A 56,336-nucleotide genomic window follows, 5' to 3' on the forward strand; every position below is an offset into this window, starting at 1 on the left:
CGATCCCGCCTAGCTCCACCAAATTAAAAGAACCGCCTATCGGCGGTTTTTTTATGCCTGCAATTCCGTCAGCGCCTGAGCACGACTCTGCTAGAATGCTTGATATTCCCGATGCGACTTACTGGAGACTGACCGTGTCGAAAATTTCTCTTAGCCAACGCCACTCGAAAAGCGACGCAGATGTTCGGGAGATGCTCGATGCTTTAGCAGTGAAACTGGGTGACCGTTTTGAGATGAAGGCCCACTGGCGCAGCGACCGAGAACTGGAGCTGAAACGCTCCGGTATTCAGGGGGTGCTGCAATTGTTGGAGGGGGAGGTCAAGGTCGACATCCAGCTGGGAATGATGATGAAGCCGTTCAAGTCGCGAATCCGCGATGAGCTTTCCAAGGCGATGGCAGAAAAACTGGCCTGAGCAGGCAATGATTTGCTGATCTTGCAGAATCTATTTATTTAGGGAAATAATTTTGGATTCTGCACTCTAACCTTGTTATCAACGTTATGAGGAGATCGGCATAGTCATGACCCGGATTTTGCAAACTACCATTTCCCGCTCATATTTAACGGTTTTTGCAGCGCTGCTGTTAGCGGTAAGCACACACAGTTTTGCTCTACTACCGAAGTCGGTGGCCGATGGGGAGCCATTGCCCAGCTTGGCACCGATGTTGAAATCGGTGAATCCGGCGGTAGTGAATATCTCAACCTACACCACGCAACGGGTCCAGCAGAACCCACTGTTAAACGACCCCTTCTTTCGCCGTTTCTTCAATATGCCTCAGCAGCAATTGCAGCCGCGTCAGCGCCGCACGCAGAGTGCTGGGTCAGGCGTGATTATCGATGCGGGTGAGGGAACTGTGCTCACCAACCACCATGTAATTGACGGCGCGGATGAAATCACGGTGTCTCTGGAGGACGGGCGCAGTTTTACAGCAGAGCTGGTCGGCTCTGATCCAGACGTTGACATCGCAGTGCTGAAAATTCCCAGCGAGAAGCTCACCGCGGTGCGCCTTGCTGATTCCGATAAACTGCGTGTGGGCGATTTTGTTGTGGCGATTGGTAACCCCTTTGGCCTGGGACAAACGGTGACTACCGGGATTGTTAGTGCCTTAGGCCGCACCGGACTGGGTATTGAGGGCTATGAGAATTTCATCCAAACCGACGCCTCTATCAATCCCGGTAATTCGGGTGGTGCGCTGGTAAATTTACGCGGAGAGTTAGTTGGTGTGAATACCGCGATTCTGGCGCCCTCCGGTGGCAACGTAGGCATCGGCTTCGCCATTCCGGCAAATATGGCGATGGCGAGCATTGAGCAGATTCTTCAACACGGTGAGGTACGCCGGGGGCAGCTGGGCGTTATTATCCAGGACCTGACGCCCGAGTTGGCGGAAGCCTTCGATATTGAAGCAGGTCAGCGCGGCGCGGTAGTGGCAGAGGTTCAAGAAGGATCGGCCGCTGACAAGGCTGGCATAGAGGCGGGTGATGTCGTGATCGCTGTGGATGGCAAGGCCGTACTGAGTTCTGCGCAACTGCGAAACGCCATCGGCTTGCGCCGGGTCGGCGACAAAGTGACGATCACGCTGTTAAGAGAAGGGCGCGAGAAACGCTATAAGGTTGTTTTGGGCTCGGCTGAGAAGCAGGTCGATGCCGATGCGCGGTCGGTACATCCTCTGCTTGACGGCGTTAGCCTGAAAAACGCCGACGATGGCAAAGGCGTGGTGGTTACCGAGGTTAAACAAGATGCCCTGGCGGCCTCTAAGCTGCGCCCCGGTGACTTGTTGGTGTCAGTGAATCAGCGGCGCGTACGCAGTATTAATGAGCTGCAGGCGGCGGCATCACGCAGCGATGATGGTATGCTGCTGCGCGTTATTCGCGGCCGCTTTGCAAACTGGGTAGTACTTAAGCGAAATTGAAGCCACTAGGCGACTTGGAGGGCGTAATGCACGATTTACCAGCAGTCATTAAGCGATGTGGTATTGCCGTTATCGCGGCAGTAGTAGCGGCGTGCACAGCAGTGCCAGTGAGTCAGGATTATGCCCTCGATTACGATTTCGCTAACGTAGCGAGTTACGCCTGGCTGACGCCTGACAACGAGCAACGGGAACCCGCCTACGACGCCCTGATGCATGAGCGCTATCGCGATGCTATCGAGGCGCAGATGGCGCTGCGCGGCGTGAAGAAAGTTGCCGTCGACAGTGCGTCAGTACTGGTGAGCTACCATGTCGGCACTGTCGAAAAAACACGCGTGGAAAGTGTGGGCAACTGGTATAGCCATTTTGGTTACTACCCTTGCTATCACTGCTACCACCGCCCGGGATTTGGCTACGCGCATTTCTATGATGACGATATTTGGGTGCGCGAATATACTCAGGACAATGTTGTTATCGATATTATCGAGCCTGAAAATCGCCGTTTGGTATGGCGAGGCAGCGCAAGTCGTGTCAAACCCACACTAAAAGATCCCGTGGAGCGGCGCGCGTATATCGATGAAACTGTGGCGACGATTCTCGCGCAATTTCCGCCAGTCAGCGCGCAATAATCCGATTATCCCCCTTGCATGTGGAGGGGGTTTCGAACACAATAGCGCCCCGCAATTGGCCGAGGCCGAAAGCGCGTTATGGTGGTCCTTCCGGTCCCCTCGCAACGATAGGTAGCAAACCCCGCCAGGCCCGGAAGGGAGCAACGGTAGTTATCGACTCGTGTGCCGGGGTGTGGCTGGTCGGGCCGCCACCCATTTATTCCTATCCCCGTGATTCCTCTCGTTTTTTCTAATTCCGACATTATTTATGTCAGCGCAGCGCTAGTGTATCCTTGACGATCGATTTCGAGAGATTTTGTGATGACATATCAGGTTCTGGCGAGAAAGTGGCGACCCAAAAGCTTCCGGGAAATGGCCGGCCAGAGCCACGTGCTCAAAGCCTTGATCAATGCGCTTGATCACGATCGGCTTCACCACGCTTATTTGTTCACCGGGACTCGTGGCGTGGGTAAAACCACCATCGCGCGTATTCTGGCGCGTTGTCTGAATTGCGAGCAGGGCGTCAGCTCAGAGCCCTGCGGCCAATGCCAGTCGTGTGTCGCCATCAACGAGGGGCGTTTCGTTGACCTGATCGAGGTTGACGCGGCGTCGCGCACCAAGGTTGAGGACACCCGCGAGCTTCTCGACAATGTGCAATACACCCCGACACAGGGGCGCTACAAGGTGTACCTCATCGATGAGGTGCACATGCTCAGTGCCAGCAGTTTTAATGCGCTGCTAAAAACGCTGGAAGAGCCGCCGCCTCACGTTAAGTTTTTGCTGGCGACGACGGACCCACAAAAAATTCCCGCGACCATTTTGTCGCGCTGCCTTCAGTTCAGCCTGAAAAACTTAAGTCCTGAACGCGTAGTAGAGTATTTGAAGCAGATACTCGAAAAAGAGCTGATCAGCTTTGACGAGGCAGCGCTGTGGCTGCTGGGGCGCGCCGCCGACGGCAGTATGCGCGACGCCTTGAGTTTAACCGATCAGGCAATCGCTTTCGGCTCGGGTAAACTCGGCGAGCACGATGTTCGGCAGATGCTGGGCACCATCGATCACGGCGCCGTTTACCGATTAATTTCGGCGCTGTCTAAACGCGACGGGGCCGAATTGTTAGCGATCGTGGCGGAGCTGGCCGAGCTGGGTGTGGATTTTGCCGGCGTTGCCAATGAACTGCTGGTGGTGCTCCACCGCATCGCTATTGCGCAAACCGTTCCCGATGGGCTGGACAATAGCCTGGGCGATAAACAGAACGTGACGGCACTGGCGGGCGAACTCAGTGCCGAGGAAGTCCAGTTCTATTACCAGATGGCGCTTCAAGGGCGACGCGATTTGAATTTGGCCCCCGAGCTTCGCGGCGGCCTGGAAATGTTGTTGCTGCGTATGGTGGCCTTCAAACCCGAAGGTGTCATGGCGCCGCCAAGCCAGCCGCTTACTGCCAGCGCCTCGCCCGAGGGGGAGGCTGCCCCCGTAAAAAAGCCGCCGACGCCGTCTGACGCCGGGGGCGAGCCGGAGGCAGAGCCGAACACTGCCGTTACGGCGGCAGAGCCCGCACCTATTGCCAATGAGGCTCCTGAACAACATAGCCGCGAGGACGAGGCGTCGTCAGTCGCCGCTGAGCCGAGCAAACCAGAGCAAGCCTCAGCGCCAATACCGCCACAAGAGGCTGCACAAAACAGTGCGCCACCGACCGAGCAAATTGCTGACGCCGTTGAGCATGAGCAAGCAGAAGTTCAGCGGCCGCGTTCAGACGAACCACCGGTGGCAACAGTGTTGGCACCGGAAGAGGCTGCAGCCGCGGCGCCGAGTGTTGAGCTCGCTGATCTCGATGCCAGGCTCTGGCGCGAGCAGTTCGACGCTTTCGCCTTGCCTGGAATGTTGGGGAGTATTGCCTCGCATTGTCAGCTAGCCGCCAAAGAGGGTAGCCGCCTGCAGTTTGTAATTAGCCAGGGCAACGCGACACTGCTGAATGACCGTCATATCGAGCGTCTGCAAGAGGCCTTGGCTGATTACTTTGGTCAGGCACTTAAGGTGGCAATCGATATCGGTGAGCCCGCAGAGGAGACACCGGCGGAGTACCGCGCCCGACGTCTACAAGAGAGGCTTGTTGTCGCTCGCCAAGCGATCGAAAGCGACCCCCTCGTGCAGGAAATTATCGCCGAGTTTTCGGCCGAACTAGACCTTGAATCAATCAGCTTGCCGGAAAAACGTCGTCAAGATTAGGAGACCAGAGTGAAAGCAGACCTTAATGAATTGATGAAAAAAGCTGCCGAAATGCAGGAGAAAATGCAACAAGCGCAGCAAGAGCTGGCAAATAAAGAAGTGCGTGGCGAAGCCGGCGCGGGCTTGGTGAGCGTGGTAATGACCGGGCGCCACGATGTGCGGCGTGTGCAAATAGACGACAGCTTGCTCAGCGAAGACAAAGAAGTGCTGGAAGACCTGTTGGCCGCGGCGGTGAATGACGCTGTGCGCAAGGTTGAGGAAAACAACAAGGGACAAATGGGCGATATGCTTTCAGGGATGGGAATGCCCGGTAACTTCAAGATGCCTTTTTAATGTCGAACTACAGCCCCCTTATCGATGAGCTGATTGACGCGTTGCGCTGCCTGCCTGGGGTTGGTCCCAAGTCGGCGCAGCGCATCAGCTTTCAATTGCTGGAGCGAAACCGTGGCGGTGCTCAGCGCCTTTCAGAAGCGCTGCACAATGCCGTTGAAAAAGTAGGGCATTGCCGCAGCTGTCGCACGCTCACCGAAGACCCTGAATGTCGATTGTGTCGTGACCCGCGGCGCGACCAACACACTATCTGCGTCGTGGAATCACCCGCCGACGTGCTCGCCTTCGAACAGGGCGGGGACTATCGCGGCCTGTATTTTGTGTTGATGGGCCGACTGTCGCCCATCGACGGCATCGGCCCGGAGGACATTGGCATTGACCGCCTGGTCGAGCGGGTTCAGGCCTTGAACGTCTCCGAATTGATACTGGCGACTAATCCCACCGTAGAGGGGGAGGCAACCGCCTTCTATATTGCTGAAGAGATGCGGCGCTTGGGGGTGGCGGTGAGCCGTATCGCCCATGGTGTGCCCTTGGGTGGCGAACTTGAATATGTCGACAGCGGTACCTTGTCGCATGCGCTAAAAGGACGCCAGCGCTTTGAATGATGCATACCATTATCTGGATTCCAACGAGCAGCTAGCGCAAGCTTGTAAGCGTTGGCAGTCGGCTGAATTTGTCGCCCTGGACACCGAGTTTATCCGCCGAGATACCTTTTATCCTATTGCAGGTTTAATACAGGTAGGCGCGCTTGGCGAGTGTTGGCTGATCGACCCCATTGTCATTACCGATTGGGACGATTTTAGGGGGCTTCTCAACAACGCCGGTATTCCTAAAGTCCTGCACTCGTGTAGTGAAGATCTCGAAGTGTTTCAGCGTCTGTGTGGCGCGCTGCCAGCGCCGTTGTTAGATAGCCAAATTGGCGCTGGCCTGGCGGGCTGGGGAGAGGGCCTGAGCTACCAAAAGCTGGTCGCTCACAGCTTGAATCAGCACGTAGAGAAAGGCGAAACACGCTCCAATTGGTTGCAGCGACCACTTACCGCGAGCCAATGCCACTACGCGGCGCTCGATGTGGCGTATTTGCAGGATATTTACCCCTTGCTGCGTCAGCGACTCGAGGAGTTGGGTCGGCTGCCGTGGTGGCAAGAAGATTGTCGGCAACTTATCGAGCAGGCCGATCAGGGCACCCCATCGGATCAGTTTTACCTGCGCAATAAATCGCTTTGGAAGCTCAACGGCTGCCAGCGTTTGGTACTGCAGCGCGTATGTGCCTGGCGGGAAGAGCAGGCGCGGGAGAGAGATGTGCCACGCGGGCGCATTTTTAAGGATCCAGTGTGCTTCGAAATTGCTCGCCGCCAGCCCTCCAGTAGCGGTGAGTTGGCAAGAATTAAAGACCTGCCCGGTGCATCGCTGCGGCGCTTTGGCGACGACGTGCTTACTATTGTGCGAGAGGCACGCGAGGAAGATAGCGCTGCACATCCACCGCCGGGCGAACGGCCGTTGTCAGCAGAGCAGACGCAATATTTGGCCGCGATGCGTCGCGGGGTAGAGCGTTGTGCTGATTCGCTGGGTATCCCCGCGGGTTTGTTGTGCCGCAAACGTGATATGGAAGAGGTGATCAGGCTTCGTCGCCTGCCCGATTCGATGACAGCGTGGCGCAAGCAGGTGGTAGGTGAGGTGTTATTGCAAAGTTTGGAGGGGGCGTGATGCGGCGGATTTGCACCATTTATCGCAGTGCTAAGCATGAGGGGATGTACCTTTATGTCGACAAGGCGGAAGACACAGAGCGTGTTCCAGAGGCGCTGTTGAAGCGTTTTGGTCAGCCGGAGCGTGCGATGACACTGCTGCTCGAAGAGGGTAAAAAGCTAGCTAGAGCGGATGTTAAGGATGTGTTGCAAGCTATTGATGAAAATGGATTTTATCTTCAGCTTCCACCGCAGCCAGAGGCGCCTCTCTCACCGCGTGAAGATCGGTGATAGCATCTCGTCATCGCCCATTTTGGGAGGCAAAGTCGCTCGCAGAGATGAGCGACCAGGAGTGGGAAGCCCTGTGCGACGGTTGTGGCCGCTGCTGCTTGCACAAGCTTGAAGACGAAGATAGCGGTGAGGTGTATTACACCGACGTGTCGTGTCGACTGCTTGATGTTGAGCACATACGTTGCCGGGATTACCCGCAGCGCCTGACGCGGGTGCCGGGCTGCCTCGATCTGCGTGAATCACTGCCGGCGTTTGCGTACAGCCTGCCCAGTAGCTGCGCCTATCGACAGCTTCATGAGGGGCGGCCGCTCGAGCCTTGGCACCCCCTTATTGCCGGTGATCAGCGGCTGATGGAAACATTGGGTGTGTCGGTAAAGGGACGCTGCGTGAGTGAAGTGACCGTGGCCGACGACGAGCTTGAGGACCATATCATCCGCTGGATTGATTAGGGATTAGTATGATTGATAACAATGATTACACACTCGCCTGGCAGGCCTATTTGGCCTTTGGCGTGGTCGCGACTCTGCTTTGGGGCTTGCTGATTCGCGTTTATCGCCTGTCTGCAGTCAAGTTGTGGGCGTTTCTCGCAGTGGCCCTTTTACTGTTGCTGCCGTGTCGGCACCCCGAGGCGGTGGAACTGTGGATGCCGGCAACCATCGGCGCGGCGCTAAGTGTGATGACCAGCGGAATTGAATCGGCGATGGCGGCGGTGATTATTGTTGGCGCTGGCCAACTCTTCGCCATTGTTGCGGCAATAGTATGGGCACTGGTCGCGCCGCGCTCTGCAAGTTCTGCTCCCGCAGCCGAGAAAGCCGGGGAGCGTGTCGAGCCGAAAGTGTCGGCGTAGATCGGGTGCTGCCGTTTGCGATGCCCTGCAGGGTGATGTCAGCTCTCAATTTCGCTAAAGGCGCCGTCAAATAGTGGGCTGCTGAGGTAGCGCTCCGCCGAGTCGGGCAGGATCACAACAATGGTTTTGCCGGCATTGTCTGGTTCATTGGCTACGCGCTCTGCAACGGCCATCGCGGCGCCGCTGGAAATACCGGCCAGAATGCCTTCCTCCTTCATCAGCCGATGCGCCCAGCGCATGGCGTCTTCATCGCTTATCGCTTCAACACGGTCTACCACGCTTAGGTCTAGCGTATCTGGCAGAAAGCCTGCACCGATGCCCTGAACTTTATGCGGGGCGTGCCTGAGTTCTTCGCCGTTGAGTGCATGGCGAATCACCGTCGAGCTCTCCGGCTCCACGGCCACTGAGCAGATGGCTTTGTTGCAGTGGTTTTTAATATAGCGAGACACGCCGCTGATTGTGCCGCCGGTGCCGACGCCGCTCACTAAAATATCGATATCGCCGTTGGTGTCCCGCCAAATTTCCGGGCCGGTGGTCTGTTCGTGAATCGCTGGGTTCGCGGGATTCTTAAACTGCTGCGGCATAAAATAACGCTCAGGGTCCTGGGCGCAAATGTCTTCAGCGGCACTGATGGCTCCCTTCATCCCCTTGGCGCCATCGCTTAAATGGAGTTTGGCGCCCAGTGCAATGAGTACTTTGCGGCGCTCCAGGCTCATTGTGTTGGGCATGGTCAATGTGATGGGGTAGCCCCTAGCCGCGGCGACGAAGGCCAGTGCGATGCCGGTATTACCACTGGTTGGCTCAACAATTTCCATGCCGGGTTTCAGCGTGCCGCTCTGTTCAGCTTGCCAGATCATATTGGCGCCAATTCGGCATTTCACACTATTGGCAGGATTGCGCGATTCCTGTTTTACAAGAATCCGGTGTTGGCTGATTCTGCGTATCTGCACGAGCGGCGTTTCGCCGATGCTGCGGCTGATGTCGTCGAAAATTGCGGTCATTTTGGGTTTCCTTGATCCTGGCAGTGTAATGTCACGGCAAATTGTCCTGACTCGATACTATAGCTGGCCGCTGCGACGCTTGCCGTAAGTCGAGCAGCCAAGTAGGCTTCGCGTTGACTATTAGATAGTGTGGCGCCAGCGCCGCCCAGTGTAATGATCGTCCGGCAATAATAAAACCGGGCGCCCGAGTAGGACGAGTTGATGAAATTTACTGGTACTGATTCTTACGTATCCACCGAAGAGCTGAGCATGGCGGTAAACGCCGCCGTCACCCTGCAACGCCCGCTGCTGATCAAAGGCGAGCCCGGAACGGGTAAAACCCTGCTTGCCGAGCAAGTAGCGGCGGCAATGGGTAAAAAGTTGATCCAGTGGCATATCAAATCCACCACAAAGGCTCAGCAGGGCTTGTATGAGTACGATGCGGTGTCGCGTTTGCGTGACTCGCAACTGGGCGATGACAAAGTGCACGACATTGCCAACTACATTAAGCGCGGCAAACTCTGGGAAGCGTTTGCCGCCGATGAGCAGGTGGTGCTGCTGATCGATGAAATCGACAAGGCAGACATCGAGTTCCCGAATGACCTGCTGGTCGAACTGGACCGCATGGAGTTCTTTGTATACGAAACGGGTGAAACCGTTCGCGCCAAGCACCGTCCCATTATCATTATCACCAGCAACAACGAGAAAGAGCTGCCAGATGCCTTCCTGCGCCGTTGTTTCTTCCATTTTATTAATTTTCCCGATCGCGAAACGATGGAGAAAATCGTGGAGGTTCATTATCCCGATATCTCCAAAACCCTCGTTCAGGAAGCACTAGAAGTCTTCTTCGATGTTCGCAAGATTCCGGGTCTGAAGAAAAAGCCCTCAACGTCAGAATTGATTGACTGGTTGAAGCTGCTGATGGCCGATGACATCCCCGAAGAAATTCTTAAAAATCGCGATGCGAGCAAGGCTATCCCGCCGCTCTACGGCGCATTGCTGAAGAACGAGCAAGACGTTCACCTGCTTGAACGGCTGGCCTTTATGCATCGTCGCGAGAGCCGCTAGTCTATGTTGGTTCAGTTTTTCTTTGGCCTGCGAAATGCTGGTGTTCCGGCGAGTATTCGTGAACTACTCGACTTGATGGCCGGCCTTGAGGCGCGGCTCGCCTTCATGGACGTCGACGAGTTCTATCAGCTCGCTCGCGTCTGTATGGTGAAGGATGAGAAGTATTACGATCGCTTTGATAAGGCGTTTGCGCGTTACTTCAATGACCTATCGAGCCTTGACGACGTGATTGAGGCGCTGATTCCCGATGACTGGTTGCGTACAGAGTTTTTGAAGCAGCTCAGCGAGGAAGAAAAGGCAAAAATCGAGTCTCTGGGTGGCCTCGATAAGCTCATTGAGGAATTTAAAAAGCGGCTAGAAGAGCAGAAAGAACGCCACGAGGGTGGTAACAAGTGGATCGGCACCGGCGGTACCTCACCGTTTGGCCACAGTGGTTATCACCCCGAGGGCATACGAATCGGTGGTGAAAGCAAAAACAAGAAAGCCGTAAAGGTCTGGGAGCGCCGCGACTTTCGCGACCTGGATGACTCCGTTGAGCTTGGTACGCGTAATATCAAGATCGCGCTACGCCGCTTGCGCAAGTTTGCCCGCAGCGGTGCGGCCGACGAGCTGGATATCGACGACACGATATCGTCGACGGCCCGCAATGCCGGTCTGCTGGACCTGAAGATGGTGCCGGAGCGCCATAACGCTGTTAAAGTGCTGTTGTTCTTTGATGTGGGCGGCTCTATGGACCCGCATATTCGCGTTTGCGAGGAGCTGTTTTCCGCCGCGCGCAGCGAGTTTAAGCACATGGAGTATTTCTACTTCCATAACTTTCTGTATGAGTCGGTGTGGGACAGCAATGTGCGTCGTCACAGTGAGCGAATACAGCTGCTCGACGTGATGCACAAATACAGCGCGGACTACAAAATTATCTTTGTCGGCGACGCGTCAATGTCGCCCTACGAGATCGTGCAGCCAGGCGGCAGTGTCGAGCACTGGAACGACGAGGCCGGGGAGCTGTGGATGCGGCGCCTGCGCGAGACCTTTGACAAAGTGGTATGGCTAAACCCCGTGCCGCCCGAAGATTGGAGTTGGACACAGTCCATTGGCATGGTTGAGCAGATTATGGAAGGGCAGATGTACCCCATGACTCTGGGCGGCCTCGAAGAGGCGATGGCCTACCTGGCCAAGTAGCGCCGCGCTATGCGCCCGCCCTGTTATGGCTAAAGGCCAACAGGGCGGCGGTTACCGCGACATTGAGTGACTCCACACCATTGGCCATCGGTATTTGCAGTGCGCAGTCGCTCAGTGCCTGTGTGGCCGACGACACCCCCTCAGTTTCATTCCCCAATACATAGACTCGGCTAGTGTCAGACTGGCTTTCGAAGAGCGATTGCTCGGCGTGGGAAGAGAGGCAGGCGATCTCCACCCCGGCTTTTTGGAGGCGCTGCAGTGCGGGCTGAAGTGTGTCGCAGTGAAAAATAGGGCAGTTGAACAGGGCTCCGGCGCTGGCTTTGATCACCAGCGGTGACAGCGCGGCGCAGCCCTTTTTGGGCAGTATTAAGCCATCGATACCACTTGCCGCCACCGAACGAATAATCATGCCCAGGTTTTGAGGGTTGTTAACGCCATCGAGCGCGATATAGATACGCCGAGTAGTGGTGTCGCGACTTGCCGGTATGTCGCTACAGGGCCGATACGCCTTCAGCTGCAGGTCCGCAGCAACCCCCTGGTCTTGTTTGCCATTTTTCGATATCCGCGATAGGGCACGGCGCTCGTGCCAGGCGACCTCAATCCCTTCGCGCTCCGCCGCGTCTACGATTTCTTTGACGATGCCGTCGCGTCGATTGCTGTCCGCCAAGTGCAGTTTATAAATGCGAACTTGTGGGTTTTGTAGCGCCTCGAGCACCGGCTTACGGCCGTAAATAGTGAGCAGCTGTTGGAAAAATTGCTTTTTCTTGAGGTATTGCTGGCGATCTTCGGTCATGCGGTCGGCGGATCCTGGTCAGGCTGGGGGTAGCTCAAGGTTGCGGTGGCGGCTTCGCTGATTTCTTTAGCCGCGAGTTTTAGGCGGTCGGCGATGGCAAGGATATCCTGCGCTGACACGGGGCGGCGAATACTGCCCGCTGAAATCACCAGTTCCGGCTCTTCACCACTGGCGAAGATAGGCACAGCAATATTGGCGACCTGGTACTGGCGGCCCTCTTCAATACGGTCAAGGTGGTAGTGGCTGCGGCACAGCGACTCCCGGTAGTGCTGCACGTGCTCAGCGACTTCCTCAAGGCTCCAGTTTTCTTTCGGTTTGGCTAATTCCCGCTCCAGCGCGGCCTCTGCCTCGCTAATCAAGGTCACCTCAAAACCGCGAGCACGTATGCCAATAACGGAAATTCGCAGTCGTTTATCTAGGTTTTCATCCCACTCGGGCAAATGTGCCTGAGCGCTATCTAACCATTGTTGCAGCTTGTTCGGTGACGACCAGGCGATAAAAGCGGCCCCTAATGGCGCGGCATTGGGCAGACGCAGGCCTTGGTGGAAAGGGAATTCCAGGCGCTCTGGGATGCCGTAATTAGTGAGCAGCACGAGCTGGTCGCCGCTTCGTCCCATCAGGCCGCAGCCCAGCTGCAGCTCTTTACTGAGCGCCTCCAGTCGCGGGCGAGCCACTTCAAGCACGGGAAACTGGGCAAAGGCTGACATGCCGGCGGCGGCGATGCTTGGCCCCAAGCGATAGGCTTTACTGCGACTGTCCTGGGCGAGAAAGCCGTAGCGGGCCATGGTGCTCAATATGGCGTGGCAGGTGGCCTTGTTCAGGCCCAGTATGCGCGTCAGCTCGGTTAAGCCGTAGGCTTTGCTGGGGTGGCTCATAAACAAGTCCAAAATCGCTAAGACTCTGGCAGTTGGTTTGGAAAACACACTGTTCTTCCTTGTTATCGTTGTTGGCGGCCTATTCTACGTTATCTGGGCTTGAATGCCTCGGCCTATCACGCGCTCCGTCACTGAAAACGAATTTGCAAGAAAATGGTGCGCTCGCCCCATTTTGGGCATGGATATTGCTTTTAAGCGGGGCAGCGGTCTCTTTCGGTAGTAATTAACGGCGCGGGCAATACTGCGCGGTCGCTGCCGAAAATTGATAACTATTTGAAATTAAATGAAAAATATCTTTCTGGTGAGGGAGGGCTAATTCGATGTCATTGCGAATTAGCGTCAACATGCACCTTAACGGTGCTGCCTCGCTGGGTTGTGCTTATAAATAGTGCGTTTTGTTGCGCAAGTTTGGAGAAAAGTAAATGAAAATTCCTGTCGTTCGGGCGGCTCTGCCCATTTTTGTTGCATTGGCAGCATTGCTGCCGCAAAGCAGCCTCGCTGCAGAAGCCGATGGCGCGAATACGGCGTGGATTTTAACGTCCACGGCATTGGTTCTCTTCATGACCTTACCCGGGCTGGCACTGTTCTATGGCGGTCTTGTCCGCAGTAAGAACATCCTCAGTGTGCTGATGCAGTGCTTTAGTATCACCTGTGTGGCCTCGCTGTTGTGGTTTGCCGTGGCCTACAGCATGGCGTTCTCTGATGGCAACGACTTTGTCGGCGGTCTCAGCCGTGTTCTTCTGGCCGGAGTAGGGGAAGACAGCTTGGTGGGAGATATCCCCGAGACGGTGTTTGTAATGTTCCAAATGACATTCGCCATTATTACACCGGCACTCATCGTGGGCGGTTTTGCTGAGCGTATTCGCTTTTCTGCCGTGATGCTGTTTTCGGCACTGTGGCTGCTGGCCGTTTACGCGCCCATTACCCACTGGGTATGGGGTGGTGGCTGGCTCGGCCAAATGGGGCTGCTCGACTTTGCCGGGGGCACGGTTGTGCACATTACCGCCGGCGTGGCCGCGCTGGTAGCGGCGATGGTAATGGGGCCGCGTAATGGCTTTGGCAATGTTGCTTTACCGCCCCACAACTTAACGATGACATTCACCGGCGCGGGAATGCTCTGGGTGGGTTGGTTTGGCTTCAATGCCGGTAGCGCGCTGGCGGCCAATGGCGACGCCGGTATGGCAATGCTGGTGACCCACCTGTCAGCGGCAACCGGCTGCCTCACTTGGTCACTGGTCGAATGGTGGCGTTACGGTAAACCCAGTGCGCTGGGCGCTGTGACCGGTATGGTGGCCGGGCTTGGTACCATCACACCAGCATCGGGGTATGTTGGTCCAGCGGGTGCGGTGGTGATTGGTTTGTGCGCAGGCGTTATTTGTTTCTATTGCACGCTGTGGATCAAGCAAGTGTTGAAAATTGATGACTCACTGGATGTATTCCCCGTGCACGGTGTTGGCGGTATTCTCGGTACCTTCCTCGCCGGTATTTTTGCCAGCAGTGAGCTGGGGATTTTCAGTGGTCAAGGCTTGGCCGAGGGCGTGACAATTGTTGAGCAGCTGAAAGTGCAGCTTATTGGTATCGGGTCGACCTTTGCCTATACCGCGGTAGTGAGTTTTGCGCTGTTTAAACTGGTCGATAAGTTGATTGGTCTGCGCGTTACCGCTGATGAGGAATCGGAAGGTTTGGACATTACTGGCCACAACGAAGTCGGATACGACTTATAATGGCCTAACACCTGACCTGGAGCCCGGCAGTTGCCGGGCTTTTTTTTGGACCAAGTATGCGTGAATTAACTCTGTATGGCACCTCGGCGTGCCACCTGTGTGAGCAAGCTGAAGCCCTGCTAGCTAACTTGCTTGCTAGCCATCCGCAGTGGCAAATAGAAGTGGTGGATATCGCTGAGAGTGATGCCCTGATTGCCGATTATGGGGAGCGTATCCCGGTATTAGGCGATGGCGACAGGGAGTTGCAGTGGCCGTTTGATAGCGCTGCCGTTGTGACCTTTGTCAGTGAGGGAGAGGCGTTGTGCAAGTAAGTGGTTTGTGGCGCTATCCGGTAAAATCGTTGGCGGGAGAGTCCCTTTCGACGCTTGATGTCAGTGATTGGGGGCCGCATGGCGATCGGCGCTGGATGGTTGTTGACCACCGTGGCCAATTCCTTAGCCAAAGGCAGTTGCCGCAGATGTGCCGACTGCATGCAAGGCAAATCGATGGCGGCATTATCCTGGAAGACTTGAGCAGCGGCGACTCTCTGCCGGTGGTGAAACCCACTGGCAGTCATAACATGGCTGTTGTTGTTTGGCAGGACCGCTGCTCGGCCGCGGACGGTGGTGATGAAGCTGCCCAGTGGTTGTCCCGCCGGCTCGGGGTGGAGGTGCGACTGTGCTATATGGCCGATGATTTTCACCGGCAGGTCGATACCGCTTATGCTCAGCGCGGTGACAGAGTCAGCTTTGCCGACGGTTTTCCTTTTTTGCTGTGCCTGCAGCAGAGTGTTGATGCCTTATCTGAAGGCTATGGTAAGCCACTGGCGATGGCGCGTTTTCGGCCCAACCTCGTTGTTGACGGCGCGCCACCCTTTGCGGAAAGGCAGTGGCAGCAATTACGTATCGGCGATGTTATTTTCGATGTGGTCAAGCCCTGCACTCGCTGCGCGATTCCGACCATTGATCCGCAGACAGGCGAGCGTGAAAAGGCTGTTTTTTCGCTGTTGCGTGAGCACTGCAGCGAGGGAAAAAATATCATTTTTGGGCAGAATGTTATTCAGCGCGGCCAAGGGCGGATAACCCTTGGCGACGATGTTGAGGTGCTGGCTTAGCTCAGGGCGTTTGAAGCTCCTCGAAGGGACTGATCCGCCGCTCATGCTGAGCCAGAATAGGTTTGCTCAGCTGCAGCTTTTTGCCGTACACCACACTGAAGGCCATCACATTCTTGATGTACTCACGGGTCTCGCCGTAGGGTAAATTCTCTATCCAGATATCTGCCGGCATATTGCTGTCTTGGCGCATCAATACTCTTTCCACCCTTGACGGGCCAGCGTTGTATGCGGCGGTGGCGAGAATGCGATTGCCGTTAAAGCGCTTGAGTAGCTGGCCCAAGTAAAAGCCGCCCATTTCGATGTTGGTGTCGGGTTCCAGTAACTCCTTACCACGGGGGACGGGGCGCCCCATTTGTCGTGCAAGGGTGCGAGCGGTGCCGGGCATCAGCTGCATCAAACCGCGGGCACCAACGGGAGAGCGGGCATCACTGGCAAAGGCGCTTTCTTGTCGGGCGATCGCGTATATCCATTTCAAGTCGATATTTTCTTTCTCGGCAATACGCGCAAAGACTGTCTGGTAGGGAGTGGGAAAGCGCAGAGACAAATCGTCCCATTGTCCCGCTTGAATAGCGGTGGCGATGGCCTGGTGAGACCACTGCCAATCCAAAGCTAGTTGTGCGGCCGCGATTTGTTCTGCGGTGTTTAAGCTTCGCATTGCCTGGCGCCACTCAAGTCGGGCTGTGGTTGTTGCGCCGTGCCAGTACAGCTCGCGCGCGCGTAGAATTGCGCTGTGTTGTTGTACTTCGCTCACCAAGCTGGGGTCGAGGTTGCGTTGGTGGCCCAAGCGATATTCCTGATTCAATAAATCGGCCGCCATAAAACTGTAGTAGCCGCGATCAGTCGCCATGGCCCTAAGCCGCGTTTCTGCTTCGGGTGTGAATCGCTGGTTTTTTTCAATATCGGCACGTGCCCACCAGTACTGCCAGTCTGGCTGCTGGCGCAGTTTGGCAGGCAGCAGGGCAATGTAGTGGTGTACTGCCTCCCAGTCGCCATCTTTTAACGCGAGCCTTACGCGCCACTCGGTGAGGTAGGGGTCTTCAAAAGCGGGGTCATTGGCGTTAATCCAATCCCGGGCGTATTCCGCGTCGCTGGCGATAATTTGCCGGGCGAAGGCGTCACGCAGCGCGTAGTTTTGCTGGCTACTGAAAGACAATTCCCGCTCTAGTTGGTGCCAGAGTGTATTTGCACGCTCGAAATCGCTTTTCGCCAAGCGGCGCAGGGTAAGCAATGCCAGCTGGCGGTTCTCGTCGTTGGCCGACAACTCGAAGCCGCGGGTATAGAGCAGGCTGGGCTGCTTAAGCAGCGCGAGCGCATCATCGCTGCCCGGTACGTTTTTAAGTAAATAGATCGCTAGATTGTGCTGTCCGGCGGCAATTGCCAAGCGCGCTCGTTGGCGGCGTTGTTGGTGGCGTTCCTGTGGTGCTAAGCGGCTTAGCCACTGATCTAATACGCCGTCGCAACGCGTGGGCAGCGAGTGTCCGGTATGCCATAGTTTTTGCGTTTCTTTGTCCGCTAAGGTGTTATCGCCGGTATGTCGGAGGGCGCTAATATAGGCGCAGCGCAGGCTGCTGATAGGCTTTTTGCGGTAGTAACGTATAAATTGCGGCCAGTCGCCCGCGCGACGCAGCTGGTGTAGCCAGGCAATGTGAATACGGCTGCCAACGACCGTGTTGCGGTATTGTTGTAGGTAGTAGTCGATGGTGCCGCTGGCAACGTCGCCAATCTGTGCTTTTAACAACTCCAGTTCAACGTAGGGGAGCAGCGGGTAGTTGGCGAGTGCGGGAAGGTGGCGCTCGGCCTGTTCGTTGCGACCGCGGCTGATTTCATTCATGGCTTCACGATATACTTGCCGCTGCTTGTTCAACTGGGCATTATCCGCCCAGCATGATGCAGCGCCAATTGAAACAAGCAGCGCGAAGAGTCGCGTGCCAATCGTCTTGTTTATCATCCTTGTGCACCTGCTTTTCCGGCCAGCGATATGGCGCGGCAGTTAACCTTAATACCCATGGAAACCACTATATGCCTTTAATTCGCGGCACTCAATTGCAACACAGCATTGGCCAGCAGACGGTGTTGGATAACACTGATATCCAGCTGGATGATGGTGATCGCGTCTGTTTGCTTGGGCGCAATGGTTGCGGAAAGTCGACATTATTGCGCATGGTTGAGGGTGGCCTTCAGCCGGATGCGGGTGAGTTTTGGCGCCAGCCAGGGCTGGTCATTGCGCGAATGGAGCAAAACCTGGACTTCGCGTCGGCAGATGACTGTGTTTTTGACGTAGTCGCAGGTGGCCTTTCCGAACTCGGTGATCTGTTGAAGGGCTATCACAGCCTGACGCACGGCGAAATGAATGATGCCTCGTTAAAAGCGTTAGAGCGTCTACAGCGTCAAATTGAAGCGGCGGATGGTTGGCGTTTTCAGCAGCGTATCGAGTCGACCCTGAGCCGCCTGGAGTTAGATCCTGAAGCCCCGATCTCATCCCTGTCCGGCGGGTGGTTGCGTCGCGTATCGCTGGCGAGGGCGCTCGTCGCAGAGCCCGATGTATTGCTGCTGGACGAGCCGACTAACCACCTCGATGTTGAGGGCATTCTGTGGCTAGAGCAATGCGTTAAAAGCTTTGGTGGCTGCGTGCTTTTCGTCACCCACGACCGTGCACTGATTGAGTCACTGGCTAACCGAATTATTGAGCTGGATCGGGGGCAACTGAAAAATTACGACGGCACTTACAGTCAGTATCTGCAGCGGCGCGAGCACGAGCTAGAGGTAGAAGCTGAGCACAATGCGTTGTTTGACAAACGCCTGGCTCAGGAAGAAGTCTGGATTCGCCAGGGTATAAAAGCGCGGCGCACGCGCAATGAAGGGCGGGTCAGGGCGCTTGAGCAAATGCGTAGGGAGCGCGCCCAGCGCCGTGAGCAGCAGGGTACTGCGCGCCTGAACGTCAACGAAGGGACAAAAACTGGCAAGATTGTTGCCGAGCTGACCGATGTTTGTTTTAGTGTGCCCGGCCGCGACTTGGTGAAAAACTTTAACCTGTTGCTGAATCGCGGCGACAAGCTGGCTTTGATTGGGCCGAACGGCGCGGGTAAAACGACGCTGCTTAGGTTGATACTGGGGGAATTGGCTCCTCAGAGCGGCGAGGTCAAGCAGGGGAGCAATCTGCAAGTCGCCTATTTTGATCAATTACGCGACCGCTTAGACCCCAACGAGCGTGTGGTAGATATCGTCGGCCAGGGGCGAGAGTCGGTTTCGATCAATGGCAGCGAACGGCACATCATGTCGTATTTGGGTGATTTCCTGTTCACACCTGAGCGCGCTCGCAGCCATTTTGGTGTGCTGTCAGGGGGGGAGCGCGCACGCGTGCAGCTGGCATGCCTGTTTACGCAGCCGGCAAATGTGCTGGTGATGGACGAGCCGACCAACGATCTCGATATGGAGACCCTCGAGCTGCTGGAAAGCTTACTCGTTGACTTTAAAGGAACCGTGCTACTGGTCAGCCACGATAGGTCTTTTGTCGACAGCGTTGCCAGCAGCTGTCTGCTGTTCGAAGGTAACGGCAATATCAGTGAGCACATTGGCGGGTATAGCGAAGTGGCCGCCTACCAGGCGCGCAGGGCGGTGGTAGCGCCTGAAAAACCAAAAGGCGAGAAAAAAGCGACGGCTGCGCCGGCCAAAAAAGCAGCGCGTAAGAAGTTAAGTTACAAAGATCAGCGCGAGCTCGACAATTTACCTGACAAGATTGACGACCTGGAGACTCAGCTACAGCAGTTGAGCGACCAGAGCGCCAGTGCCGAGTTCTATCAGCAGGATGCGCAAAAGGTTAACGATACGCTGGCGCGCTTAGCGGCGCTCCAAGAGGAACTGGATAGCTGTATGGAGCGCTGGATGGAATTGTCTGAGGCGGCGGGAGACTAACCCACTCGTACAGACAAAACGTCGCACTTGGCGCCGTGTAATACCGCGTTTGCTGTGGAGCCAAGTAGCAGGGCGAGCCCTTTGCGGCCGTGGCTGCCCACGACAATCAGGTCGCAGTCTAGCTCTTCGCTGAGTTGGTGGATGTGGGCCTCCGGGCGGCCAGTAAGCAGGTGACAGTTGTCGGTTTGAATGCCGTATTGGTCGGCATAGCGCTTAAGACTGTTTTCCGCTTGTTGTTGCAGCTCTTCCTGTATCCCTGAGAAGTCCATGGGGATATCGCCGCCGTAGGCCAGGCTCAGGGGTTCAACGACGTGTAGAAGATGCAATTCCGCTTGATGCTGGCGGGCCATGGCTGCCGCGCGTTGCAATACCGGAATCGCCTCATCCGAGAGGTCGATCGCCGTCAATATCCGTTGGTAGTTGGCCATGGTTTCTCCTTGCGCTGTACTTGCGGTGAGTCTATACGACATTTTATAGCACGGGTTGTACGACCAGTGTGCAATGATTTATTAAGGATAACCATGTTCTGGATCATCGCGGCGGCGGTTTTAGCATTTATGTTGGCGCCGATATTGTGGATCATTCCCAGCCCGCGCCAGCGCTTGCAGGCGGCACTTCGCGATCGGGCGAGAGCGCTGGGTGTTACCGTGCAGATCACTCAGCTGCCGCAAACCCGTCGCCAAAAAGTGCGCAAGGAAGAAACCGTCAACGGGCTATGCTATGCCATGACCCTGCCAAAAGCCCGCGCCGGCGAGCGCTGGCGATATTGGCCCGATGGCGCCGAAGACGATGTGCCCGGTCCGCCTGCTGCGGTGCAAGATCGCATTGCCGGCCTGCGTGACCGGCTGCCGAAAGACACCATAGTGATCGAGGCCAGTGGCCGAATGGTAAAAGTGTTTTGGCGCGAGGCGAACGCGGATATCGCGGCAGTTGAAAATTTGGCTGATATCCTCAATACACTAGTATCAGATTAAGGTTGGAGTATGTCGCAACAGACAAAGGTAGAGCTTGGTCGTTATCGGCACTATAAAGGTGGTGAGTACCAGGTCTACGGCGTAGCGCGTCACAGTGAATCCGAAGAGCTGCTGGTGGTATATCGCCCCTTGTACGGGCAGTCAGAGCTATGGGTTCGGCCTGTTGATATGTTTCTCGAGCATGTTGATATCGACGGTACCTCGACGCCCCGTTTTGCGCTGATTGAGCAAAATAAGGAAGCCATTTAGGGGCGATGTCGGGTTGGCATTATTGTGACCAGCCTTGACCACCGAGGATTGAACACTTATATATGTCGCCTCGCCACTGGCGCGTCATCTAATCGCATTTTGCAGATAAGGGTAATATGGGTAAATCTCTGGTAATCGTGGAGTCGCCGGCCAAAGCTAAGACGATCAACAAATATCTGGGGTCAGATTTTGTTGTTAAGTCCAGTGTGGGCCATATCCGGGACCTACCCACTAGCGGCAGCAGCAAGGCCGGGGCAGATCCGAAGGAACGCGCCAAGGCCGCCGCGCTAACGCGCAAGATGTCGCCGGAAGAGAAAGCGCGCCACAAAAAGAAAAAGGCGCGTGAGCAGTTGGTGGCGAGAATGGGTGTTGACCCGGAGAAAGGCTGGAAGGCGCGCTATGAAATACTGCCCGGCAAAGAAAAAGTCGTCAGCGACCTGAAAAAGCTGGCCGCCGATGCTGACACCATCTATCTCGCGACCGACCTTGACCGCGAAGGGGAGGCGATAGCCTGGCATTTGCGCGAGGCGATTGGTGGCGACGACTCGCGCTACAAGCGCGTCGTTTTCAACGAGATTACCAAAAAGGCGATTCAAGAAGCCTTTTCCGCTCCCACCGAGCTCGATATCAACAGGGTTAATGCCCAGCAGGCGCGTCGCTTTCTCGATCGCGTTGTTGGCTATATGGTTTCGCCACTGTTGTGGGCAAAGATTGCACGAGGCTTGAGTGCAGGCCGAGTACAATCGGTGGCCGTGCGCCTGATTGTCGAGCGCGAGAAGGAAATCCGCGCTTTCGTGCCAGAGGAATACTGGCAAATCCATACGAACAATCGCGCTGCGGCAGGGCCGCTGCGTCTGGAAGTCAAAAAGCAGGGGGCGAACAACTTCCGGCCCAATAACAAAGAGTCAGCGATGGCGGCGGTGACCGCACTTGAAGCCGCAAGCTTTGAAGTAGCTGGCCGTGAAGACAAGCCGACGCGGAGCAAGCCTGGCGCGCCTTTTATTACGTCTACGCTGCAACAAGCGGCGAGTACGCGCTTGGGGTTTGGCGTTAAGAAAACCATGATGCTGGCGCAGCGCCTCTACGAGGCGGGTTATATCACCTATATGCGTACTGACTCGACCAATTTGAGTAATGACGCTGTGGAGGCCTGCCGAGGGTACATTGAGCAGCATTTTTCTGCGCGTTACCTGCCTGAGCAGCCCCAACGCTACTCAAGCAAAGACGGTGCTCAGGAGGCTCACGAGGCGATTCGCCCCTCCGACGTCAATGTCGAGCCGACCCAATTGTCCGGCATGGAGCGAGATGCGGAGCGTCTTTACACCTTGATCTGGCGGCAGTTTGTTGCCTGCCAAATGGTGCCTGCTGAGTTCACCAGCACGTCTATCACGGTCAAAGCGGGGGAGTTTGAGCTGCGTACCCGCGGGCGTGTGATGCGCTTTGATGGGTTTATGAAGGTTCAGCCGCCGGCTGCGAGCAAAAAAGACGACGATCAGGAACTGCCCGATGTAAAAGTCGGAGATCATCTTGAGTTGCTTGAGGTTGATCCCAGCCAACACTTTACCAAGCCTGCGCCGCGTTACAGCGAGGCAGCGTTGGTAAAAGAGCTTGAAAAGCGCGGCATCGGCAGGCCATCGACCTATGCGTCCATTATTTCGACGATCCAGGACCGCGGTTACGTAAAAGTTGAAAATAGACGCTTCTACGCCGAAAAAATGGGCGATATTGTCACCGATCGTCTAGTCGAGAGTTTCAGCAATCTTCTCGACTACAGCTTCACCGCGCGGATGGAAGAGTCCTTAGATAGCGTTGCTTCTGGCGACAAAAACTGGACGGCGCTGCTGGATGAATTTTACAGTAATTTTAGGGCGACCCTCGAAAAAGCGGAGGGCAGTGACGATGGGATGCGCAGCAACCAACCCACCGAAACGGATATTCCCTGTCCGAAGTGCGGGCGTAATATGCAAATCCGCACGGCCAGCACCGGTGTCTTTTTAGGGTGCTCGGGTTATGCCTTGCCGCCCAAAGAGCGTTGTAAGCAAACCATCAACCTGGTTCCCGGTGAGGAATTTATTAGTATTGATGCGGAAGACGAAGAGGCAGAGTCTCGGGTCTTGCGTAGTATGCACCGTTGCAAGCTGTGCAACACGGCAATGGAGAGTTACCTGATCGACGAAAGTCGCAAATTGCATATTTGTGGCAACAACCCCGATTGCAGCGGCTATGAGATTGAGCAGGGCGCCTTTAAGGTTAAAGGCTATGACGGCCCAATTATCGAATGTGATAAGTGTGGTGCCGACATGCAGCTGAAAACGGGGCGCTTCGGCAAGTATTTCGGTTGCACGAGCGAGAGCTGCAAAAACACACGCAAATTACTGCGTAACGGTGAAGCGGCACCGCCGAAAATGGACCCGGTTCCTATGCCGGAGTTGCAGTGTGAAAAAGTCGATGACCACTACGTACTCCGCGACGGTGCCTCCGGACTGTTCCTGGCTGCCAGTGGCTTCCCCAAAAACCGTGAAACCCGGGCACCCAAGGTGAAAGAGATTCTGCCTCACCAGGCAGAGATCGATCCTAAATACGCTTTCTTGTTTTCTGCGCCAGCGCAAGACAACGAGGGGCGAGATACTGTTATTCGCTACAGCCGTAAGACCAAGGAGCAGTACGTGCAGTCTGAGGTTGACGGCAAACCCAGTGGTTGGTCCGCCTTTTATGAAGGCGGTAAATGGGTGGCGCATGTAAAGCAGAAAAAAGCGGCTAAAAAATCGCCAGTGAAGAAAGCGAAGTAGGGCGTATGTCAGAGAGTTACCGGGGGCAGTGCAACCTCCATTTACACTTCGCTAAGCAGTATCTCGCTGACAGTGAAGGGGACGCCGAGCCACAGTGGAGCGGGCATTATCAGCGAGCTTGTGTTGAGTCTGCGTTGTGGCAGCTACGGCTGGCCTACGAGTGCCATTTGGCCGACTTACTCATCCAGCAACCGCTATATAGCCAGACTTTACCCACTGGGCGTATGAATGCTCAAGTATTGACGAAGGCCGCGCACCCTCCGGAAATTGCAGAGTTGGCTGATCGCGAAATACACGATGATCAGTTGAAGTGGATGCTGGACTACCGTTTTGTGCGCCAGCCCGGTGATGCAAAACAGTACAACCCGTCGCTGCTAAGCACCGTTACGGTTTCTGATCAGGACGATATTGAGCTTGCTAAGGGCTGCTTGCAGTTCCTCAGCGAGCTGATCGCGAGACACCGAAGCACACTCCTGGAGTATTGATAGGTCGGTCTACTGACAGATTGGCCTACTGGTCGCTGGGTTTGTTACACTTAGCAAACGCGTCAACGCGTGGTGATAACAAACAAGGGAAACTCTGTGCTGGCTTATTTAGAATTGGTTGAATTGGCAAATGGCGATATCGTGCTTCAGCGTTCCGAAGGCGACGAAAAGCCATTGGTGATGATCCGGTTCTCAAGTGAGGCCAGAGAGCAAATTCCAGGCTCATGTTTAGAGATCGCCCGTGCAATGGTGCAGGCTGGTCTAGAAGCTGCGCAGGTTGTGAGCGAAGAGCTTAGTGACGACGCCGCTGAAGCACAAGACGACGATCAGGACGATATTCACCCCCCATCAAAGACCCTCCACTAGGGCATAGAGCACCTCTTTACCCCTTATGTATCGTGGCTGCTGGGTCCCTCTTGGCTGTTAATTTTGAAGCTGTATCACCAGGCACTCGGCGTCGCCAGCCAGCGCTGCTCGCTCTAGAGCGCAGCGTTGTTCTGTGCTGAGGGGAGTGTTCGTCAAAACCGCCACGGTGTGACTTTTCCCGCGCTCCAGCGCTCGTGCCGCAATATTGCAGAGGCTGCCGCCGTTCGACACAACCTGTAATATTCGCTGGCCGCGATCTTTGCCGCAGGCATCGAGTAATGGTTTGAGAGGTCTGTCTGCAACCCAGCACAACCAACGCTCTTCAGTTTGTCCGCTTAGCTGCATTAGCATGGCGGCCAGCAGCGTGCGTGACAGGTGCGCCTGGCTGCTCAACATGATATCGGTAATGCGCGTAGCAGTGTTGTGCTGCTGAGCGTTTGAGAACAATGATGTTTGCTCGATCAGTGCCATGCTTAACTCCCGCGTCTCAGTACACCCACACTCAAGCCCTCAATGGCGAAGTCCTGTTCTCGCAGGTCAACTTCAATGGGGGCGTAGTCGGGGTTTTCGGCGATTAATAGCAATTGGTGTTTGTTCTTTTGGTGTTGCAAGCGCTTTACAGTGACCTCATCACCAATTCGCGCGACGATGATTTGTCCGTTCTGAGCCACCTGGCAGCGGTGTACAGCCAATAGATCATCTTCAAATATTCCGGCATTGATCATACTGTCGCCGCGCACGCGAAGGAAGTAGTCGGCCGAGGGAGAAAACAGGTTTGGCGAAATCGCGCAATGGTCTTCAATGTGCTCCTGAGCCAGGATGGGGCTACCTGCAGCAACCTGGCCAACAATGGGAATGCCGAGGTCTTCGGGAAGGCGAATACCTCTTGAGGCGCCGGGTATAATTTCGATCGCGCCTTTTCTGGCCAGAGCCTTGAGGTGCTCTTCGGCAGCGTTAGGTGAGCGAAACCCGAGTTCTCTGGCAATGTCTGCACGGGTCGGTGGGTAGCCGGTATCGTCGATATGGCTCTTTATCAGCTCGAGTACTTGCGCTTGTCTGGCGGTTAATTTTTCCATGTTCTGGCATCTGTTTATCTATACAGTAACTGTGAGTATATACAGTATTTTGTTCTGTGCAAGCCGCGATCGGTAATTTTGATGTTGGCTGAAAGTGGGAGGGTAAATAAAAAGAAGCCCACCCGAAGGCAGGCAGGAGGGGGAGCGCGGAAAATTCAGTGTTTCAGTGGCTAGAATTCATCGAGGATGCCGTTGACAACATCGCTCTCGATTTCGTGTAGCGGGTTGCCGATCTGCTCCGGTATGATGCCATCATCCCAATGGCGGTAGTCGTCATCGCTGAGCTCGAACGCATTTCGCCAGTCCTCTGGCTCTTCAATACCGGTGAGCTTTAGCTGCCTCCAACTGTCCAAATCGTACTCGCAGATTTCTCCGTCAATTAATTGCACTTCTATTGTGTCCAGGCCTTCATCTGTAGCCACAACTTCGAACTGCTGACCGGTTTCCAGGTCTTTGTACCAGCAGCCTATCAACGCATTTAATGATGCCATAGCGTTCACCTCCTAAAGTACGTATCTCCAAGCTATCATGTCCCATCGGGCTGTCCAGTAGGGATTTATCCGAGAGCCCGGGTGTGGCTTTGTGTCGTTGTTATGGGCTTCAAGTTTAAATCTTCGCACTTTCAGTAAGATGCCCGGCTAAGTTAAACTGATTTTCTTTTTTTCACCCCGTTTTTTAGCACGCTAATGAATAAGTGGCTCGGGGTTAACAAGCAATCTGTATAAGTAGAGGGCAGCGTTTGATGTCGATGGATTGGATTAAAGGTATAGAGTTTTCTAGCTACCCTTGGCTCACGGAAGTGTTCATCGTTGTTCTTATTGTTCTGACGGCGAACTTACTGGCAGGCCGCTTGCTGAATGTTCTGGGCGAGCGTTTTAAACGCACGCATAACCTGTGGGATGACGCCGTTTTGCTCGCTGCGCGTCGTCCGCTGGTATTGTTGATATGGGTGGTCGGCGCCAGTCACGTATTAGAGATTATCGCCGGTAGCACTGACGCCGACATTTTTACCGCGCTGCAACCGTTCAGAGCCGTTGCGGTGATGGCGATTTTGGGTTGGTTTCTCGTGAAGCTGGTTCACGAAATCGAAGCGGGCCTGCTCTCCAGAGAATACAGCGATAGCGACGAGCCGATCGACCAAACAACGGTGATGGCGCTGGGCAAACTGGTGCGAAGCGCGGTCATCATTGTTGTGGTGTTGATGATCCTTCAGAACCTTGGCTACAGCATTTCTGGTGTGCTGGCCTTCGGCGGCATTGGCGGGATAGCGGTAGGCTTTGCCGCAAAGGATTTGTTGGCGAATTTTTTTGGTGGCCTGATGGTGTATTTAGACCGTCCATTTTCTGTGGGCGACTGGGTGCGCTCCCCCGATAAAGAGATAGAGGGCACGGTAGAAAATATTGGTTGGCGGCAGACCCGAATTCGCACCTTTGACCAGCGACCACTGTATGTGCCCAATGCCACGTTTACGCAGATCGCCGTCGAGAACCCATCGCGCATGCTGAACCGGCGTATCTATGAAACGGTGGGCGTAAGGTATGAAGATGCGAGCAAGTTACCCGGCATTATCAGCGGCGTAAAAACCATGCTGGAAGCGCACCCCGAGATTGATCTCAGAAAAACGCTGATTGTGAACTTCAATAAGTTCAACGCGTCGTCCTTGGATTTCTTTATTTATACCTTCACCAAGACAACCCAGTGGGTGAAGTACCACGAAATTAAGCAAGATGTTTTGTTAAAGGTCTTAGAGATTATCCATGAGCATGGTGCTGATGTGGCGTTCCCCACCACCACGGTGAAAATGGACCCCTTACAGATCGAAAATGCTGCTCGCCAAAGCGGAGCGGCCGGAGACGAAAAAAATGCGTAGACCCATTGCAGTTATCGGCGGTACAGGGCTGTGTGATTGGCCGGGAGCTCACATGTTGAGCAGTGAAACGGTGTCAACGCCCTACGGTGAGCCCAGTGCACCTGTTCAGCATATGGAGTATCAGGGGGCGGAGTTTCTGTTTTTGCCCCGGCACGGTGTGGGGCATTCGCTGCCGCCACATGCTATTAACTACCGCGCGAACATTCACGCCTTGAAGGCTGTTGGCGCAGGGGAAGTGATCGCAGTGAATGCGGTAGGGGGAATCAGTGAGCGCTTTGTTGCCGGTGTTATCGCATTGCCTGAGCAAATCAATGACTACACCTGGGGACGCGAACATACCTTCTACGATGGTCGTGATGGCAAAGTTGAGCATGTGGACTTCAGTTACCCCTACTGTGAAGAGCTGCGGCTACGATTATGCGCCGCTGCCCAAGAGGCGGATATTGATATTGAGCCCTACGGCACCTACGCGGTAACTCAGGGACCGCGTTTGGAGACGGCTGCAGAGATACGCCGCTTGGCGCGCGATGGCAACGATATGGTGGGTATGACCGCAATGCCGGAAGCGGCACTCGCTCGGGAGGCCGGTCTGGATTACGCCTCCGTGTGCCTGGTGGTGAATCCAGGTGCCGGCCTGAGCGATACGCTCATTACGATGGAAGATATTCAGGCCGTTATTGATACCGGAATGTTGCAGGTAAAGTCGTTACTCTCCCACGCTATCGCCAGCCACGGGTAATTCCTGAGGCTTGCTGATCATAACCAGTAAGCCAAACAAGGGGTGGTCGATGTAGTGTAGCTCTTCGCTGCGCATGCGGCGCTCCTGCTTCATTACCACGATGCGCTCTACCGGCTCCGCCCCCGCAGGGATTGCGGGCTCAGCATCTGCCAGCTGGGGATTCTGTTTTAAAAATTCGGCGTACTCTGGACTATTTTCAAACGCCTCATCGACAAAGCCGTCCTCGTTTTCCGGTGCGGGTCGGTAGGGATGGCGGGGCAGGTAGTAATTACCGCCGCGTTCACCGAACTGAGAAAGCCAAAGCATGGGTTGCGCATATAGGTAGCGCTCCAAGGCAATGCGAATATAGCCCTCAAGCTCGAAGTGCTCGCCGACTTCCCGCCCGCCGCGAATGAGGATAGCTGGTGCTTTGCTGCGTGGTTGCAGGTCTTGAATCCAACTTTGCTGAGTAAGAATACGGTAGCGCGACGACAGCTGCAGAGAGCGTAGGGCTTTGGCGAATTGTGGGTGGTGCTGCTCTGTGCGTTGCAAGTGCCCGCGGCCTGTGTCTTTCAAGCTTTGCCAATCTCGCGGGTAACGCAGGTGCAGATTGTCTGGCCATGCCTCGGCATTGTTCGCTGCGGGATCGGTATTGGCGTAGACCACAATATCGATTTGGTAACGGTTGTCGGGCTCAGCCTGCAGTGGCGCGGCAATTGCGACAGCAAGTAAAAAGAACGTAGCGAGTTGAAAGCGGGGCATATCCTGGTCTCTTGTTGTTAAGCGCCGTCATCGACGTTTACTTTGTACTGGGTGTCAGTGCTGCTAGCAAGTCGTCAACGGCACTAATACGCTGTTCGGGGCTTTCTACCTCTTCTTTGAAGCGCATAGCGTTAGCGCCATCAAGTTGGTAGCGCAGAGCATTTTTCTGCACCAATTGAACAATAGCCATTGGATCCACCTGCGTGTCTTCGGCAAATTCCAGGCGACCCCCTCCCGCTGATGCCTCGATTTTGCGTATACCCAGTGCTTCTGCTTTGAGGCGGAGCTGGGCACAGCGGAACAGATTTTTACAAGCCTCGGGGAGCAGGCCAAAGCGGTCGATCATTTCCACCTGTAGCTCGCGCAGCGCGTTGTCGCTAGTAGCACTGGCAATGCGCTTGTAGAGCATTAAGCGTTCTTGCACATCGGGCAAATAATCGTCCGGGATCAGTGCAGGAATGCGCAGGTTTACCTCAGTGTGGTCAGCTTGGCTGTCTTCGAGGTTCACCGTTTTCCCGGCTTGAATGGCTTTTACGGCGCGGTCGAGCATTTCCATGTAAAGGCTAAAGCCGATGGAGTGTATTTGGCCGCTCTGGCCTTCGCCGAGCAACTCGCCGGCGCCGCGTATCTCCATGTCGTGCGTCGCAAGGGTAAAGCCAGCGCCGAGGTCGTCGGCCTCGCTAATGGCGGTCAGGCGCTTCTCGGCGTCGCGGCTGAGCTGCTTGGCCGGAGGCGTTAGCAGATAGGCATAGGCCTGGTGGTGAGAGCGTCCGACCCGGCCTCGCAGTTGGTGGAGTTGCGCCAGTCCGAATTTATCGGCGCGTTCAATGATTATCGTGTTGGCATTCGGGACATCGATACCTGTTTCAATAATGGTCGAGCACAGCAGGACATTGTGGCGCTTGTGGTAGAAGTCGCTCATTACTTGTTCAAGCTCGCGCTCGCGCATTTGTCCATGACCAATACCGACACGTATTTCCGGTAGCATCGCCTCGAGTTCGCGCGCGGCTTTTTCAATGGTTTTGACTTCATTGTGCAGGTAGTAAACCTGACCGCCACGCAGAATCTCTCGCAGTATCGCCTCTTTGATCAGCGCGTCGTCACGCTCGCGAACAAAGGTTTTTACCGATAAACGCCGCGCTGGTGGGGTGGCAATGATGGATAAATCGCGAATGCCGGACATTGACAAATTCAACGTTCGAGGGATCGGTGTGGCGGTCAGCGTCAGCACGTCGACTTCGGCGCGCAAATTTTTGAGGGCCTCTTTTTGACGAACACCGAAGCGGTGCTCTTCATCAATGATGACCAGGCCGAGATTGGCGTAGCGAATATCACTGCTGAGAAGCTTATGGGTGCCGATAAGAATATCGATCTTGCCGGCTTGCAGGTCGCTGATTACTTGCTTTTGCTCGGCTGCTGAGCGAAAGCGCGACAGCACTTCAATTTTGACAGGCCAGTCTGCAAAGCGATCGCGGAAGGACTCGTAGTGCTGCTGGGCAAGCAGGGTGGTAGGCACCAGGATTGCGACCTGGGTGTTGTTTTCCACGGCAACAAATGCGGCGCGAACCGCGACCTCGGTTTTGCCAAAGCCCACATCGCCACATACCAGTCGGTCCATCGGTTGCTCGGAGCGCAAATCGCCCAGTACCGCATCGATCGCCAGCTGTTGATCTGGCGTTTCTTCGAAGGGGAAGTCATCCGCAAATTGCTGATAGTCGCCGCTCAATGAAAAGGCGCGGCCCTGTCGTGCCTCGCGCCGGGCATAAATATCGAGCAGCTCTGCTGCAACGTCGCGAATTTTTTCAGCGGCTTTGCGTTTGCTGCGACTCCACTGGTCACTACCAAGTTTGTGTAAAGGAGCCAGCTCTTCGTCGGCACCGCTGTAGCGGCTTATCAGTTGCAGTGATGACACTGGCACGTACAGCTTGGCATTGTCGGCGTATTCCAGAGTCAGGAATTCATTGCTTTGCCCGTCTACATCGATGCTGTGTAGGCCGAGGTAGCGGCCCACCCCGTGATCGGCGTGGACAACGGGTGCGCCGATGCGCAATTCTGCAAGGTTGCGGACCACCGCTTCGGCATTGTTGCTGGTGTTTTTGCGCCGCCGTCGGCTCTGTGAGACCCGGCGACCAAACAACTGCGGCTCGGCGACAACCGCGAAAGCCGTCGGCGCGCTGAACGCGAAACTCTCCTGTAGGGCGGCGGTAGTAATCGCCAAATCGCAGTCGGCGCTTTCAAAGGCCTGCCAGCTGTCGATCAGGATGGGGCGCAGATGGTGGCGCTGTAGCAGCTCTACGAGTGCCTCGCGCCGCCCCGCCGATTCTGCACACAGTAATATCCGCCGGTTTTCGCTGAATGCGCGCAGCGCCGCCACGGGGTCGTCGGCGCGGCTGTCGATGTCGAGGACGGGTAGGGATTCAGCGGCAAGGTTGTATTCAGGGTTGCTGACGCCGTCTCGGCCCAGGCGCAGACGGGGGTAGTGTTTGATGCTGGCAAACAGGTCTGGCACCGGCAGGAATAACTCCGCGGGGCTTAACACGGGGCGCTGGGTATCGCCGTTGCGTTGCTCGTAGCGTTGGTGAATGTCCTGCCAGTAGTGGTCCGCGGCGGCTTCTATGCCGTCGCAGCGCAGCAGCGTGACATTGTCCGGTAAATAGTCGAACAGGGTGCCGCAGCGTTCAAAAAATAACGGTAAGTAGTACTCAACGCCCGCCGGGGCAATACCGCTACTCACATCCTGATAAACCGGGCATTTGCGGTGGTCGACGTTGAAGCGCTCGTGCCAGCGCCGGCGAAATCCGGCAATGCCGTCGTCATCCAGCGGGAATTCCCGCCCCGGGAGCAGGTCGATTGCCTCAACCTGTTCCAGGCTGCGCTGCGTTTCCGGGTCGAAGCTGCGCAGGCTGTCGATATCTTCATCGAGAAAGTCCAGGCGGTAGGGCAGGTCGCTACCCATGGGGAAAATATCCAACACGGCGCCGCGCAGCGCGTATTCGCCGTGCTGAAAGACGGTAGTGACGTTGTTATAACCGCCATTTTCTAATTCCAGCCGGAAGGCATTTAAGTCGACGGCTTGACCACGCTTCAGCGACAGGCTGTGACTGCCCAGGTATTCCGGTGGGGCGATGCGTTGCATGAGCGACGTGATTGGCACCACAACGACGCCGCGGGTCATCTGACGAATTTCAGTCAGGCAGCGCAGTCGCTCGGAAATAATATCCTCGTGCGGGGAGAAGGTGTCGTAGGGCAGAGTTTCCCAGTCGGGGAGCAGCTTGACGGGCAAGCCAGCGGCGAAAAAATGCAGCTCTTGTTCGAGGCGGTAAGCACTTGCGGTATCCGGGGTGATCAACAGCAGGGGCTGCTCAATACGCGAAGCGAGTTCTGCGGTGACAAATGCCTGGCTGGCGGGGGTAACACTACCGAGATCAAGGCTTTGACGGTGGCTAAGAGAGAGCGTATTGGGAAGTTGTATCACTGTGCTTATATTCGTCGGTGGACAGGGGCGGGCATTGTACCGCGTCGGCGCTTGCAGTCATAACCCCGACGATCACGGCAAATTTGCCAGGATTAGTACCGACATTGGTAGCAGTTGACAGTTGTGGAGGTTGATCTGGATGGCGTGAATAAAGATAATACGCGCTCCTGAATTTTCCCCCCGACAGCAAAGGGTATCTGCCGTGACTGAGAGAAGACGAGAGCGTCCTGATGATTACTTCGCCGACTGGAAAGAGCGCGAAGCATTAGCCGAGGGAATGATCCCTCTGATTGGTAAGCTCTACCGCAGCAATAACGTCAAAACCTATATCTACGGAAAGAATCTGGTCAACCTCTCGGTTCTGGATATTATGCAGGCGCATCGCTTTGTTCGTCAGGTTGAACAAAACGAGTTGTCTGAATTTGAAACCTTCCCCGTTATTCAAGCACTTGCTGGTTTGGATTTGGGCACAGCGCACATTGATGCCGGCCGTATTGCTGTTGCCTATGAAGAGCAAGGCAAGCCAGCAGGTCAGAGTGTCGACGAATTCGTTCGCAGCCAGGTTGCCGACCTGATCGGTGGCGTCAAAGAGCCTGCGCGCCCACCTCGCGATGTCGTTCTCTACGGTTTTGGTCGCATCGGTCGCCTGATGGCCCGTCTCTTGGTAGAGAAAGCGGGCGGCGGTGACAACCTGCGTCTGCGCGCGGTTGTTGTTCGCCAGGGCGGTGCTGAAAACGATCTGGTTAAGCGTGCCTCATTGCTGCGCCGCGATTCAGTGCACGGCCCCTTTAATGGCACCATCCGCGTTGATGAAGAGCGTCAATCTTTCGTGGCCAATGGCGTGGAAGTCAAAGTCATTTACGCCAACTCTCCTGAAGAAGTGGATTACACCCAATACGGTATTAACGATGCAATTCTGGTCGATAACACCGGTAAATGGCGTGACCCCGAAGGCTTGGCGACACACCTGGCGCGCCCCGGCATCGCCAAAGTGATCCTAACGGCGCCTGGCAAAGGCGATATGAAGAATATCGTTGCCGGCGTTAACAATGCAGAAATTCTCGACAGCGACACCATTATTTCTGCTGCCAGCTGTACAACCAATGCTATCGCGCCACCACTTAAAGTGCTGGATGACCGCTTTGGTATTGAAAATGGTCACGTTGAGACGGTTCACTCGTACACCAATGACCAGAACTTGATCGACAACTATCACAAGGGTGATCGTCGCGGCCGTAGTGCACCGCTGAACATGGTTATCTCTGAAACGGGCGCAGCGAAAGCCGTTGGTAAAGTGTTGCCGCAAATGCTCGGCAAGCTGACCGGTAACGCGATTCGTGTGCCGACCCCGAATGTGTCGCTGGCTATTTTGAAGCTGAACCTTAAAACGGAAACGACTGCCGATGAGTTGAACGAGTACATGCGCAAAGTGGCGCTGCACTCGCCGCTGCGTAAGCAGATCGACTACTCAAACTCACCCGAAGTGGTATCCAGTGATTTTGTCGGATCTCGCCACGCCTGTATTTTTGACAGCGAAGCCACCATCGTGAACGGCAAGAGCGCGATTTTGTACTGCTGGTACGACAACGAGTTTGGCTACAGCTGCCAGGTGCACCGTATTTTGGAGCAAATGGCAGGGGTTTCCTACGCGGTATATCCAGCCGAGTAAGCAACGATACGGCCAGCAGCGCACTTAGCGACGCTGGCCTTTTTGCATAGCGGTTCTGGCCGGTATCGCCAGTTTCGTCGTGACAGACTATGCCGTGAGTCTATATACTTGCGGCAATTTTTTGAGCTGGGTGACCGTGCTCACCCCGCCTCCCGGGCCAGCATCTGCTCGGAATCGCAGAATTTTTATTTTCGCGTTTAACCATAAGAGTGTCAGAGAGCCTTATGATCAAAATCTCCAGGGGCCTGGATTTGCCCATATCCGGCGCACCCGAGCAGCGTATTGAGCCAGGACCCAAAGTCCGCTCGGTGGCTGTACTCGGGTTCGACTATGTTGGTATGAAGCCAACAATGGCGGTGAAAGTAGGGGACCGTGTAAAAACCGGCCAACTTCTTTTTACCGACAAAAAAACTGAAGGTGTACGTTACACCGCGCCGGCTACCGGTGTGGTGTCGGCCATCAACCGCGGCGAAAAGCGTGTGCTGCAGTCGGTCGTTATCGATGTTGAAGATGACGACTACGAAGCGTTCGCCAGCTATTCTGCCGAGCAGCTAAGCGGGCTGAGCAGAGACCAGGTTGCTGAAAACTTGCAGCAGTCAGGGCTTTGGACAGCACTGCGCACGCGGCCATTCAGTAAGGTGCCTGCGTTAGATGCCTCGCCAGCTGCGATTTTTGTTACGGCAATCGATACTCAGCCACTGTCTGGCGATCCACAATTAGTGATCGCAGAAGCAGAGCAGGACTTTGCTAACGGCCTTGAAGTGCTGAGCAAGCTCACCACTGGCAAAGTTCATCTTTGTGTCGCCGCCGGTAGCCAAGCGCCGAGCATCAATAACAGTCAGGTGCAGGTCAGCGAATTTGCCGGTGCGCATCCGGCAGGTTTGGTGGGCACGCATATGCACTTCCTGGAAGGCGCTAGCCTCAGCAAGCAGCTGTGGCACGTTGGTTATCAGGATGTGATTGCCTTCGGACGCTTGTTTACCACGGGTAAATTGCAAGCGGATCGCGTCGTCGCACTGGGCGGCCCGCAAGTTGAACAACCGCGACTGCTCAGAACACGTCTGGGTGCGAGCTTGGAAGAGCTTTGTGCCGGTCAATTGAAAGCGGGCGAAAACCGATTGATTTCTGGTTCCGTACTCGGTGGTAGAACCGCGCGCGGCGCAATGGCGTATCTCGGCCGCTACCACAATCAGGTGAGTGTCCTTCTTGAAGGTGTGCAGCGCGATTTCATGGGTTGGCTATCGCCCGGTGCAAACAAGCACTCGACTCTGCGTATTTACCTCAGCCAATTCCTGAAGAAGCGTCTGCCATACACCACCAATACCAATGGTAGCGAGCGCGCTATGGTGCCGGTCGGTGCTTACGAGCGGGTTATGCCCCTAGATATTTTGCCTACCCAGTTGTTGCGTGCCCTCATCGTAGGGGACACACAGATGGCGCAAGATTTGGGCTGCCTCGAACTGGACGAAGAAGATTTGGCGCTGTGTACCTACGTTTGCCCTGGCAAATATGAATACGGCCCGATTCTCCGTGACAATCTCAGCCGTATTGAGAAGGAGGGTTAAATCATGGGTCTGCGAACTATTCTCGACGATCTGGAACCGCATTTTGAAAAAGGTGGCCGCTTTGAAAAGTGGTATGCCCTCTATGAAGCGGTTGACACCATTTTTTATTCGCCGGGTTCGGTAACAAAAACCACGGCCCATGTGCGCGACGGTGTCGATCTTAAGCGCATCATGATCACCGTGTGGTTCTGTGCGTTTCCCGCCATGTTCTACGGTATGTGGAATATCGGTTTCCAGGCCAACACCATCATGGCCGATATGGGTATCGCTGCTGGTGAAGGCTGGCGTCATGCTTTGATCGGCATGTTTGCCGGTTACAACCCGGCCAGCGTGTGGGACAACTTCTGGCATGGCTTCTGGTACTTTATCCCGGTTTATGCCGTGACCTTTGCGGTCGGCGGTTTCTGGGAAGTACTGTTTGCCATGAAGCGCGGTCACGAGGTGAATGAAGGCTTCTTCGTTACCTCTATTCTGTTCGCACTGATTTGCCCCCCTTCAATTCCTCTTTGGCAGGTAGCCCTGGGTATCAGCTTCGGTGTGGTTGTGGGTAAGGAAGTATTCGGTGGTACCGGTAAAAACTTCCTTAACCCAGCGCTGACCGGTCGTGCCTTTTTGTTCTTCGCTTATCCTGCACAGCTTTCTGGCGATGCAGTGTGGACGGCGGTAGACGGTTACACCGGCGCGACGGCATTGTCGGTTGTGGCCAGCGACGGTATGGCGGCACTGCAGGACAAACTGACATGGTTCGATGCGTTCAGCGGTAACATGCACGGCTCCATGGGTGAGGTATCCACTATCGCGATCCTTATTGGCGGCGCTGTTCTGCTTTGGACGGGGATCGCTTCCTGGCGCATTGTACTGGGTGTATTCAGCGGCATGGTGGCGCTGTCGTTGCTGTTTAACGGTATCGAAAGTGATAACCCCATGATGGCTATGCCCTGGTACTGGCACTTCGTTTTGGGTGGTTTCGCCTTCGGTATGATCTTCATGGCCACCGACCCGGTTTCCTCAGCCATGACCAATACCGGCAAGTTCATTTTTGGTTTGCTGATCGGTTGTATGGTTGTTCTGATCCGCGTCGTTAACCCCGCCTTCCCAGAAGGTATGATGTTGGCAATTCTTTTCGCCAACCTGTTCGCACCACTGATTGACCATTTCGTGGTTCAAGCAAACATCAAACGGAGGTTGGCACGTGGCTAATAACGACAGTATTCAAAAAACACTGCTGGTCGCGGTAACACTCTGTATCGTCTGTGCATTGTTTGTTTCCTCGGCGGCAGTAATGCTGAAACCGGCTCAAGTTGCCAACAAAGCGGAAGACCGCAAGGCAAATATCCTCGCTGCTGCGGGCATGCTTGACCCTGAGAAAAGCATCGATGAGCAATTCGAGCGTGTGACTACGCGCATTGTTGACCTCAATACAGGCAAATTTACCGACCAATTTGATGTTGCAAGCTTCGAGCAAAGCAGCGTCGCTAAAGATCCGCAAACTTCAGTGGATCTGGGCGGTGACGACATTGCCAAGATAAAGCGCCGCGAAAATTACGCGACGGTCTATCTTGTCGAGAGCAATGGCGAGCTGGACAAGATCATTCTTCCGGTGCGCGGCGCTGGGTTGTGGTCAACACTTCACGGCTTTTTAGCATTGGAAAACGACCTCAATACCGTTGCCGGCTTGGGCTTCTTCGAGCACGGTGAAACACCGGGGCTTGGCGGCGAGGTTGATAACCCGAACTGGAAAGCGCTGTGGCCGGGTAAAAAGGTCTACGACGAAGGGGATGCAAAAATTCAGTTGATCAAGGGCAGTGTCGATGCCAACACGGCAGAAGCAGAGCACAAGGTTGACGGTTTGAGTGGAGCAACTTTGACCAGTCGCGGTGTAACCAATCTACTGCAATTCTGGATGGGCGAGAATGGCTACAAGCCTTTCTTGAGCAACCTGCAGTCAGGGGAGGCCTAAGTAATGGCAACGATGAAAGAGGCATTGACCTCACCCATATTTAAAAACAACCCAATAGCGCTGCAGATCCTCGGTATTTGTAGTGCCTTGGCGGTAACCTCAAGCATGAAGGTTACCCTGGTAATGTGTATTTCTGTGATTTTCGTTACGGCGTTTTCCAACCTCGCCGTATCGATGATTCGCAACCACATTCCTGGCGCTATCCGTATCATCGTACAGATGGTTATTATTGCCTCGTTGGTTATCGTGGTTGACCAGGTACTCAAGGCCTACGCCTATGCCATCAGTAAGCAGCTGTCGGTATTCGTTGGTTTGATCATCACCAACTGTATCGTTATGGGGCGCGCTGAAGGCTTCGCAATGAAGAATCCACCGCTGGCGAGCTTTATCGATGGTATCGGTAACGGCTTGGGCTATAGCGTGGTGTTGTTCAGTGTGGCGTTCGTGCGTGAGCTGCTCGGTTCCGGAAGCCTGTTTGGCATCGAGATTCTCGCCACAATTAACAACGGCGGCTGGTATGTACCTAATGGCTTGCTGCTGCTGCCTCCCAGTGCATTCTTCTTGATCGGTTTCTTCATCTGGATCCTGCGTAGTGCAGACAAAGAGCAGGTAGAAGAGGAAGAATTTAAAATCACTAAGAATACACGCAGCGTTAAGGAGGCCTTCTGATGGAACACTATCTCAGCCTGTTCGTCAGGTCGGTGTTTATCGAGAATATGGCGCTGGCCTTCTTTCTTGGTATGTGTACCTTCTTGGCAATTTCAAAAAAAATCCAGGCCGCCATCGGTCTTGGTATTGCGGTAATTGTTGTACTGACACTTACCGTGCCGGTTAACAACCTGATTTATACCTATTTGTTGCGCGACGGCGCGCTGGCGTGGGCCGGCTTCCCGGATGTGGATCTCAGCTTCCTGGGCTTGTTGAGCTACATCGGTGTTATCGCGGCTATCGTACAAATCATGGAGATGTTCCTGGACAAGTTCGTCCCGGCACTCTACAGCGCCCTGGGTGTATTCTTGCCGCTGATCACGGTGAACTGCGCGATCATGGGCGGTTCACTGTTCATGGTTGAGCGTGATTACAACTTCACCGAGTCGGTAGTTTACGGCGCGGGTGCGGGAACCGGTTGGGCGCTGGCGATTACTGCTTTGGCGGGTATCCGCGAAAAGCTCAAGTACAGCGATGTTCCCGAAGGCCTCCGCGGTCTTGGCATCACCTTTATTACTGTCGGCTTGATGTCGTTGGGCTTTATGTCCTTCGGCGGCATCGATCTGTAACCGAGAAGAAGAACTGGAGGCGTTTTAATGAATACAGTGGTTATTCTCGGTGTAACGATGTTTACCGCGATCGTGTTGTCGCTGGTAGCCGTTATCCTGTTTGCTCGCGCGCGCTTGGTGAGCAGCGGTAATGTGACCATCGAGATAAATGGTGAAAAAACAATCAGCGTACCCGCTGGCGATAAGCTATTGGGTACGCTTTCGAATCAGGGCATCTTTTTGGCATCTGCCTGTGGTGGCGGCGGTAGCTGCGCGCAGTGTAAGTGCATTGTAAAAGATGGTGGCGGCTCCATGCTTGCTACTGAAGAGGCACACTTCAGCCCCCGTGAAGCTCGCGAAGGTTGGCGTTTGTCCTGTCAGACGCCCGTCAAGCAGGACATGGTTATTGAAGTGCCTGAAGATGTCTTCGGCGTTAAGCAGTGGGAATGTACTGTTGAGTCTAACCCCAACGTGGCTACCTTCATCAAAGAGCTGACGCTCAAGCTGCCCGAAGGTGAGAACGTAGACTTCCGCGCCGGTGGTTACGTGCAGTTGGAGTGTCCGCCTCACCACGTGAAGTACTCTGACTTTGATATCCCCGAAGAGTATCGCGGCGATTGGGAGCGTTTTGGCTTCTTCAATGTTGAGTCAAAAGTTGACGAGACCGTTGTGCGCGCTTACTCAATGGCCAACTATCCCGAAGAGAAGGGCATTGTTAAGTTCAATATTCGTGCAGCAACACCGCCGCCGAATAATCTTTCGCTGCCAGCTGGCCAGATGTCTTCCTGGGTATTCAGCCTGAAACCCGGTGACAAAGTTAAGGTGTACGGCCCCTTCGGTGAGTTCTTTGCTAAGGAAACTGAGGCAGAGATGGTGTTCATCGGTGGTGGTGCGGGTATGGCGCCAATGCGTTCGCACATCTTTGACCAGCTCAAGCGTTTGAATTCCAAGCGTAAGATCTCTTTCTGGTACGGCGCTCGCTCATTGCGCGAGGCGTTCTACATGGACGAGTACGACAAGCTGGCGGAAGAAAACGACAACTTTGAGTGGCACTTGGCACTGTCTGACCCGCAGCCTGAAGACAATTGGGAAGGTTTGACGGGCTTCATTCACACTGTGTTGTACGAAAACTATCTGAAGGACCACGAGGCACCTGAAGATTGTGAGTTCTACATGTGTGGACCCCCGATGATGAACGCGGCAGTGATTAAAATGCTCGAGGATTTGGGCGTAGAACCGGAGAATATTCTTCTTGATGACTTCGGTGGTTAAGCGATCTCTGTCCGCGGAAAAAGCAGCCTTAGTGCTGCTTTTTCTGTTTTTAAGTGCCTGTAGTCCGGCGCCAGAGGAAATTATCCAGTTCAGTGGCGAGACGATGGGCACCACCTACCACGTCACGCTGCGAAACCCAGGTGATTTGCGCGCAGAGCGCTTGAAGCAACAGCTCGATTATCAGCTCGCGCACTTTAACCAAATTGCGTCGACCTATATTGATGACTCTGAGCTAAATAAGCTAAACCGCGCGCCCATCGGTGAGTGGCAACAGCTGAGTGAGCCGCTATATGCGATTCTGACCATGGCAATGGAGGTGAGCTGGCTTAGCGGCGGGGCATTCGATATTACCGTGGCGCCGCTGGTGGACCTTTGGGGGTTCGGGCCGGTGAAGCGCGAGGGCCGTCCGAGTGACGACGCCCTGGCCGACGTGATGGATAGGGTGGGTTATACCCGCCTGCAGCTCGATATGCTTGAGCCAAAGCTGATGAAGTCTGCGGCATTGAGCATGGATCTTTCAGCCATTGCCAAGGGCTATGGCGTCGACGCTGCCGCGATTTGGCTGACGTCGCTGGGTGTGAAAGACTACCTCGTTGAAATCGGCGGCGAAATGCGTGTAGCGGGGAAGAGCCCGCGCGGCGATGCCTGGCGCATCGGTGTTGAGAATCCGGCCGGCGGTGGCCCTCAGTTGGCGATAGCGCTGGGCGATATTGCGGTGGCGACCTCCGGTGACTACCGCAACTATTTCGAGCAGGATGGTGTGCGTTATTCTCATACTATTGACCCGCGCACTGGCAGGCCCATCACTCACACGCTGGCGTCGGTGACGGTGCTTGATCCATCGTGCGCCTTCGCTGACGCGATGGCGACCGCGCTGTCCGTAATGGGTACGGAGCGTGCGCTGGAGCTTGCTGAAGCTCAGGATTTACCTGTGTATATTATTGAGAAAGGGGAAGAGGGTTTTGTCAGTCGTTACAGCTCGGCCTTTGCTCCCTATCTACCGAAGGAGTAAGTGATGGCGACTATTTTTGCAGCAGTACTGGTGATGTTGCTGATCGTGGCGGCGATGTCGGTCGGCGTTATCTTTGGACGCAAGCCGATAGCGGGCTCTTGCGGCGGTGTGGGTGCAGCGTTGGCTGATCCGGATTATGTCTGTGACCTCTGCGGGAACGACCCGAATAAGTGTAAAGAAGAGTCCGAGAAAGCGGCCATGCAGGCTGACAGCAAGCAATTTTATGACGCTAGCCGCGACTAGCGGTTCCTGTGCGCCGCAGACAGCGGCGCAATAACTGCGGTTTCTTGTCCCGACAATGCTAGTATAGAGACCCAACCGTTCACGGCCCCCCAGCAACACTATGCCAGCTTCACTCCCATTCTTTATTGGTCTTCGCTACTTTCGCAAGGGTGCGGGGGATGACCGTTTTCTATCCTTGATGTCGTGGTTTTCACTATTGGGCATGATGCTCGGTGTTGTCTCACTGATCGTCGTGACCGCCGTCATGAATGGCTTTGAAGCCGAGCTACAGAAACGTGTGTTGTCAGTGTTACCCCATGCGTATGTGGAGGGGCCGAATCAACGCCTGGATGATTGGCCTGCACAGCGACAAGCGATAGCCTCGGCGCCAGGGCTAAAAGCCTCGGCACCCTACGTCGGTGGCAAGGCGATGCTGTCGGCGGCAGGCAGAATACAGGGCGTTGCGATGTACGGCATCGACCCCGAATTAGAGCGATCAGTGTCGTCGGTCGCCGAAAAAATGATCGCCGGTCGCTACTTGAGCGAAACGCCCGGTCACTATGAAGTGGTAGTTGGCGATATCCTTGCGCGGCAGTTGGATTTGATGCCCGGCGACACGCTGCGGGTGATTTTACCGAAGGTCACCGTCACGCCCTTTGGTTTATTTCCCCGGGAGCGGGTTTTCACCGTTGTTGGAATGTTTTCAGCGGGCGCGCAGCTTGATGCCAGCACGGCGTTTATCCATCTTCAAGACGCACAAAAACTCTATCAACTGGGTACTGCCGTGCAGGGCTTACGCCTGCAGTTTAGCGACCTTCTCCAGTCGGCAAAGTGGTCTGCCGATCTACTGCCCTTGCTCCCCAAAGGCAGCACAGTGGTGGACTGGAGTGCCAGCCAAGGCAGCCTGTTTCAAGCCGTTAAGATGGAAAAGCTGATGGTGCGGCTGCTGTTGATGTTTATCGTCATCATCGCCGCCTTCAATATTATTTCCATTCTAAGTATGGCCGTTTCCTCTCGGCGCGGCGCCATTGCGGTGTTGCGTACCATGGGTGCATCGCCTGGCAGTATCACCGGGGTATTCATTGTCTACGGGGTCGCAACCGGGCTGTGCGGTGTGTTGTTGGGCTTGCTGATTGGCGTGCCGCTGGCAGTGAATATTGGTGACGTCGTCGCGTGGTTAGAGTCCGTGACAGGTCTGTATGTGTTTGATCCGCAGGTGTACTTTATCAGCCGAATACCGTCGCTGCTGAGGGTGACGGATATTGTGTGGATTTGCGGTTTTGGTCTCGCACTAAGTGTATTGGCCACATTGTATCCCGCGCGCCAGGCGGCCAAAGTCCAGCCGGCAGAAGCATTGCGCTACGAGTAAATGAAAAATATGGAACAACTAAGCACCGCGAAACCGGTTTTACACTGCCAAGCCCTCTGCAAGCGTTATCGTCAGGGCGACGGCGAGCTCACCATTCTCGATAACATCGAGCTGGTGGTGAAGAAGGGGGAAATGCTGGCGATAGTCGGGCCCTCAGGGGCTGGTAAAACCACCTTGTTGCATATGCTGGGAGGCTTAGACTTGCCCAGTAGTGGTCGGGTACTGATTAACGACCGTGACATCGCCGCTCTTAATGACCGTGACCGCAGTCGTCTGCGCAATGCCGAGCTGGGCTTTGTCTACCAATTTCACCACCTGTTGGCAGAATTCAGCGCGGTCGAAAACGCCGCAATGCCGCTGCTTGTTGCCGGTAGAAAGCGACGAGAGGCAATGGCGGAGGCCGCGAGCTTGCTGGAGCGCGTTGGCTTGGCCAGTCGGCTCAGTCATCGTCCCGCCCAGCTTTCCGGTGGCGAGCGGCAGCGCGTGGCCATTGCCCGGGCGCTGGTCAATCGCCCGGCTTGTGTGTTGCTTGATGAACCAACCGGGAATTTGGACGGTGATACCGCTGAGTCTGTGCACGCGCTGCTCGCTGAGCTTAACCGCGAGTCTGCAACGAGCTTTTTAATTGTTACCCACGACCTACAACTGGCGCATCGCATGGACAGAATTCTGGAATTGCGGGCTGGCCAATTGACCCAGAAGGTATAGCAGTGGCCGGTATCTCCAGATTTATTGGTTTGCGCTATAGCACCGGCGGTGATGGCAGTCAGCTGATGTCATTTCTATCGCGGTTGTCCATGGCGGGGTTGATATTGGGCATTGCCATGCTGATTACCGTGTTGTCGGTAATGAACGGTTTTGACCGGGAGATGCGCCAGCGTATTCTCGCCCTTGTGCCGCACGTTAGTATGGTGCCCTGGAATGGCGGCGACGCCGATTGGCAGTCATTTCGCAGCAGTGTTCTTGCACATTCTGAGGTTCGCGCTGTGGCGCCCTTTGTACAGGGCAATGCGCTGTTAGTGAAGTCCAGTCAGGCCGAGCCTGTGCAGTTCTTCGGGGTCGACCTTGCGCAGGAAGCGACGGTGTCGCAGATGACACAGTTCGCTGATTTCAGCGCATTTCAGGAGCAGAGCGTCGTGCTTGGTAAGGGGCTTGCAACGCGCCTGGGATTGGCGGCGGGAGACTCGTTGAGCTTGGCAATTCCCCAGCCGGAGAAGGGGGGAGTGCGGTTTTATCGCTTTACGCTTGCGGCGATTTTCAGCAGTGGCACGGAGCTTGACCAACAGCTGGTGTTGATGCCGCTGGCTACGGCCCAGTCATTATTGCCGAATCAGTCGTTGTCGTTGCGGGTTGCCCTGCACGACGTGTTTGCAGCGCCGAAAGTGGCTTGGGAGCTGTCAACAGTGCATGGTCGACACTACCGGTTGCGTGATTGGAGTCAGCAATTTGGCAATATGTATCACGCGATACAAATGTCGAAAAAGTTAGTGGTGATAATGATGTTGGCCGTAGTGGCCGTTGCGGTATTCAACATTGTTTCAACACTGGTGCTTGTGGTGAATGACAAGCGCTCGGATATTGCCATTCTGCGCAGCCAGGGCGCCACACAGAGCGACATTCTGAAAACCTTTATGGTGTACGGCGCGATCATTGGCGGTATTGGCACGCTCATCGGCGCCATACTGGGCGTGCTCTTTTCTTTGGTGATCGGTGACCTTGTGGCTGGCCTGGAGCAGGTGTCCGGAGCGCAGCTGTTGCGCTCGGATGTCTACCCAATTAGTTATCTGCCGACTGATATTCGTGCCAGCGACGTCGCGATTGTAAGTGCGGCGGCGTATTTTATGAGTGTTTTTGCCAGTTTGTATCCCGCATGGCGAGCATCGCGGCTCGCGCCCGCGCATACCCTGCGGCAGCAGTAACAGGGATCAGTTAGGTGTTTTTGCTCTGCGCTGCTGTTGACGTTTACGCCAGCGGCGCACAACGTGCACGCGCCACAGTATGTGGATACCCACCGCACCGACCAGGCCGCAGAATAGCCCGGTCAGCAAGCAGCCAAGCAAGAATGGCCGCCACAACAAAATCAGTTCATCCTGAATCCACTGCCAAGACAGCTCAAAGGCGAAGTCCTTGGCAGGCACGTCAAGCAGGGCAGCACCCACTTTGTAGCTAAAATAGAAGAAGGCCGGCATGGTAACGGGGTTGGTGATCCATACCAGCATTACCGATAGCGGCAGATTTGCCCGCAGCAAAATAGCCAGCAGTGCCGCAAGGAGCATTTGTGTGGGAATGGGCACAAAGGCAGTGAACAGACCAATAAAAAACGCAAAGGTCACTGAGCGGCGATTTAAATGCCACAGATTGGGTTCGTGAAGAAGACTGCCGAACACGCGCACTGAGGGGTGTTCACGCATGCGCTCGGGAGCCGGAAGCCATCGCTTGAAGAATTTACGAGCCATTGGCCCCACTTTACGTAAAATGAATGCACATGACAGCCGCTAGCACAGTGCCATGCGGCGTTATTATGCATGTAAGTCGAGAGCGAGACCAGTATGTTGTCATGGATGACATTTGCTGCAGCCGGGCTGGCAGTGCCTCCTTTTCTGCCGGAGGTCATCGACTGGCGCCTGCTCGTCGGCGCTGCGATTGCTGCTGGCCTGATGGTAAAACGGCAGTGGCGCAGCGCAGCGGTAGCGTTTTTCCTCGCTTGCGGCTACAGCGCGCATTATTGCGAGCAGCGTTTCGCTCAGCTTCCCTCAGCAGGAGACATGCCGACAAAGGCGGTTTTCGACGCCCTGATCCTCGGCCCAATTGAGGAACAGAGTGGTTATGGGCGAGTTTACTATCGCTTTGATATTCAGTTGGCCGCCGGGCAGTGTGCCGACGGCTACTGCCCCGCCGGTCGCGCCCGATACCGTGTGAACTATTACGGCGTGCGTCCCCCTCAAGCTGGCACCTGGGCGAGGTTGACGCTGCGCTTGCGACCGCCAACGGGTGCCCGGTCACTGGGGGCTTTTGACTACGGCCAGTGGCTGATTGCCAACGGCTACGCCGGGCGCGGTTATGCCAAAGCCATTATGCCAATCGCAGGCGCTGAACACGCAGCCAGTATTGGTGTTCGCTATCAGCAACTGCGTAATCGCTTGTTGAGTCAGCAGCGCGAGGCGCTCGTTGGCCTGTCGCGGCAGGGTATTATGCGGGCGCTGCTCTACGCGGATCGGCGCGATGTCAGCGACGAGGATTGGGCGCTGCTTTCCCGAACCGGAACCAGTCACCTGATGGCCATATCAGGTATGCATATTGGCATTGTTATGGCTTGGGGCTTTGTTCTGGCTCGCCTGCTTGGCGCCGTATTGACACGAGGCGGGCAGGGCAGTGTATGGCTGGGGCCGGCTCTTGGGTTTGCTCTGGCCAGCGCTTATGCCGCAATGGCCGGGTTTACGCTGCCCACTCAGCGGGCATTAATCATGGCCGCCGTGCTATGCGTCGGGCTGCTACTACAACGGCGCATATCGCCGTGGCAGGGCCTTCAGATTGCGCTGGTATTGGTGCTAATGCGCGACCCACTGGCACTGCACAGTGCTGGGTTTTATCTGTCATTTGTTGCTGTGGGCGTGTTGCTGATGCTGACAATGGGCGTGCAGTCGGGCCGGGCCGCCTGGCGCAAACTGCCGCTTCTTCAAGCGCAACTGTTATTCGTATTATTGCCGGTGCTGGCGATTTGGGGTTTCGGCTCAGGCGTCGCGGCATTACCGGCAAATTTAGTGGCAATTCCGGCGCTCGCGCTGGTCATTATGCCGGTGCTCTTTATCGCGTTATTGGCGGCTTGGCTAGGCTTGCCCGATTTTGGCCTATTTTCTGCCGCGAATTCGTTGCTCAAGTGGCTGTTTAATTATCTTGAGCTGCTGTCACAGCTGCCATATTGGCAGCCCGCGCTTAGCGTTTTATCGATCCTGTGCCTACTGTTGGCTGCGGGTTTACTGTTGTTGCCCCGCGGCGTATTGGGTCGCCCCTTGGCGGTGATTTTTGCCGGGCTCGGTTTGCTACAAACGCCGCCATCGCCGCCACCCGGCCATGTATGGGTGAGTGTTTTAGATGTAGGCCAGGGCTTGTCGGTGTTGGTTCAACAAGGGCGGCGTGCGTTGATCTACGACACCGGGCCGAGCTTCTCGGCGCGCTACAACAGTGTTGATGCGGTGCTACTTCCGCTGCTCCGTCGCCGCGGCATTCACCGGGTCGACCGCTTAGTTCTCAGCCACGGAGATCGCGATCACGCCGGCGCGGCCGACAGGCTGGTGAGCGCGGTGCCGGTGAAGCAGGTACTGTCCGGCGAACCAGAGCGACACCGCGAATTGGCGGCGAAGAACTGTCATCTCGCGTCACCTTGGCTTTGGGACGGTGTGGAATACCGTTTTCTACGCTATTCACCCTCTCGTGACAGCAAGAGCAATAACCGCAGCTGCGTTCTGCTTATTCGCGCTGGCGATCACCGAGTACTGCTGACCGGCGATATTGAACGGGGTATTGAAGCAAAATTGGCGCGGAGATGGCCCCCAGAGGTAAAGCTGGACATGCTCCTGGCGGCGCATCACGGTAGTAAAAGCTCCTCGTCTGATGTATTTCTCCGCGCTACTCAGGCCGAGCACGTTGTCTTTGCGGCCTCGCGGTTTAACACCTACGGCCACCCTGCCAAAGACGTTACCGAGCGTTTTCAAAGACTGGGAAGCCGCTGTTGGCAAACAGGTATCCACGGTAGTGTGCATTTCGAGATGACCAGCGAGGGTATGCAACTTTTGCTATATGACGGGAAAAAGCGCTACTTCTGGCAGATTAACCCCAAAGATGTGTGCGCCATGCCGTATTCAGGGCCGTGATGACTTTTTCATTGCCAGCATCGCTGTATAATGCAGCGACAAAAATAAAGAGGCTGTGCTGTGCTGGAACTCGTCAAAGCTGGTGGCTGGCTAATGCTACCAATCATCCTTTCTTCCATTCTCGCCCTGGCAATTTGTGTAGAACGTTTTTTAGCGCTGAACCCCGACAAGGTTGCCCCGCGCAATTTGCTCAATCAGGTGTGGGGCTGGATGCAAAACAAGCAGCTGGACAATGAAAAACTTCGCCAGCTGCGCAAGGGCTCGCCACTTGGCGAAATCATTGCCGCCGGGCTTGGCAACGCCAAACACGGCCGCGATATTATGAAAGAGAGCATCGAAGACGCGGCCTCCCATGTTATCCACGAGCTGGAGCGCTACCTCAATGCCCTGGGAACAATTGCTGCCGTTACCCCGCTACTGGGTTTGCTGGGAACCGTGGTCGGCATGATCCGAGTATTCAGCGAGATCATGGTGCAGGGGACCGGAAATGCGGGGGTACTGGCTGGAGGTATTTCCGAGGCACTGATCACCACCGCCTCCGGGCTGTGTGTAGCCATTCCTGCGCTGATTATGCACCGGTATTTCTTGCGCCGTATCGATGCCATCGTTGTGACGATGGAGCAAGACACCATCAAGCTCATTAATGCCGTCCACGGCGATGTGCAAATGAAAGAAAATAGCCACTCGGGGCGCTCGGCGTGAAGTTTCGCCGGCAGCGTATCGATGACGGCGGCGTAAACCTGACGCCGCTGATCGACGTGGTATTTCTCCTGTTGATTTTTTTTATGGTGTCGACGACCTTTACTAAGGAAAGCCGTCTACAGCTGGAGTTGCCCACGGCCGAGGGTGAGTCGCTTAGCGATGACACCGACCTGATTGAAATAATCATCAACGCGCAGGGCCGTTTTCAAGTCAATGAACAATCACTGGGTGATGGTGGTCTAGAGGCATTGCTTAAGGCTCTGCAGAATGCTTCGGGCGGTGATACGATGCGCCCGGTCATCATTACCGCTGATGCCAACAGCCCCCATCAAGCGGTTGTCACGGCGATGGATGCAGCGGGCCGCCTGGGCTTTGTTAAGCTTAGAATTACCACACAGGAAGCTGATGCCAGTCCAAACTAGGGCGGCTTATGTTATGAGTAAAAAACCTTCAGATTTAGCTATTTATGGCCGGCTTTTAAAGTACGTTTTCCCATTTTGGCCGCTGTTTTTGCTCAGTGTCTTGGGCTTCTCATTCTATTCGGGTGTGCAGGTTTTACTCGCCGATATGATGCAGCTGATCGTCGATTACATCGGCGGAAATGTTAAGCCGGGCGAGGGTGGGGTAACGGCCAAGATGATGTGGGCACTGGGCGGGGATGACTTCCACCTGGGCTCGGCGCGTACCTGGATCGTGGTGGCTCTGGTGGCACTGGGTGTTGGTCGCGGGCTGGGCTTTTTCGTGGGTAACTACTTTATTGCCGGTATCTCGCACCGCTTGGTGCACGTGCTTCGGGTAGAGCTCTATCAAAAAATGCAGTTCATCCCCAGTAGCTATTTCGATCGCAACTCCACGGGCGCACTAATCTCGAAAATTACCTTTAACGTCGAGCAAGTGACGGGTGCTGCGGTCAACGCCCTGAAGGTGGTACTGCGCGAAGGCACCTTTGCGATTGGCTTACTGGCCTACCTCCTGTATATGAATTGGCAGCTGACCCTGGTTTTTTTACTTGCCTTGCCAATGATCGGCGTGACCGTGTGGTGGGTGGGCAAGCGCTTTCGCAAGATCAGCCGCAAGATCCAGAACGCAATGGGCGAGGTGAACCAAGTCACCAACGACAGCATTAATGCCTATCGTGAAATTCGCCTTTATGGCGGCAGCGCCCAGGAAGCAAAGCGATTTCAGGCGGCAAGTGAAAAAAACCGCAATCAGAATATTAAAATGGCGTTCTACAACGCGATTAGTCCAACGGTGATTCAATTTCCGGTGGTGTTGGCGACGGGCCTGTTGATCTGGATTGCTCTGGGTCTTACCGGCCAAATGACACCAGGCTCTTTTGTGGCCTACCTTTCCGCGGCGCTCTTTTTGCCCAAGCCCATTCGCCAACTGGCCGAGGTGAGCAGCGTGATTCAGAAAGGTCTGGCTGCCGCCGAGAGTATTTTTGAGTTTCTCGATGCTGAACAGGAAAAAGACGAGGGCCGCATCGAGTGTGAACGTGTGCGCGGCGAGATAGACATCCGCCACCTCAATTTTCGTTACGGCCCGGAGCTGCCGAATGTGCTCACCGACATTAATCTGCATGTGGAGCCCGGTACGTCGCTAGCCTTAGTGGGCCTTTCTGGCTCCGGCAAGTCCACCTTGGTCAGCTTGCTGTCGCGTTTTTACCAACACAGTGAAGGTGAGCTGTTGCTCGACGGCGTTGATATTCGCGATTACACCCTGGATAACCTGCGTCACAATATCGCCTTGGTTACCCAACAAGTGACGCTGTTCAATGACACGGTGTACAACAATATTGCCTATGGCAGCATGGCATCGGCCAGCCGTGAAGAGGTGCTTCGCGCAGTTGAGGCGGCCCACGCCAGCGACTTTATTAACAGTTTGCCTGAGGGAATCGATACCGTCATCGGTGAGGACGGCGTCATGCTGTCCGGCGGCCAGCGCCAGCGTTTGGCCATTGCCCGGGCATTTTTGAAAAATGCGCCGCTGCTGATACTCGACGAGGCAACGTCGGCGCTCGATAACCAGGCGGAATCCCATATTCAAAAAGCGATGGAAGAGGTCATGAAAGGCCGCACGACCATCGTGATTGCCCACCGACTCAGCACTATTGAGAGTGCCGACCAAATCGTGGTGATGGAGGAGGGGCGCATTCTGGAGCGGGGCAGCCACGCTGACTTGTTGGCCTTGGGGCAACGCTACGCTCAGTTGTATAACCGCAATTTTGAGGAAGATAGTGAAGCTTGAGCAATGGCTGAATGCGCGTTGGTACGGGCGGCCGGGAGTGCTGTATGCATTCTGGCCTCTGGAGTGCCTGTTTCGCGCATTGGCCGCATTGCGACGGCGCAATACCCGCCCACAGCGTTGTTCGGCGCCGGTTATTGTGGTCGGCAATATCGCTGTCGGTGGCAGTGGTAAAACCCCCGCTGTTTTAGCGATTGCCCAGCATCTCCAGGAGCAGGGCTGGCACCCCGGAATCGTCAGCCGCGGTTATGGTGGTAAAGCTGCGCAGTATCCCTTATTCGTCACCAATGCCACACTGCCCTCGGAAGCGGGCGATGAACCCTGCCTGATGGCGCGGCGCAGCGGCCTGCCGGTTGCGGTAGCGCCAGACAGGGTTGCCGCTGCAAATTTGTTAGTGGACGAGCACGCGTGCAACGTCATTATCAGCGACGATGGTCTGCAGCATTATCGCCTCTACAGAGATGTTGAAATTCTGCTTGTTGACGCAGCGCGCGGCTTTGGCAATGGCCACTGCCTGCCACTTGGGCCGCTGCGGGAACCGCCGCGGCGCAGCGAAGAGGTGGACCTGGTCATCAGCAACGGCCGCGTTGAAAGCGATGTTCTGGCGGCGTTATCCGCCTATGAAATGCGCCTGAAGGGCGACACCTTGATCAATGTTCACTCGGGCGAGCGACGCGCGGCAGCAGACTGGCCCGAGAATGCCCGTCGGGTGAATGCGATTGCGGGGATTGGCCACCCACCACGCTTTTTTGCCGCACTGACTGCGCTGGGCTTTGACTGTCGGGGGCAGGCTTTTCCCGACCACTACGAATATCGACCCGAAGACCTACAGCGGGACTCATCATTACCACTGGTGATGACGGAGAAAGATGCGGTTAAATGCGCACAGATCAGTCCGGCGGACAGCTGGATGCTTCCTGTTGATGCCGTGTTGCCCGACACGTTTTTTGAATCGCTTGATCAGTTACTCGACCGAGTTGCCTAAACGCCAGAGGTTTCCATGTCTTACACCGTTATTATTCCAGCCCGTTACGCCTCGAGCCGTCTGCCGGGGAAACCGCTGATGGACATCGCGGGCATGCCGATGATTCAGCATGTATGGCTGCGCGCCTCACAGAGCGGCGCCGAACGAGTGGTGATTGCAACCGAAGATGAACGCGTGGCCCGCCGTTGTGAAGCGTTTGGGGCGCAAGTTTGCATGACCAGTGCTGAGCACGAGAGTGGCACTGACCGCTTGCAAGAGGTGGTTGCCAAATTGGGGCTTGCCGATGACGATATCGTGGTCAATGTCCAAGGTGACGAGCCCCTGCTGCCAGCACCGGCAATAGAGCAAGTGGCGCAAAACCTCGCGGCCAATACTCAGGCCGGCATTGCAACACTGAAAGAGCCGATTGACGATGCCGCGACGGTCTTCAATCCCAATGCGGTAAAAGTGGTGAGCGATCGTCAGGGTTTAGCACTGTACTTTAGCCGCGCCCCCATCCCGTATTGCCGCGACCAATGGTCCGATGGCCAGGGGGTGCTGCCTGAGGGCGTTGAATACTGGCGGCATATTGGTATCTATGCCTACCGCGTCGGCTTTCTGCACCAGTTTGTTAGCTGGCCCGCGGGCGAGCTGGAGAGTTGTGAGCGCCTGGAACAGCTTCGGGCTATGGAGAACGGCGTGCGCATACATGTGGCGCAGAGCTGTGTCGATATTCCCGGCGGTGTAGACACCGACGAAGACCTCAATGCGGTACGCGCCGTTTTGGAGTCAGGCCGTGGTTAAGCGGGTGTTATTTGTCTGTCTGGGAAACATATGCCGCTCGCCGACGGCGCACGGCGTATTTTTGCACAAGGTGATTGATGCCGGTTTGCAGGCGCAGATCGAGATTGACTCAGCGGGCACCGCGGCTTGGCATACCGGCAAGTCGCCAGATGAGCGCAGCCAAGCCTTCGCCGCGCGGCGCGGCTACGATTTATCAGCCCTGCGTGCCCGGCAGGTATGTGAAGCCGACTTTTATCGCTTTGACTATATATTGGCGATGGACCGCGCCAATATGGATTCCTTGGCAGAGATCGCCCCGAATGATGCCAGCGCAACAGTCTCCTTACTACTGAACTTTGGCAGCAGCACGATTGAAGAGGTTCCCGACCCATACTACGGCGGCGATGACGGCTTTAACGCCGTGTTAGATCTTGTCGAGGACGCATCAGAGGGGCTGTTGCAGGCTCTGCAGAGAGAACGTTAATGTTGGAAATCGCCAAAAACGTCTCACTGCTCAATCACAATACCCTTGGCGTAACGGCGCAGGCACACGCCTACAGCGCGATCGACAGCGACGGCGACTTGCGCGACGCCCTGCAGTACGCCGAGCAGCACGGCCTGCCGAGCCTCGTACTGGGCGGCGGTAGCAATATAGTATTGAGTGATGACTACCCCGGTTTAGTGATACACATGCGCCAGCGCGGTATCATCGCAAGCCCCATTGAGGGCGGCGTGGCGCTGCGGGTTGCCGCAGGCGAAAACTGGGATGCCTTGCTGCGGTATTGTCTGGATCAAGGGTGGTATGGGCTCGAAAACCTGATAGCCATTCCCGGGTCGGTGGGGGCCGCACCGGTGCAAAATATAGGCGCATACGGGGTGGAGCTGTCTCATTGCCTGGCCTGGGTAGAGGGCTGGGATCGGCGGCTCGGCGAGCGCCGGCGCCTGTCGGCAGAGCAGTGCCAGCTGGCCTATCGGGACAGTATTTTTAAGGGCGCGTTGCGCGATCAATTCATCATTACTGAGGTTGGGCTGCATCTGCGCCATCGCGCCCACGCCAATACCGATTATCCTGCGCTGCGGCAATTCCTTGTCGAGCACGGCGAATCACCCGAGAAGGTTCACCCTCGCGTTGTTGCGCAAGCCGTTGCGGCGATACGTGCCGCTAAGCTTCCCGATGTGCACGCTGAGCCGAATGCCGGCAGTTTTTTCAAAAACCCGCTGGTCAGTGCTGATGTCGCCAAGCAATTACTTATCGACTTTCCGGAGATGGCGCACTGGCCGATGCCCGATGGGCAGGTGAAGCTGGCCGCTGCGTGGTTAGTGGACCAGTGCGGCTGGAAAGGGCGCCGTCTTGGCCCGGTCGGCGTGCACCCCAAGCAGGCCATTGTTTTGGTGAATTACCAGCAGGGCAGGGGCGAGGATATTCTTGCCCTCGCCGATGCCATCATTGGCGATGTCGCCCGGCGCTTTGGTGTGCAGTTGGCTATCGAACCGCGGGTTTACTGACGATGGCGACCGGTGAACGGGAGATACAACTTCCCGGCGGTGGGCTAATTTATCAGGCGGATTTTGTGCCGGCGCCGGATCAGTTGTTTCAGCAGTTGCGTGACCACGTTATTTGGCAGCAGCCGATGCTGCAGGTTTTCGGGCGTTGGTCTCCAACGCCGCGCCTGGTGAGCTTTGTCGGCGACGATGGGCTGAGCTATCGCTACAGCGGTCAGCAGCACGATAGTATGCCGTGGCCAGATGCCCTGTTACCGCTAAAAGCCGCGCTGGCTGATAAATACGGTTTGTTATTCAACTGTGCACTTTTAAATTACTACCGTGACGGCAAGGACTGCATGGGCTGGCACAGTGATAATGAGCGCGAGCTGGGACCATCGCCGGCTATCGCCTCAGTCAGCGTGGGGGAGTGCCGGGATTTTCGGCTTCGGCCCTCGCCCAAGGGGTGTGCCGCGGGCCATCCGCCTGTGAGCATCGCCCTGGAGCACGGGTCGCTGCTGCTGATGCTGCCGCCGACCCAATCCCACTGGCAGCATAGCCTCCCCAAGCGTGCAAAACGCGGTCCACGCATAAATATCACGTTTCGTCAGCTGATTCGCTGAGCTCCCTGTAGCCTGAATATATCCCTAAATGGTATCGTTTGCGTCTTACACAGGGAGTAACACTATGATCACAGTGCTGGTTGCAGATGACCACGCCATGGTGCGGACGGGCATAGCAAGGATGCTAGACGACGCAGACGATATCAGTGTCATTGCGGAGGCGGCAAATGGCGAGGAGGCCATTCAACGCTGCCGCGAGCTTCGGCCTGATATTGTACTGATGGATATACGAATGCCGGGTATGGGCGGCCTTGAAGCCACCCGAAAACTTCAGCAGGTTGCGCCGGATACCCGGATTATTGCGGTTAGCGCCTGCGAACAGGAGCCGATGCCCAGCCGCTTATTGAAAGCCGGCGCCTGGGCCTACCTGACGAAGGGCGGCGACGACAGTGGGCAAGAGGTACTGACTGCCGTGCGTCAGGTGGCCAGCGGCAAGCGCTATTTAAGCCCCAGTATTGCCCAGGCCCTGGCGCTCAGGGGCTATGACGAGCAATCGGCTTCGCCCTTTGACAGCCTGTCTGAACGAGAAATTCAGATCAGTATCATGATAGGCAATGGCTTACGCGTGCAGGATATTGCCGATACCCTGCATATTCAGGCGAAAACCGTGAACAGCTACCGCTATCGCATCTTTGAGAAGCTCGATGTCAATGGCGACGTGGCACTGACGCTGCTGGCCATTCGCCACGGCCTCATTGAGGCTCCGAGCAGTAGTTGATAGGACAATATGGCGTCTTCGCAGAGTTTTGACCACCAGCGTTTTTTAAAGACGGTCACCCAAAAAGCGGGTGTCTATGTCATGCTCAGCGAAGCGGCCGATATTCTCTATGTCGGCAAGGCCAAGAATCTGCGAAACCGACTGAGCAGCTACTTCCGCAGCGCGGGGCTGACCAATAAAACGATGGCGTTGGTGGCGCGCATTCATCAAATTGAAGTGACGGTTACCAGCACAGAGCGAGAAGCTCTGCTGTTGGAGCAAAACTTAATAAAGCAGTACCGACCGCCCTATAACATCCTACTGCGTGACGATAAATCCTACCCCTATATCTACCTGAGCAGCGATCATCGTCATCCGCGCTTGAGCCTGCACCGCGGCAGCAAACGCGCCAAGGGCACGTATTTTGGCCCTTACCCCAGTGCCGGCGCGGTGCGCGAGAGCCTGAGCTGGCTGCAAAAAGTCTTTAAGGTCCGCCAGTGTGAGGACAGCTACTATCGCAATCGCAGCCGGCCATGTTTGCAATATCAAATTGGTCGCTGCACCGCGCCCTGCGTCGGAAAAATTTCCGATGACGAGTATCGACGCGATGTCGCCTACACAGAAATGTTCCTCAGCGGGAAAAGTGCCGATTTACAAGCCTCACTGGCCGATGAAATGGAGCGCAGTGCCGAGGCCCTGGAGTTTGAAAAAGCGGCGGAGCTGCGCGATCGCATTGGTTACCTGCAGCAAGTCCAAGCCAGCCAATGTATTGAGGGAGAAACCGGCGACCTGGATATCGTTGCCGGCGTTATCAACGCCGGACTGTGTTGCATACAGCTATTGTCGGTGCGCGGTGGACGGGTGCTTGGCAGCCGCAGTTATTTTCCCAAAAGTGCATTGGAGGAGGGCGTGCACGATCACGTCGAAGCCTTTATCGCTCAGCACTACCTGACGGGTAGCGGCGCAACGGACTTGCCGAAGGAACTGGTACTCAATGTCGAACTCGGCGATGCTGCTTTACTGGCCAGCAGTTTAAGTGAGCAAGCCGGGCGCAGTGTTTCCATCGCGCACCGGGTGCGTAGCCAGCGTGCCAAATGGTTGCAGCTGGCAATTACCGCTGCCGAGCAGAACCTGCAAAATCGCCTGGCGGCAACGGAGAGTATGGCTGGCCGTTATCGAGCCTTGCAGGAGCTGCTGGATTTGGACGCGCCGCCATCGCGACTGGAGTGTTTTGATATTAGCCACATCAGCGGCGAGGCAACGGTGGCCTCCTGCGTGGTGTTTGATGACAACGGGCCACTGAAGTCGGACTACCGTCGGATGAATATCGAGGGTATTACCGGGGGGGATGATTACGCGGCCATGAACCAG

Annotated in this window: 57 protein-coding genes and 1 other RNA gene (1 of these 58 only partly in view); 47 read left to right on the forward strand and 11 right to left on the reverse strand. The window is 55.5% G+C overall.

Features of this window, described 5'->3' with window-relative positions; translation table 11 throughout:
- The 11 genes from B3K78_RS02100 to B3K78_RS02150 all read left to right on the forward strand — a co-directional run.
- Positions 1-413, forward strand: a 413-nt coding sequence (locus tag B3K78_RS02100) for a polyhydroxyalkanoic acid system family protein (protein ID WP_286694133.1), incomplete at its 5' end; no start/stop codon positions are given.
- A gap of 106 nt (positions 414-519) precedes the next feature.
- Positions 520-1,908, forward strand: coding sequence for a DegQ family serine endoprotease (locus tag B3K78_RS02105; RefSeq protein WP_286694134.1), 1,389 nt, complete (start codon positions 520-522; stop codon positions 1,906-1,908).
- Positions 1,909-1,934: 26 nt separating this feature from the next.
- On the forward strand, positions 1,935-2,534 hold the full coding sequence (locus B3K78_RS02110) for a DUF4136 domain-containing protein (RefSeq protein WP_204995512.1): 600 nt from the start codon (positions 1,935-1,937) through the stop codon (positions 2,532-2,534).
- A gap of 88 nt (positions 2,535-2,622) precedes the next feature.
- Positions 2,623-2,719, forward strand: an RNA gene (gene ffs / locus B3K78_RS02115) — signal recognition particle sRNA small type.
- 115 nt (positions 2,720-2,834) lie between these two features.
- Positions 2,835-4,736, forward strand: coding sequence for a DNA polymerase III subunit gamma/tau (dnaX, locus tag B3K78_RS02120; RefSeq protein WP_286694135.1), 1,902 nt, complete (start codon positions 2,835-2,837; stop codon positions 4,734-4,736).
- A gap of 9 nt (positions 4,737-4,745) precedes the next feature.
- Entirely contained in the window at positions 4,746-5,069 is a 324-nt protein-coding gene (locus tag B3K78_RS02125) for a YbaB/EbfC family nucleoid-associated protein (protein WP_027872627.1), read from the forward strand.
- Positions 5,069-5,671 (forward strand): recombination mediator RecR, encoded by a 603-nt coding sequence (recR, locus tag B3K78_RS02130; protein ID WP_286694136.1) that lies wholly within the window; start codon positions 5,069-5,071, stop codon positions 5,669-5,671. Before B3K78_RS02125 ends, recR begins: the two co-directional genes overlap by 1 nt.
- Positions 5,664-6,770 carry a ribonuclease D gene (rnd, locus tag B3K78_RS02135; RefSeq protein WP_286694137.1) on the forward strand — a complete coding sequence of 369 codons (1,107 nt, stop codon included), beginning with the start codon at positions 5,664-5,666 and terminating at the stop codon, positions 6,768-6,770. The genes recR and rnd overlap by 8 nt, the downstream gene beginning before the upstream one ends.
- The gene (locus tag B3K78_RS02140) at positions 6,770-7,039 is read left to right on the forward strand and encodes a YcgL domain-containing protein (protein WP_286694234.1); all 270 of its coding nucleotides are present in this window, start codon (positions 6,770-6,772) and stop codon (positions 7,037-7,039) included. Before rnd ends, B3K78_RS02140 begins: the two co-directional genes overlap by 1 nt.
- Entirely contained in the window at positions 7,036-7,488 is a 453-nt protein-coding gene (locus B3K78_RS02145) for a YcgN family cysteine cluster protein (protein ID WP_286694138.1), read from the forward strand. Before B3K78_RS02140 ends, B3K78_RS02145 begins: the two co-directional genes overlap by 4 nt.
- A gap of 8 nt (positions 7,489-7,496) precedes the next feature.
- Positions 7,497-7,886 (forward strand): hypothetical protein, encoded by a 390-nt coding sequence (locus B3K78_RS02150; protein WP_286694139.1) that lies wholly within the window; start codon positions 7,497-7,499, stop codon positions 7,884-7,886.
- 38 nt (positions 7,887-7,924) lie between these two features.
- Here the strand turns inward: B3K78_RS02150 and cysK are convergent, their stop codons facing one another.
- Complete coding sequence (gene cysK / locus B3K78_RS02155) at positions 7,925-8,887, reverse strand: cysteine synthase A (RefSeq protein WP_286694140.1); 963 nt, start codon at positions 8,885-8,887, stop codon at positions 7,925-7,927.
- 201 nt (positions 8,888-9,088) lie between these two features.
- Here cysK and B3K78_RS02160 point away from each other — a divergent pair, with 201 nt between their 5' ends.
- Together B3K78_RS02160 and B3K78_RS02165 are read left to right on the forward strand one after the other, a co-directional pair.
- The gene (locus B3K78_RS02160) at positions 9,089-9,934 is read left to right on the forward strand and encodes an AAA family ATPase (RefSeq protein WP_027872620.1); all 846 of its coding nucleotides are present in this window, start codon (positions 9,089-9,091) and stop codon (positions 9,932-9,934) included.
- Positions 9,935-9,937: 3 nt separating this feature from the next.
- Positions 9,938-11,113 carry a vWA domain-containing protein gene (locus tag B3K78_RS02165; RefSeq protein WP_027872619.1) on the forward strand — a complete coding sequence of 392 codons (1,176 nt, stop codon included), beginning with the start codon at positions 9,938-9,940 and terminating at the stop codon, positions 11,111-11,113.
- Between the two features lie 7 nt (positions 11,114-11,120).
- Here the strand turns inward: B3K78_RS02165 and rlmB are convergent, their stop codons facing one another.
- Positions 11,121-11,906 carry a 23S rRNA (guanosine(2251)-2'-O)-methyltransferase RlmB gene (gene rlmB, locus B3K78_RS02170; RefSeq protein ID WP_286694141.1) on the reverse strand — a complete coding sequence of 262 codons (786 nt, stop codon included), beginning with the start codon at positions 11,904-11,906 and terminating at the stop codon, positions 11,121-11,123.
- A complete protein-coding gene (locus B3K78_RS02175) occupies positions 11,903-12,829 on the reverse strand; it encodes an IclR family transcriptional regulator (RefSeq protein WP_286694142.1) in 927 nt (308 codons plus the stop codon). Before B3K78_RS02175 ends, rlmB begins: the two co-directional genes overlap by 4 nt.
- A gap of 374 nt (positions 12,830-13,203) precedes the next feature.
- On the opposite strand from B3K78_RS02175, the gene B3K78_RS02180 reads away from it, so the two are divergent.
- From B3K78_RS02180 to B3K78_RS02190, 3 genes are read left to right on the forward strand one after another with little or no spacing between them, the layout of a single operon-like run.
- Positions 13,204-14,505 (forward strand): ammonium transporter, encoded by a 1,302-nt coding sequence (locus tag B3K78_RS02180; RefSeq protein WP_286694143.1) that lies wholly within the window; start codon positions 13,204-13,206, stop codon positions 14,503-14,505.
- Positions 14,506-14,561: 56 nt separating this feature from the next.
- Positions 14,562-14,816 carry a glutaredoxin family protein gene (locus tag B3K78_RS02185; RefSeq protein ID WP_204995502.1) on the forward strand — a complete coding sequence of 85 codons (255 nt, stop codon included), beginning with the start codon at positions 14,562-14,564 and terminating at the stop codon, positions 14,814-14,816.
- Complete coding sequence (locus tag B3K78_RS02190; RefSeq protein WP_286694144.1) at positions 14,807-15,598, forward strand: MOSC domain-containing protein; 792 nt, start codon at positions 14,807-14,809, stop codon at positions 15,596-15,598. The genes B3K78_RS02185 and B3K78_RS02190 overlap by 10 nt, the downstream gene beginning before the upstream one ends.
- Position 15,599: 1 nt before the next feature.
- Here the strand turns inward: B3K78_RS02190 and B3K78_RS02195 are convergent, their stop codons facing one another.
- Entirely contained in the window at positions 15,600-17,429 is a 1,830-nt protein-coding gene (locus tag B3K78_RS02195) for a transglycosylase SLT domain-containing protein (protein WP_286694145.1), read from the reverse strand.
- A gap of 188 nt (positions 17,430-17,617) precedes the next feature.
- Here B3K78_RS02195 and B3K78_RS02200 point away from each other — a divergent pair, with 188 nt between their 5' ends.
- Positions 17,618-19,510, forward strand: coding sequence for an ATP-binding cassette domain-containing protein (locus B3K78_RS02200; protein WP_286694146.1), 1,893 nt, complete (start codon positions 17,618-17,620; stop codon positions 19,508-19,510).
- On the opposite strand, the gene B3K78_RS02205 is transcribed toward B3K78_RS02200, so the two are convergent.
- The gene (locus B3K78_RS02205; RefSeq protein ID WP_027872610.1) at positions 19,507-19,938 is read right to left on the reverse strand and encodes a universal stress protein; all 432 of its coding nucleotides are present in this window, start codon (positions 19,936-19,938) and stop codon (positions 19,507-19,509) included. The two genes, B3K78_RS02200 and B3K78_RS02205, sit on opposite strands and share 4 nt — an antisense overlap.
- Positions 19,939-20,031: 93 nt before the next feature.
- On the opposite strand from B3K78_RS02205, the gene B3K78_RS02210 reads away from it, so the two are divergent.
- The 5 genes from B3K78_RS02210 to B3K78_RS02230 all read left to right on the forward strand — a co-directional run bounded on the left by B3K78_RS02210 (position 20,032) and on the right by B3K78_RS02230 (position 24,373).
- A complete protein-coding gene (locus tag B3K78_RS02210) occupies positions 20,032-20,484 on the forward strand; it encodes a hypothetical protein (protein ID WP_286694147.1) in 453 nt (150 codons plus the stop codon).
- Positions 20,485-20,493: 9 nt separating this feature from the next.
- Positions 20,494-20,733 carry a DUF1653 domain-containing protein gene (locus B3K78_RS02215; protein WP_286694148.1) on the forward strand — a complete coding sequence of 80 codons (240 nt, stop codon included), beginning with the start codon at positions 20,494-20,496 and terminating at the stop codon, positions 20,731-20,733.
- Positions 20,734-20,849: 116 nt separating this feature from the next.
- Complete coding sequence (gene topA, locus B3K78_RS02220; RefSeq protein WP_286694149.1) at positions 20,850-23,522, forward strand: type I DNA topoisomerase; 2,673 nt, start codon at positions 20,850-20,852, stop codon at positions 23,520-23,522.
- A gap of 5 nt (positions 23,523-23,527) precedes the next feature.
- Positions 23,528-24,007, forward strand: a complete 480-nt coding sequence (locus tag B3K78_RS02225) for a DUF6586 family protein (RefSeq protein ID WP_286694150.1) — start codon at positions 23,528-23,530, stop codon at positions 24,005-24,007.
- 96 nt (positions 24,008-24,103) lie between these two features.
- Positions 24,104-24,373 (forward strand): hypothetical protein, encoded by a 270-nt coding sequence (locus tag B3K78_RS02230; RefSeq protein ID WP_204995494.1) that lies wholly within the window; start codon positions 24,104-24,106, stop codon positions 24,371-24,373.
- Positions 24,374-24,430: 57 nt separating this feature from the next.
- Here the strand turns inward: B3K78_RS02230 and B3K78_RS02235 are convergent, their stop codons facing one another.
- The 3 genes from B3K78_RS02235 to B3K78_RS02245 form a co-directional block, all read right to left on the reverse strand.
- Positions 24,431-24,844 (reverse strand): ImuA family protein, encoded by a 414-nt coding sequence (locus B3K78_RS02235; RefSeq protein WP_286694151.1) that lies wholly within the window; start codon positions 24,842-24,844, stop codon positions 24,431-24,433.
- A 2-nt stretch (positions 24,845-24,846) separates the two neighbouring features.
- On the reverse strand, positions 24,847-25,449 hold the full coding sequence (gene lexA, locus B3K78_RS02240; protein ID WP_027872603.1) for a transcriptional repressor LexA: 603 nt from the start codon (positions 25,447-25,449) through the stop codon (positions 24,847-24,849).
- Between the two features lie 170 nt (positions 25,450-25,619).
- Complete coding sequence (locus B3K78_RS02245; protein ID WP_286694152.1) at positions 25,620-25,940, reverse strand: DUF6763 family protein; 321 nt, start codon at positions 25,938-25,940, stop codon at positions 25,620-25,622.
- 251 nt (positions 25,941-26,191) lie between these two features.
- Between B3K78_RS02245 and B3K78_RS02250 the strand changes: the two genes are divergently transcribed.
- On the forward strand, positions 26,192-27,319 hold the full coding sequence (locus B3K78_RS02250; RefSeq protein WP_286694153.1) for a mechanosensitive ion channel family protein: 1,128 nt from the start codon (positions 26,192-26,194) through the stop codon (positions 27,317-27,319).
- A gap of 52 nt (positions 27,320-27,371) precedes the next feature.
- Positions 27,372-28,058 (forward strand): S-methyl-5'-thioinosine phosphorylase, encoded by a 687-nt coding sequence (locus tag B3K78_RS02255; RefSeq protein WP_286694154.1) that lies wholly within the window; start codon positions 27,372-27,374, stop codon positions 28,056-28,058.
- Here B3K78_RS02255 and B3K78_RS02260 read toward each other — a convergent pair.
- Positions 28,026-28,799, reverse strand: a complete 774-nt coding sequence (locus B3K78_RS02260) for a CsiV family protein (RefSeq protein WP_286694155.1) — start codon at positions 28,797-28,799, stop codon at positions 28,026-28,028. The genes B3K78_RS02255 and B3K78_RS02260 overlap by 33 nt on opposite strands.
- A 37-nt stretch (positions 28,800-28,836) precedes the next feature.
- Complete coding sequence (mfd, locus tag B3K78_RS02265) at positions 28,837-32,274, reverse strand: transcription-repair coupling factor (protein WP_286694156.1); 3,438 nt, start codon at positions 32,272-32,274, stop codon at positions 28,837-28,839.
- A gap of 202 nt (positions 32,275-32,476) precedes the next feature.
- Here mfd and B3K78_RS02270 point away from each other — a divergent pair, with 202 nt between their 5' ends.
- The 12 genes from B3K78_RS02270 (at position 32,477) to B3K78_RS02325 (ending at position 44,518) form a co-directional block, all read left to right on the forward strand.
- A complete protein-coding gene (locus B3K78_RS02270) occupies positions 32,477-33,943 on the forward strand; it encodes a glyceraldehyde-3-phosphate dehydrogenase (protein WP_027872597.1) in 1,467 nt (488 codons plus the stop codon).
- A 224-nt stretch (positions 33,944-34,167) separates the two neighbouring features.
- Complete coding sequence (locus B3K78_RS02275) at positions 34,168-35,508, forward strand: Na(+)-translocating NADH-quinone reductase subunit A (RefSeq protein ID WP_286694157.1); 1,341 nt, start codon at positions 34,168-34,170, stop codon at positions 35,506-35,508.
- A 3-nt stretch (positions 35,509-35,511) separates the two neighbouring features.
- Complete coding sequence (locus tag B3K78_RS02280; protein ID WP_286694158.1) at positions 35,512-36,708, forward strand: NADH:ubiquinone reductase (Na(+)-transporting) subunit B; 1,197 nt, start codon at positions 35,512-35,514, stop codon at positions 36,706-36,708.
- A complete protein-coding gene (locus tag B3K78_RS02285; protein ID WP_286694159.1) occupies positions 36,701-37,468 on the forward strand; it encodes a Na(+)-translocating NADH-quinone reductase subunit C in 768 nt (255 codons plus the stop codon). Before B3K78_RS02280 ends, B3K78_RS02285 begins: the two co-directional genes overlap by 8 nt.
- Before the next feature lie 3 nt (positions 37,469-37,471).
- The gene (locus B3K78_RS02290; protein WP_027872593.1) at positions 37,472-38,137 is read left to right on the forward strand and encodes an NADH:ubiquinone reductase (Na(+)-transporting) subunit D; all 666 of its coding nucleotides are present in this window, start codon (positions 37,472-37,474) and stop codon (positions 38,135-38,137) included.
- Positions 38,137-38,745 (forward strand): NADH:ubiquinone reductase (Na(+)-transporting) subunit E, encoded by a 609-nt coding sequence (gene nqrE / locus B3K78_RS02295; protein WP_027872592.1) that lies wholly within the window; start codon positions 38,137-38,139, stop codon positions 38,743-38,745. The genes B3K78_RS02290 and nqrE overlap by 1 nt, the downstream gene beginning before the upstream one ends.
- A gap of 27 nt (positions 38,746-38,772) precedes the next feature.
- A complete protein-coding gene (gene nqrF / locus B3K78_RS02300; RefSeq protein WP_286694160.1) occupies positions 38,773-39,996 on the forward strand; it encodes an NADH:ubiquinone reductase (Na(+)-transporting) subunit F in 1,224 nt (407 codons plus the stop codon).
- Between the two features lie 31 nt (positions 39,997-40,027).
- Positions 40,028-41,008 (forward strand): FAD:protein FMN transferase, encoded by a 981-nt coding sequence (locus B3K78_RS02305; protein ID WP_286694161.1) that lies wholly within the window; start codon positions 40,028-40,030, stop codon positions 41,006-41,008.
- A 3-nt stretch (positions 41,009-41,011) separates the two neighbouring features.
- Positions 41,012-41,251: a (Na+)-NQR maturation NqrM gene (nqrM, locus tag B3K78_RS02310; RefSeq protein WP_027872589.1), complete on the forward strand. Its 240-nt coding sequence runs from the start codon at positions 41,012-41,014 to the stop codon at positions 41,249-41,251.
- A 100-nt stretch (positions 41,252-41,351) separates the two neighbouring features.
- A complete protein-coding gene (locus tag B3K78_RS02315; protein ID WP_286694162.1) occupies positions 41,352-42,599 on the forward strand; it encodes a lipoprotein-releasing ABC transporter permease subunit in 1,248 nt (415 codons plus the stop codon).
- A 9-nt stretch (positions 42,600-42,608) separates the two neighbouring features.
- The gene (gene lolD / locus B3K78_RS02320; protein ID WP_286694163.1) at positions 42,609-43,307 is read left to right on the forward strand and encodes a lipoprotein-releasing ABC transporter ATP-binding protein LolD; all 699 of its coding nucleotides are present in this window, start codon (positions 42,609-42,611) and stop codon (positions 43,305-43,307) included.
- A gap of 2 nt (positions 43,308-43,309) precedes the next feature.
- Positions 43,310-44,518: a lipoprotein-releasing ABC transporter permease subunit gene (locus B3K78_RS02325; protein ID WP_286694164.1), complete on the forward strand. Its 1,209-nt coding sequence runs from the start codon at positions 43,310-43,312 to the stop codon at positions 44,516-44,518.
- Positions 44,519-44,524: 6 nt separating this feature from the next.
- Here the strand turns inward: B3K78_RS02325 and B3K78_RS02330 are convergent, their stop codons facing one another.
- Positions 44,525-45,055, reverse strand: coding sequence for a DUF2062 domain-containing protein (locus B3K78_RS02330; RefSeq protein WP_286694165.1), 531 nt, complete (start codon positions 45,053-45,055; stop codon positions 44,525-44,527).
- A gap of 93 nt (positions 45,056-45,148) precedes the next feature.
- Here B3K78_RS02330 and B3K78_RS02335 point away from each other — a divergent pair, with 93 nt between their 5' ends.
- The 11 genes from B3K78_RS02335 to uvrC form a co-directional block, all read left to right on the forward strand.
- Positions 45,149-47,470: a DNA internalization-related competence protein ComEC/Rec2 gene (locus B3K78_RS02335; RefSeq protein ID WP_286694166.1), complete on the forward strand. Its 2,322-nt coding sequence runs from the start codon at positions 45,149-45,151 to the stop codon at positions 47,468-47,470.
- Positions 47,471-47,530: 60 nt separating this feature from the next.
- Entirely contained in the window at positions 47,531-48,172 is a 642-nt protein-coding gene (locus tag B3K78_RS02340) for a MotA/TolQ/ExbB proton channel family protein (RefSeq protein ID WP_204995481.1), read from the forward strand.
- Entirely contained in the window at positions 48,169-48,594 is a 426-nt protein-coding gene (locus B3K78_RS02345) for an ExbD/TolR family protein (RefSeq protein ID WP_286694167.1), read from the forward strand. The genes B3K78_RS02340 and B3K78_RS02345 overlap by 4 nt, the downstream gene beginning before the upstream one ends.
- Positions 48,595-48,607: 13 nt before the next feature.
- A complete protein-coding gene (gene msbA / locus B3K78_RS02350) occupies positions 48,608-50,419 on the forward strand; it encodes a lipid A export permease/ATP-binding protein MsbA (protein WP_286694168.1) in 1,812 nt (603 codons plus the stop codon).
- Entirely contained in the window at positions 50,409-51,401 is a 993-nt protein-coding gene (gene lpxK / locus B3K78_RS02355) for a tetraacyldisaccharide 4'-kinase (protein ID WP_286694169.1), read from the forward strand. Before msbA ends, lpxK begins: the two co-directional genes overlap by 11 nt.
- Positions 51,402-51,416: 15 nt before the next feature.
- The gene (kdsB, locus tag B3K78_RS02360) at positions 51,417-52,184 is read left to right on the forward strand and encodes a 3-deoxy-manno-octulosonate cytidylyltransferase (protein WP_286694170.1); all 768 of its coding nucleotides are present in this window, start codon (positions 51,417-51,419) and stop codon (positions 52,182-52,184) included.
- Positions 52,147-52,647 carry a low molecular weight protein-tyrosine-phosphatase gene (locus B3K78_RS02365; RefSeq protein WP_286694171.1) on the forward strand — a complete coding sequence of 167 codons (501 nt, stop codon included), beginning with the start codon at positions 52,147-52,149 and terminating at the stop codon, positions 52,645-52,647. Before kdsB ends, B3K78_RS02365 begins: the two co-directional genes overlap by 38 nt.
- Entirely contained in the window at positions 52,647-53,669 is a 1,023-nt protein-coding gene (gene murB / locus B3K78_RS02370; RefSeq protein ID WP_286694172.1) for a UDP-N-acetylmuramate dehydrogenase, read from the forward strand. The genes B3K78_RS02365 and murB overlap by 1 nt, the downstream gene beginning before the upstream one ends.
- Positions 53,670-53,671: 2 nt before the next feature.
- Positions 53,672-54,268: an alpha-ketoglutarate-dependent dioxygenase AlkB family protein gene (locus tag B3K78_RS02375; protein ID WP_286694173.1), complete on the forward strand. Its 597-nt coding sequence runs from the start codon at positions 53,672-53,674 to the stop codon at positions 54,266-54,268.
- 64 nt (positions 54,269-54,332) lie between these two features.
- Entirely contained in the window at positions 54,333-54,986 is a 654-nt protein-coding gene (locus B3K78_RS02380; protein ID WP_286694174.1) for a response regulator, read from the forward strand.
- Between the two features lie 9 nt (positions 54,987-54,995).
- Positions 54,996-56,336, forward strand: the 5' portion of a protein-coding gene (uvrC, locus tag B3K78_RS02385; RefSeq protein ID WP_286694175.1) for an excinuclease ABC subunit UvrC. Its footprint extends 495 nt past the window's final position; 1,341 of the gene's 1,836 nt are visible here — the first part of the coding sequence; its start codon is at positions 54,996-54,998; its stop codon lies off the right edge, out of view.

It is taken from the genome of Spongiibacter sp. UBA1325 (genome assembly GCF_002306875.1).
GTDB classification, from domain to species: Bacteria; Pseudomonadota; Gammaproteobacteria; order Pseudomonadales; family Spongiibacteraceae; genus Spongiibacter; species Spongiibacter marinus.

What these genes read in the sequence shown, in the direction of transcription:
- B3K78_RS02105 (WP_286694134.1), top strand. Translation starts at nt 520, where the DNA reads ATGACCCGGATTTTGCAAACTACCATTTCCCGCTCATATTTAACGGTT.
- B3K78_RS02110 (WP_204995512.1), top strand. Translation starts at nt 1,935, where the DNA reads ATGCACGATTTACCAGCAGTCATTAAGCGATGTGGTATTGCCGTTATC.
- dnaX (WP_286694135.1), top strand. Translation starts at nt 2,835, where the DNA reads ATGACATATCAGGTTCTGGCGAGAAAGTGGCGACCCAAAAGCTTCCGG.
- recR (WP_286694136.1), top strand. Translation starts at nt 5,069, where the DNA reads ATGTCGAACTACAGCCCCCTTATCGATGAGCTGATTGACGCGTTGCGC.
- B3K78_RS02140 (WP_286694234.1), top strand. Translation starts at nt 6,770, where the DNA reads ATGCGGCGGATTTGCACCATTTATCGCAGTGCTAAGCATGAGGGGATG.
- B3K78_RS02150 (WP_286694139.1), top strand. Translation starts at nt 7,497, where the DNA reads ATGATTGATAACAATGATTACACACTCGCCTGGCAGGCCTATTTGGCC.
- cysK (WP_286694140.1), bottom strand. Translation starts at nt 8,887, where the DNA reads ATGACCGCAATTTTCGACGACATCAGCCGCAGCATCGGCGAAACGCCG.
- B3K78_RS02160 (WP_027872620.1), top strand. Translation starts at nt 9,089, where the DNA reads ATGAAATTTACTGGTACTGATTCTTACGTATCCACCGAAGAGCTGAGC.
- B3K78_RS02165 (WP_027872619.1), top strand. Translation starts at nt 9,938, where the DNA reads ATGTTGGTTCAGTTTTTCTTTGGCCTGCGAAATGCTGGTGTTCCGGCG.
- rlmB (WP_286694141.1), bottom strand. Translation starts at nt 11,906, where the DNA reads ATGACCGAAGATCGCCAGCAATACCTCAAGAAAAAGCAATTTTTCCAA.
- B3K78_RS02180 (WP_286694143.1), top strand. Translation starts at nt 13,204, where the DNA reads ATGAAAATTCCTGTCGTTCGGGCGGCTCTGCCCATTTTTGTTGCATTG.
- B3K78_RS02185 (WP_204995502.1), top strand. Translation starts at nt 14,562, where the DNA reads ATGCGTGAATTAACTCTGTATGGCACCTCGGCGTGCCACCTGTGTGAG.
- B3K78_RS02195 (WP_286694145.1), bottom strand. Translation starts at nt 17,429, where the DNA reads ATGAATGAAATCAGCCGCGGTCGCAACGAACAGGCCGAGCGCCACCTT.
- B3K78_RS02200 (WP_286694146.1), top strand. Translation starts at nt 17,618, where the DNA reads ATGCCTTTAATTCGCGGCACTCAATTGCAACACAGCATTGGCCAGCAG.
- B3K78_RS02205 (WP_027872610.1), bottom strand. Translation starts at nt 19,938, where the DNA reads ATGGCCAACTACCAACGGATATTGACGGCGATCGACCTCTCGGATGAG.
- B3K78_RS02210 (WP_286694147.1), top strand. Translation starts at nt 20,032, where the DNA reads ATGTTCTGGATCATCGCGGCGGCGGTTTTAGCATTTATGTTGGCGCCG.
- B3K78_RS02215 (WP_286694148.1), top strand. Translation starts at nt 20,494, where the DNA reads ATGTCGCAACAGACAAAGGTAGAGCTTGGTCGTTATCGGCACTATAAA.
- topA (WP_286694149.1), top strand. Translation starts at nt 20,850, where the DNA reads ATGGGTAAATCTCTGGTAATCGTGGAGTCGCCGGCCAAAGCTAAGACG.
- B3K78_RS02225 (WP_286694150.1), top strand. Translation starts at nt 23,528, where the DNA reads ATGTCAGAGAGTTACCGGGGGCAGTGCAACCTCCATTTACACTTCGCT.
- B3K78_RS02235 (WP_286694151.1), bottom strand. Translation starts at nt 24,844, where the DNA reads ATGGCACTGATCGAGCAAACATCATTGTTCTCAAACGCTCAGCAGCAC.
- lexA (WP_027872603.1), bottom strand. Translation starts at nt 25,449, where the DNA reads ATGGAAAAATTAACCGCCAGACAAGCGCAAGTACTCGAGCTGATAAAG.
- B3K78_RS02245 (WP_286694152.1), bottom strand. Translation starts at nt 25,940, where the DNA reads ATGGCATCATTAAATGCGTTGATAGGCTGCTGGTACAAAGACCTGGAA.
- B3K78_RS02250 (WP_286694153.1), top strand. Translation starts at nt 26,192, where the DNA reads ATGTCGATGGATTGGATTAAAGGTATAGAGTTTTCTAGCTACCCTTGG.
- B3K78_RS02255 (WP_286694154.1), top strand. Translation starts at nt 27,372, where the DNA reads ATGTTGAGCAGTGAAACGGTGTCAACGCCCTACGGTGAGCCCAGTGCA.
- B3K78_RS02260 (WP_286694155.1), bottom strand. Translation starts at nt 28,799, where the DNA reads ATGCCCCGCTTTCAACTCGCTACGTTCTTTTTACTTGCTGTCGCAATT.
- B3K78_RS02275 (WP_286694157.1), top strand. Translation starts at nt 34,168, where the DNA reads ATGATCAAAATCTCCAGGGGCCTGGATTTGCCCATATCCGGCGCACCC.
- B3K78_RS02280 (WP_286694158.1), top strand. Translation starts at nt 35,512, where the DNA reads ATGGGTCTGCGAACTATTCTCGACGATCTGGAACCGCATTTTGAAAAA.
- B3K78_RS02290 (WP_027872593.1), top strand. Translation starts at nt 37,472, where the DNA reads ATGGCAACGATGAAAGAGGCATTGACCTCACCCATATTTAAAAACAAC.
- nqrE (WP_027872592.1), top strand. Translation starts at nt 38,137, where the DNA reads ATGGAACACTATCTCAGCCTGTTCGTCAGGTCGGTGTTTATCGAGAAT.
- nqrF (WP_286694160.1), top strand. Translation starts at nt 38,773, where the DNA reads ATGAATACAGTGGTTATTCTCGGTGTAACGATGTTTACCGCGATCGTG.
- nqrM (WP_027872589.1), top strand. Translation starts at nt 41,012, where the DNA reads ATGGCGACTATTTTTGCAGCAGTACTGGTGATGTTGCTGATCGTGGCG.
- B3K78_RS02315 (WP_286694162.1), top strand. Translation starts at nt 41,352, where the DNA reads ATGCCAGCTTCACTCCCATTCTTTATTGGTCTTCGCTACTTTCGCAAG.
- lolD (WP_286694163.1), top strand. Translation starts at nt 42,609, where the DNA reads ATGGAACAACTAAGCACCGCGAAACCGGTTTTACACTGCCAAGCCCTC.
- B3K78_RS02330 (WP_286694165.1), bottom strand. Translation starts at nt 45,055, where the DNA reads ATGGCTCGTAAATTCTTCAAGCGATGGCTTCCGGCTCCCGAGCGCATG.
- B3K78_RS02335 (WP_286694166.1), top strand. Translation starts at nt 45,149, where the DNA reads ATGTTGTCATGGATGACATTTGCTGCAGCCGGGCTGGCAGTGCCTCCT.
- msbA (WP_286694168.1), top strand. Translation starts at nt 48,608, where the DNA reads ATGAGTAAAAAACCTTCAGATTTAGCTATTTATGGCCGGCTTTTAAAG.
- kdsB (WP_286694170.1), top strand. Translation starts at nt 51,417, where the DNA reads ATGTCTTACACCGTTATTATTCCAGCCCGTTACGCCTCGAGCCGTCTG.
- B3K78_RS02365 (WP_286694171.1), top strand. Translation starts at nt 52,147, where the DNA reads ATGCGGTACGCGCCGTTTTGGAGTCAGGCCGTGGTTAAGCGGGTGTTA.
- murB (WP_286694172.1), top strand. Translation starts at nt 52,647, where the DNA reads ATGTTGGAAATCGCCAAAAACGTCTCACTGCTCAATCACAATACCCTT.
- B3K78_RS02375 (WP_286694173.1), top strand. Translation starts at nt 53,672, where the DNA reads ATGGCGACCGGTGAACGGGAGATACAACTTCCCGGCGGTGGGCTAATT.
- B3K78_RS02380 (WP_286694174.1), top strand. Translation starts at nt 54,333, where the DNA reads ATGATCACAGTGCTGGTTGCAGATGACCACGCCATGGTGCGGACGGGC.